Below are 57671 nucleotides of genomic sequence, written 5' to 3'. Positions count from 1 at the left end.
ACCACAAGCGTCTCTTGATGGAAAATAGCCGAGCAGTCATCATTAACAGTGACATGGACCACTTTTCTGTACTAAAAGAACAAGTGGCAGATCAAGACCATGATTTCTATGGTAGCCAATCAAATAATCAAATCGAGAATTCCAAAGCCTTTAGCTTTTCAGCTACGGGTAAACTCGCTAGTGATTATGATATTCAACTCATTGGACACTTCAACCAAGAAAATGCAGTTGCTGCTGGGCTTGCTTGCCTCCGTCTCGGAGCTAGTCTTGAGGACATCAAAAAAGGAATCGCTGCAACCCGCGTTCCTGGTCGCATGGAAGTCCTGACTCAGAAAAATGGAGCCAAGGTCTTCATCGACTACGCCCACAATGGGGATAGTCTGAAAAAACTCATCAATGTGGTTGAAACTCATCAAACTGGAAAAATTGCTCTGGTCTTAGGTTCGACAGGAAACAAGGGAGAAAGCCGTCGTAAGGACTTTGGCCTCCTCCTCAATCAACATCCTGAAATTCAAGTCTTTCTGACTGCTGATGACCCCAACTATGAAGACCCAATGGTCATTGCAGATGAAATCAGTAGCTACATCAATCATCCTGTTGAAAAAATTGCGGATCGCCAAGAAGCCATCAAGGCAGCTATGGCTATCACAAATCAAGAATTAGATGCTGTCATTATTGCTGGTAAGGGAGCAGATTGCTACCAAATCGTCCAAGGCAAGAAAGAAGCCTATCCAGGAGATGCCGCCGTAGCAGAAAATTATTTATAAGAATAGAAAAAATCAAGGGAAAATGAAACCCTTGATTTTTTACTATTATTTAGTAAAAACGTTTTTCAAACCTTCAACGGCACCTTCTACAGCACCTTTAGCGTCTTCTACAACGTCTTTTGCCTTAGCAACTGTTTTTTCAACAGCTCCTTCAAGTTCTGTCTTGCTGTCTCCAGTAACTTTACCAAAACCTTCTTTGACAGCGCCTGTTGCTTGTTCCAATTTGTTTTCAAGTGACATATGATTGTCTCCTTTAGTCTTATTCCGATATGTGTTATCGGTTACATTAGTATAAACTTATCGATAGATAAAGTCAAACAATGTGCTCAGAAAAAGCAATCACACTAAATAGAAAGTTAATTTTTCCTTATCAAAATCGATAGCCAACTCATACTTTCCATCTGCATTTTGGACAATATAACCTAGGACAACTAAACTGTCCACAAAGATGTCACGACGTTTCTGCATAAGCTGATCTTTTTTAAGAAATTTTAGCAAAAAAGTCGTCATATATTTGAGGGCATACTCAGGATTGACATCTCCCAAAATGGCATAGAGTTCCTGCTGTTTTTCTGTCAAAGGATACTGATTTTTGACCTTGTAGAAATAATTAGACAGGGTCATTTTAGTGCGCGCAAAGTCCGTCTTTTCAACTAAAATAGCTGCATTGGTTTGATTGCGCAATTCCGTCTCAAAACTCTTCTCCAACAAAGTTTGATAAATTGGACTAGCTTCTCTAACAAAAATCTCTTGATCCAGTTCGAGACTATCGAGTGTTTTAAGCATAGGAAAATTGAGGTAATAGCGCTTATTTTCCCGACGAATCAAGCCAGCCTTTATATACTCTTCCATGAGTTTATCAACTGCCACATCTGGAAATTGAGCCTTAATTTCTCGTAAAATCACATCCTCATGCTGGTCCAGATAGCGGATCAATTCTCCAAAAAATGGCTGTCTCGTCAAACGAGATGGATTAAAAATCTGAATCATGAAGATTCCTTTCTTTACATTTTAACAGAGGCGATGCTGCCAACTGACTGGGATTGGTCCCAGCTTGGTTCAGAGGAACAGGCAGACCTAGTTCTCTGTAATATTCTCTCCAAAAATCACTAATCTCCTGCTCCCCATCCCCAAATTTCATAGGTATGTTTTCAAAAATGGGGAGAATTTCTGCCATGTACTGGGAACAGTAAAAACCAGCTCCATCTCGATAGAAAGAAGCATTATAAGAAGCTCCCAGATGTTTGCAAGCTCTTTCCTTCACCGACTGAATATCCATTTCTGGGTAGACATAGAGGTCGTACAAGTTATCAGATTCAAAGAAGTCTGCCGGTTCTTGACAGACAACACCAGCCTGTCCACTAGAATGGTAAATCATCCCATCCAAATAAATGGCAACATGGTTATAGTTGCCTGTGGAAGTCTGGATGGCCTGTCCCATATCTGACTCATCTCTCACAAAAATCAAATCGCCATTTTCTAACATGCTTCACTCCTAGAAAAAAAGGAGCCGAAACTCCTTTCGATATAAGGCAAACTAGCCTTTCCTAATTTGAATTAACACTCAAAATCTTAAGCATTAAAGCTTTCAGTCAATTGAGGTACCACTTGTTTCTTACGTGAAACAGCACCAGCAAGAAAAGCATGATTGTTTTCAAGTTTGAAGTTGAAAGCTGCTTCGACTTTGCCCATATTGGTACCAAGAGCTAAGATTTCTGAGTTTGAGTTGACGATGTCTGTAATCATCAAGACAAAGTCAGAGTAGCCGTTTGCTTCGTTAGCAGCTTGCATTGCAGCTTCAATTTCTGCTTGACGTTCCAAGACTTCAGCGATGTCAACTGTGTTCACTTGGGCAACACGGACATTATTTCCGTTCAATTCAAAAGTTTTAGCATCGATGTCAATCAATTCTTCAGCAGATTTGCTAGCCAAGTTTGTACCAGCTTTCAACATAGCCAAACCATATTCTTCCAAGTTGACACCAGCTAATTCAGCCAATTCAGGAGCAATGACTGTATCTGTTGAGTGTGTTGTTGGTGATTTCAAAAGAAGGGTATCTGAAATCAAACCTGAAAGCATCAAACCAGCAATCTCTTTAGGCACAGCCACACCATGTTCTTTGAACATACGGTAAACGATTGAAGACGCTGAACCAACTGGCTCCAAACGCATGTAAAGTGGGCTTGCAGTTTCAAAGTTAGCCACACGGTGGTGGTCTACAACACCATAAACTTCTACTTCAGCGATATCTGATACAGATTGTTGGAATTCATTGTGGTCAGTCAAGATAACTTGCTCTGCGCCTTCTGCTTTAGCAGAAGTGATAACACGCGGTGCTTCCACACCAAAATAGTTCAAGACAAAGGCTGTTTCTTCATTTGGAGTTCCAAGAGCAACAGCTTCCGTATCCAAACCGTAAGCTTCTTTTGCAAGGTAGGCAAAGGCTACAGATGACCCGATGGCATCTGAGTCTGGATTTTGGTGACCAAATACTAGAATCTTAGACATGATAATACCTCATTTTGTTTATTCTCTTTATTGTAGCATTTTTTTCGCTTTTTGACAAAAGTAAGAGGAGTCAAAGGACTCCTCACGATTCTTCAAAATAACTGATACTCTTCGAAAATCTCTTCAAACCACGTCAGCTTCGCCTTGCCGTAGGTATGGGTACTGACTTCGTCAGTTCTNNGCAGTGCTTTGAGCAACCTACGGCTAGCTTCCTAGTTTGCTCTTTAATTTTCATTTAGTATAAGTAAATTTCTATCTTGATTTTCAGATAAAAATCTTTCCTTCTGTGGCCTCGTCTTACGCTTGAGAAGGGCTTCAGCCGACATGGCTTCTTCCTTACTGGCAAAACCTTGAGCATAAATAAGTTTCACTGGCAAGCGTGCTCGTGTGTATTTGGCTCCCTTCCCACCATTGTGGACAGCGAGGCGTCTTCTCACATCAGTCGTATAACCTGTATAGTAGGATCCGTCACGACACTCCAGCACGTACATATAAGCCTTATGATCCATAATAAATCTCTTCGAGTTCCGGCGTATAAGAGCCATCATCATTGTGGACAATGAGAGGTGGCAAGACCTTAAAGCCACTTGTCGAGCCATCCTTGATAGCCTCAATCAAGAGCATATTGGCTTCTTTTTCCCGCTTTGGATAAACAAACTGCAGGCGCTTAGGGGCTAGATTATGCCGTTGCAACATATCCAGAATGTCCAAGAGTCGGTCAGGACGATGAACCATAGCCAACCGTCCATTAGACTTGAGAATACTCTGGGCACTACGACAGATTTCCTGCAAATTGGTCGTGATTTCATGGCGCGCCAAGAGATAATGTTCACTCTCGTTCAGGTTTGAATGAGGATCCACCTTGAAATAGGGCGGATTACACAAAATCATATCCACCTTACTTCCCTGGATGTAAGCAGGCATATTTTTCAAATCATCACAGATGACCTGCATCTGCTCTTCCAAACCATTCAAACGGACAGAGCGTTCAGCCATATCCGCCAAACGCTCCTGAATCTCAACAGCCAAAATCTGTGCTTGAGTACGAGTGCTAGCAAATAGCCCCACTGCTCCATTCCCAGCGCAGAAATCCACAATCAAGCCCTTTTTAGGAAAACGTGGAAAACGTGACAAGAGAACACTATCCACCGAATAGCTAAAAACCTCTCTATTTTGAATAATTTTGATATCTGTTGAGAAGAGCTGGTTAATTCGCTCCCCTGATTTTAATAATTGTTCTTCTTCCATGGTTCTATTATAGCAGATTTATATTAACATTACAAAAAATATAAAATTCTAAACTACTTCTTCTTTTTTAAATGGTGCAGGGCTTCTCTAGTCCAAATTGGCATCATTCGTTTAAGAGGCGCAAAGCCGTAGTTAAAACGGTCGCTTGAAAAGCGTCTCCGTCTCGGAAACTGGTGCTTTTCTTCCTCCAAAGTGCGGATAGAAAGACTGGCTTTCCCTGTAAATTCATCTAAATCTACTACCTGAATCTGAACCTCTTCATCGACTTTCAAGGCTTCATGAATATTTTCAATAAAGCCTGTTCGAATCTCTGAAATGTGAATCAGCCCCGTATCACCCGTCTCTAGCTCAACAAAGGCACCGTAGGGCTGAATCCCTGTAATACGACCCTTTAGCTTATCACCGATTTTCATCTTAGTCCTCGATTTCAATTGTTTCAATCACAACATCTTCAACTGGCTTGTCCATCGCCCCCGTCTCAACAGCAGCAATGGCATCCAAGACAACGTAAGAAGCTTCATCAGCTAACTGTCCAAAAACCGTGTGACGGCGGTCTAGGTGAGGAGTTCCTCCTTGGTTGGCATAGATTTCCGCAATCGGTTCTGGCCAACCACCACGAGCAATTTCTTTCTTAGAATAAGGTAGGTGTTGGTTTTGCACGATAAAGAACTGGCTACCGTTGGTATTTGGACCAGCATTGGCCATGGAAAGAGCACCACGGATATTGTAAAGTTCTTCTGAGAATTCATCCTCAAATGATTCGCCGTAGATTGACTCGCCACCCATACCAGTTCCAGTTGGGTCTCCACCTTGGATCATAAAGTCCTTGATAATACGGTGGAAAATGACCCCATCATAGTAGCCATCTTTTGAAAGCGCAACAAAGTTAGCCACTGTTTTATGAGCATGCTCTGGGAAGAGCTTGATACGTAAGTCCCCGTGATTGGTCTTAATAGTCGCGAGAGGACCTTCTACTGTTTCAATGTCTACTTGTGGGAAATGCAATTCTTTTTCTACCATACCAAATCCTTCTAAGGCATCAAAAATGCCATCTTCTTCTAGTGTTTTTGTAATATAATCTGCTTTTTCTTTGATCTTATCATGAGAAATTCCCATTGCAACGCTGATTCCAGCATAATCAAAGAGTTCCAAGTCGTTGAGCCCATCTCCAAAAACCATGACGTTCTCTGGTTTCAAGCCTAGGTGTTCCACAACCTTTTCCACACCCATCGCTTTGGAGCCTGAAATCGGCACAATATCAGACGAATGCTCATGCCAACGAACCATGCGAAGTTTGTCAGAGAGACTGTCAGGCAAGTGCAAGTCATCTCCCTTATCTTCAAAAGTCCACATCTGATAAATATCTACTTTTTCATGAAAATTAGGATCTACATCTAAATCGGGGTAAATTGGATTGATCGCTTCACTAATCATATCGGTGCGAGTCGACAACTTGGCATCATGACTCCCAACCAAGCCATACTCAATTCCCTCTTGCTTGGCCCAAGAGATATATTCCTCAACATCTGACTTCTCAATCTGATGTTGATAAATAACCTGACCTTTTTTATCTTCGATATAAGCCCCATTTAAGGTCACAAAAAAGTCAGGCTTGAGGTCACGAATCTCCGGAACGACACCAAAAATCCCTCGTCCAGAAGCAATACCTGTCAAAATTCCTTTCTCACGTAATTGCTTAAAAACAGCTGGGATTGAAGACGGAATAAAACCAGTCTTTGAATTCCGCAAGGTATCATCAATATCAAAAAAGACAATCTTAATCTTTTTTGCCTTGTATCTTAATTTCGCATCCATCTCACTACCTCTTTCAATCTAACTCTTTCCATTATACCATAAAGTAGCTAAATCCCCTATTTTCAAAGAAATTCGCTATCTCTTATTCGAACTTCTTGGATAAGTACAGAACTAAATCATCATTATTTTGAATAGTAGCATTCATTTCCAAGGGTTGATTTCGATACCAGACACCTGTCCCATCTGGAATATAGCCTCGTTTGATGTACAATCTCTGGGCAGGGCCATAGCCTAAGTGTAAACCTACACCAAGAGTGACCTTACTCGAAACAAACTTGACTCGTTTTTCTGCTTCTTCTAGCAGTTGACTCCCAATCCCTTGATTTCGAAAAGGCTCAAACACATTAAAATCTGATAATTCTGGATAGACTTCTGCAAAAGGACCATGTTTAGCCAAAGGTAAAATGGTAACGTAGCCCGCTACAGCACCATCAATCTCTGCAACTAAGACTTCTCTCTCCCCACTTTCCTGTTCCAGAAAATATCTAGCCAAAATTTCCTCTCTACCAGGCCAACCTTGATTCATAAAGCCATGAGATAAGGACTCAATATCAGACTTAATCATATTTCTAATCGTACAATTCATCTTTGACTTACCCACCTTTACTCTTTCTATTACTATTATAGCACGCCAAGGTCAGAAAAAAACTATCTCGTGAAAAAAGACCCGTAGGGGTCTGAAAAAGAGGTCCACCCGGACCTCTTTTTTAATCTTCGTTTACGAAAGGCATCAAAGCCATTACGCGAGCGCGTTTGATAGCTGTTGTTACTTTACGTTGGTTTTTAGCTGAAGTTCCTGTTACACGACGAGGAAGGATTTTCCCACGTTCTGAAACGAAACGGCTAAGAAGCTCAGTATCTTTGTAATCAACATATTCAATTTTGTTTGCTGCGATGTAATCAACTTTTTTACGGCGTTTGAATCCGCCACGACGTTGTTGAGCCATGTTTTTTCTCCTTTATAATTTTAGTTGTCCATTAGAATGGTAAATCATCATCTGAAATATCCAATGGATTTGTTGCTCCAAATGGATTTTCATCACGTGAAAAGTCTGGTACTGAATTTGTAGGTGCTGAATAGTTTGCAGTTGGGGCAGAGTAAGCTCCACCTGTATGACCTTCACGCACACTACGGCTTTCCAACATTTGGAAATTCTCAGCCACGACCTCTGTCACGTAGACACGTTGTCCTTGCTGGTTATCGTAACTACGAGTCTGGATACGACCTGTCACCCCGATAAGTGAGCCTTTTTTAGCCCAGTTAGCAAGGTTTTCAGCCTGTTGGCGCCACATAACGACATTGATAAAATCAGCCTCACGTTCGCCATTTTGACTCTTAAATGTACGGTTTACTGCAAGAGTAAAAGTCGCAACTGCTACATTTGATGGGGTATAACGCAACTCAGCATCACGTGTCATACGCCCTACAAGTACAACATTGTTAATCATAGTTTACCTTCTTACGCGTCAATTTTGACGATCATGTGACGAAGAATGTCAGCGTTGATTTTTGAAAGACGGTCAAACTCTTTAAGAGCTGCATCGTCGTTTGCTTCAACGTTAACGATGTGGTAAAGTCCTTCACGGAAATCTTGGATTTCGTATGCAAGACGACGTTTTTCCCAAGTTTTTGATTCAACAACAGTTGCACCGTTGTCAGTCAAAATAGAGTCAAAACGTGCTACCAAAGCGTTTTTAGCTTCTTCTTCAATGTTTGGACGAATGATATAAAGAATTTCGTATTTAGCCATTGATATGTTCCTCCTTTTGGTCTAATGACCCCAAGACTTTGCAAGGGGTAAGTGAGGTTCGCTCACAATAAACTATTATACTAGAAAATATTTTTTTACGCAAGTAAAAACACCTAAATAAAAAAAGAAGATGACGAATCATCTTCTCAAAAACTATAAGTTTTTAGTCTTCTTTTTTCTTGCGAGCAAGAAGTCCAAATCCACCTAGGGCTCCAAGAAATCCAAGCGCTGCGAGGCTAGCGTTAGCTTCTGTACCTGTGTTAGGCAATTCTTTTTGACCATCAACATATTTAGGTGTTGCTGGCATTTGAGGTTTAGCTGGCTGTTCAGGTATTGCTGGAGTTGCTGGCTCTACCGGTTGTGCTGGTTGAGTCGGTTCAACCGGTGTTGGAATTGGCATCTCAACTTTGCGGAAGATATGTCTGATATTTCCATTTGAATCTGTCACAGTCTTCACATATTCGTAACCTGGAATTGTTCCCGGTTCTTTAGAACCTGGCTCAGTTGGTTTCAATGGATTTCCACCCTCATCAGTCCAAGTAGTTGTATTTTGCTTACCTGGATTTGGTTGAGGAACAGGTGAAGGTGTTGGAGCTGGTGGTGTTACTTTTTCGTAGATGTGTTCTGTATCACCGTTTGGTAATTTCTTAGTTTCTACGAAGCGGTACTCTGGAATATCTTTCTTATCGACTGTGCCTGGCTCACTTGGATAGTTTGGAATTTCCTTACCTTCTTTGTCTTTAAAGAAAGTTATTACTTTTTCATAGATGTGTTCTGTGTCACCATTTGGTAATTTCTTAGTTTCTACGAAGCGGTATTCTGGAATGTCTTTCTTATCTACTGTACCTGGCTCACTTGGATAGTTTGGAATTTCCTTACCTTCTTTGTCTTTAAAGAAAGTTGTTACTTTTTCGTAGATGTGTTCTGTGTCACCATTTGGTAATTTCTTAGTTTCTACGAAGCGGTATTCTGGAATGTCTTTCTTATCTACTGTACCTGGCTCACTTGGATAGTTTGGAATTTCCTTACCTTCTTTGTCTTTAAAGAAAGTTGTTACTTTTTCGTAGATGTGTTCTGTATCACCGTTTGGTAATTTCTTAGTTTCTACGAAGCGGTACTCTGGAATGTCTTTCTTATCGACTGTGCCTGGCTCACTTGGATAGTTTGGAATTTCCTTACCTTCTTTGTCTTTAAAGAAAGTTGTTACTTTTTCGTAGATGTGTTCTGTGTCACCATTTGGTAATTTCTTCGTTTCTACGAAGCGGTACTCTGGAATATCTTTCTTATCGACTGTTCCTGGTTCACTTGGATAGTTCGGAATTTCCTTACCTTCTTTATCTTTGAAGAAGGTACTTACTTTTTCGTAGATGTGTTTTGTATTTCCTTTTTCATCAATTTCAGTTCTAACAACATTATATCCTGGAATTTGTTCTGAAGGTTTAGTTCCATCTTTAGGTGGAAGTAAATCTGTTTCTTTGCCATCTTTTTCAATAACTACATATCTAGTATCTGGGCGAACAGTTGGAGTATAAGTTTCAGAAACTACTTTGCCATTGACGTCTTTCACTTGAACTGTTACTCCAGAAGTTTTCCCTACGAAATCTTTTTCTGGTGTAAATTCAACGACTCCATCCTTCAGTACATATGTTCCTTCTCCTGGAACTACAACTTCTTTCACTTCTTTACCAGTTTTATCAACTAATGTCAGAGTAGATTTATCAAGCTCAACTTCTTCATTGCCTTTATTAAAGTTTACTGTTGTATTATCCTGATCTGGCGTATCAAATACTACAGGAGATGTTTGAACAGTTCCACGAGCTCCTTCAGTAGCCGATGAAGCACCTGTTGGGGTCACATCTGTTACCGTTGGGGTGTACATTGACTTAGTTGTGATAATTGCTGTAGTCTTATCATCAGAAGTTAAAACCGCTGATTCAACAACTGTCACAGGAGTCGGCGTTCCTACATAAGATGGCACTGGTACAAAGGTTACCTGACCTTTATCGTCTACTGTGTAGGTTCCAACATTCTCTACCACTACTTTACCATCATTATCTGCACCTTCCAATGCATAAGTGCGTGCTGTGATATGACTAGTATCAGAAATAGTATAAGTCAGAGTTTTCCCTTCATCTGTTGATTTTTGGGCATGACCTTGGATGTTTGTCGTTGCAACATCATTTCCTGCAGAGGTTACAGGATTTACTGTTGGAGTATAGGTTGTTTCAGAGGTGATTGTTGCCTGCGACTGATCTGCAGTCTCTAATCTATAAGTAACTTTTACTCCTACACTTGTCTTATTAGCATCACTTGATACATAGCTAGCTACGGGAACAAAGGTTACTTTACCAGTTGTATCAATTGTATAAGTACCAACACCATCTACAGTTTTAGTAGTTGAATCGTTATCCAAAGTATAACTTGGAGTGACGGTAACACCCGTACCAGCTTCTGGAGCTGTGTAAATTGGAGTACCACTTTGAGTTGAACCTTGAGTTCCAGTAGACGTTGCAGGTTCAGCTGAAGCTTTAACAGGCGTGACGCTTGGAGTGTAGGTTGTTGTTGCTTCAGTTCCATTGGTATCAGTAATACTTACTGTTACAGGATGTGCTTTTCCAGTAAATGTAGCAAGAGGAGTAAAGGTAACAGCATTGGCTCCAGTTGCATCTTTAACAAGCTTATAAGTACCCTGATTCGCTACAGTAACGCTACCGTCACCATTAACAGTTCCGTTTTCTGCACCTACTAGCTTCACAGATGTTTTATCTAGTTCGACTGATTTAGACTCACTATTTATAATCGCAGTTCCTTTTGCAAAGTTTACAGTTGTATCATCTGTGTCTGCTGCGTCAAATTTAATAGCAGAGGTTTGAGTTTCGCCTTGAATTCCAGTTGTCTTAGAAGATTCTGCACTTGGTTTCACTCCAACAATCTTAGGAGTATAGGTTGTGGTTACTTCAGTTCCATTAGCATCAGCAATTTTCACGGTTACTGGAGTTACATTTCCTGTATAAGTGGCTACCGGGGTGAATTGAACATAAGACTTACCGTCTTCTTTTACGATAGAGTATGTTCCTTGACCAGCTACCGATACTTTACCTTCACCATCAGCTCCTACTAGAGTCAGAGTAGTTTCATTTAAAGCAACAGATTTTTCAGTTCCATTTACAGTCTCACTTCCTTTGCTAAAGTTCAAGGTATTTACATTTTCATCTTTGGCGTTAAGAACAACTTCAGATTTTTGAACAGCTCCCTGAATCCCTGTAGTTGAAGCTTCGCTAGCAGTTGGGGTAACACCTAGAATGTTTGGTGTGTATTCACCACGTTTATCATTTTCTGGTTGCGTACCATTGTTATCTGAAACAACTACTTGGACAGCTTTTACCGCTCCAACATAAGCTTTATTGGTTGGTGTGAATGTCACAAGACCTGTTGACTTGTCAATACCGAAGGTTCCAATCACATCACCAGCTTTAACATTACCATTATCTGCCGCAGCGTAAGCTGGAGTTGTTGCGCCATCCGCTACTTCTGTACCTGTACTATCAAGAAGTTTATAGCTATCAGCCTTCAATGGGACTGTTTTTCTAGCTCCGTTTACTTCTGCAGAACCTGGGGTAAAGGTTGGTTTACCTGTTTGAATTTCCCCTTGAATATCTGTTGAAGATATCTTAGTTCCTTCTGGTTTCACTCCGATAACTGTTGGTGTGTAATCCGCCTTAGATGTTAATGGGTCAACTCCGTCTACTGTCAAGGTCAAAGTCACCTTGGCTGGATTTGGTGTTCCAACAAATGTTGGATTAGGGGTAAAGGTTACTTCACCTGTATCCTTATCGATAGCATAAGTACCTACAGTAGCTCCTGTATTATCTGTAGCATTTGTTGATTCTAAGCTATAAACTTTTGTACCATTTGTAGTAGAAGAAATCTTTGTTTTCTCTGCGTCATCAAAATTGAAGCTTGGAGTTCCTTTTTGAACTGCTCCTTGAATATCGCTAGTAGTTTCAGGCGTTCCTTCAATACCAGCTTTAACAGTAATGGTGTAGGTTGTAGTCGCTGTGGATGTGTTTACACCATGATCTGTACCAGCAGTCGTAGCCCCAATCTCTGTTCCATCAACCAAGTTTGTATTACTATCTACAGCATTGACAGTAACACGATACACACCAACTTTTGTCAATTTAAGAGATGTTTCAGTTGGATAGTTGTCTGCGTCTCCAGATGTAGTCGATGCAAACACGGTGTTACCATCTGGATCTGTAACAGTAATGCTTGTTACTTTTGTTTTATGACTTTCCTTGAATGTAGCCTCTGCGTTACTTAGAGCCAACTTATTATCTTCAGCATCGCTGACACTCACCCTAGCACCAGTAGCAGCTGCAGGGCGGTCGATTAGGTTAACAGTTGTATTCAAGGTACTCTCGTAAGAATTCGAAGTAGCAGTTGGTTTCGAGTTGATGATCGTAGAAGTGCTGGTGTTTTCAGCCATAACTCCCTTAACAGTTCCAGTATAACCCGAACTAGTTTCAATTTTCCATGTGTCATCACCAGTCTTATGGGCTTTTACTGTAGACTTATCGCTTGCTGACCATTCCTCACTATTTTTATCATACTTAACAGTAATGTACATACCATTACCTGTAGCAGTGTTTGCTGTGTTTTCCTTGTTATAAACTGTCTCAGTTAAATCAACACTGTTAACAGCCGTCACTTTGTCCATATTATTGTATGTTCTGGTATATTCGTACAAGTCAAACTTCATGGAGCCATCTGTTTGAGCACGGGTTGAAACTTCTCGTTTGGTGATTGTGTAATTACCGTTGCCATCATTTAACTCTGTTCGCACCGTTGCATCAGAGTCAGCTAATTCATAACGACCTGATTTAGGGTTTAGATTTGCTGTATATTTCGTACCGTTTGTTGCAGAGTTCAACTCCACCTTGGTTCTCATGAGATTAGCCGTAACATTTTCAGTTTTAGCATATACAGAAATCTTAGAAACTCCAGCTGCTGCCGTCGCTTCAGGTTTTACTGATAGAGAAAATTCATTCCCTACCGTTCCAACTTCAGTTCCAACAGAAACCGCGGTATTCGTTGTTCCCTCCTGTACAATCCACTTGCCAGCCTTATTTTTTAAGATAGTCTTGGAGCCATCTGGTGTTGTAATTTCTGCATAGGTTGCCCCATCTGAAATTTCAACCGGTACGGTGCTGTCATAAGTAGCTATGTTCTTTACCGTTACCTTAGGTGCGATGACAAAGGTCAATTCTCCACGACCTTCTTGTGTATCATAATTCCAACTGTAATTAGTTGCACGGTCTGTAAGGTTATAATCTTTCGCGTAGGCAGTCACATGGTAAACACCTGCCTTTGTTGGTGTTCCAGAGATCAGTCCCTTCCCATCATAGCCAACAGTTTTACCATTTTCAGTAATAGGAGTAGTCCCTGCGTTTGGTTTATAAGTCAAACCTGGGATAGCTGTATCCACCGTTGACCCCTTTGTTGAGATATTTCCTGAAATTCCAGAAGTCCCATTGCCATATGAGTGGCGAATTGAGATATCTGTACCATTAGCCAAAGTATAGGAAACATTTCCACTTGCAGTGGTTACACGGGAACCTGACTCATCCTTGTAATGGATATCTACAGGTGCAATCTCTTCTCCGACCGTTCCTTTATGAACTGTATTATTACTTTCTATGGTTGGTGGTGTAGTATCTTGCCAACCAATCCAACCCCCACGTAAGTTTCGGTAAAATGCACGAACACTTGCATTGGTTTTGGTATTGGTATAAGTCACATAGGTTCGTGTATCGTATACCCCATCTGCAATATTACTTACAACAATCTTGCCCTCAATCGTGTCAGTAGCAGCATTGTATGTTAAGCCACTTGGTAAGTTTTCCGGTGCAACTTTTGAGATAGTCCAACCAGCTTCCTTAGCAGCATCTGTTAGGTCAAAACGTTCCTTGATTTTATCTATATAAACGCGGTCTTGACCTTGCTCATAGGTATAGTGATAAATGTGGGTAGCTAGATACTCAAATCCACCATTCGCTTTATATATATCGTTGTTGCCACCCGAAATCGTCGAACCGTCTATACGTTTTTTACCTTTCCAAAGAACTGCCTCTTCTGCCAAGGCTTCTTCCTGTTCCTTGGTTAAGGGATAATCCATACGTCCTTTATTGTTAACTCCACCACCTGCGTTTCCAGGATTCGTATATGTCCCTGAACGTTGACTAGAATAAACAACTGCTTCTAAAGATGTAATATCCCCAACGATATCATACGTAGAGAGATCTCCATTTTTTGCTGCAGTAGCATTGAACTGATAAATATCTTTACCTGTATGATTCTCTTTTGTTGGAGAGCTAGCTTTAATTGTGTAAGTCCCATCCCCATTTGGATTTGGAGTTGAAATATAGTCGCTGGCTGTTAGCAGCTGACTTCCCTCTTTCATCTCTTGACCATTACGGCTATCACGACTACCTGAGCTTGAGCCTGTTACAAGGTTTACAAGGCTGTTGCGTACACGTTTTGCTTCTTGCACACGTTTTTCAAGTTCAGGGATTGTGATATTTGCATCCACAAGGCTTGATTTGATCAGTTGAAGAGTTGCTTTTGCACTTTCTATCACTACAGAATCTGTAGCCAACTTCTCTGCTTGCGGTAAGTAGCGAGCAAGGTCTTCTTGCACTGTTGCCAACTCTGCATTTGCTGCCTCAACTCGTTTTTCAGCTTCAGTTGCTGTTGGGGTAGCTGTTGTTGCTTCTACCTTATTTTCCACTGCAGCTGGTGTTTCTCCAAGAACTTTAGGCATACTTGCAATGATTGAAGCTTGTGAACGACTGGCTTTAGCGATTTTGTTCACTTCTAATTGACTTGCATTTTCTTTGGCAAGGATTCTTTTCGCTTCTTCCAGTACCTTCTCTGCATTTGCAATAGTAGATACCGGAACTTTAGTACGATTGATCTTGGACAAACGTAATTCCAACTCAGAGACTATATCCTTAAGAACAGCCTTATCTGCAACTGTTTCTGCAGAGGAGCTAGTTGCCACTGCTTCGGTATTCTCAGCGCTAGGTTGAGATGAGGCAGTATCTTCACCACCGTCCCTAGTTAGTACTGGCTCTGCACCATAAGTATTGGGTTTAGATGAGTTAGCATCTTGATTAGCACCCTCATCGCCTATGGTCGGTGTTGGAGTCGTTGTTGAAGATGTTTCATTAACTCCTTCTACTTCCGTTGCTGATACCGCACCAGCTCCAAGGAACATCAAACCAGCTGCAATCGCTACTGATGCCGCCCCAAAACTATACTTACGAATACCATAACGAAGATATCTTTCAGTTCTAAAATCTTGTTGACCTCTCTTCATGAGATTCAACCTCCTTTATGCATGTTTTTTAATATTGAATTGAAATACACAGACAAACAAAAAGCCCCCCCCCCCCTTAAATTTTTTAGTAATATTAAGAGGTTATCATTTTAAAAAGGGTTGCCTAATAATTATCAATATCGTTTAATATTATATCATACGACTATTATTAATTCAAGTTTCATCTCCATATATTTATCGTTTCAATCCAATATTGCCTTCGATACAATAGAACGTGCACAAGTTTTTAAACACTGACATCAATGTACTAGGATATGTAACTCTATTCTGAAAAAACTATTAGTATGAGTCTAGTAAAATACTCAATTTTATAAGAATAGGGAGTAAATATTTTCACGAAAAGCGCATATAATCAAGATTTTAAATACCCAATAGTATGCGATTTTCTAATTTTTAATACTTTGTATTCAGACTAACTCATTCCGTTTTCTTTATAGCTTGTTTCTATCTATTAACAAAAATGCATTGCCATAATCATACCGTAGAAACTTAACTCCTTTTATAAAAGCTGATAATATTTCCTTTCGCTTCCAGAGATTTCTATGAAAAAAAACGCCACATGGGCGTTTTCCTGTTCTTACGGTTTGATACGGTGCAACATACGTGGGAATGGAATGGCTTCACGGATATGTTTTGTTCCTGCTGCGAAGGTTACCATACGCTCGATACCGATACCAAATCCTCCGTGTGGAACTGTACCGTATTTACGAAGGTCAAGGTAGAATTCATACTCTGTACGATCCATACCAAGTTCATCCATCTTAGCAACTAATGCATCGTAGTCTTCCTCACGCATAGAACCACCGATGATTTCTCCGTAACCTTCTGGAGCAAGCAAGTCTGCACAAAGCACGCGCTCTGGATTTCCAGGAACTGGTTTCATATAGAAGGCCTTGATGGCTGCTGGATAGTTCATAACAAAAGTTGGCACACCAAAGTGGTTTGAAATCCAAGTTTCATGTGGTGAACCAAAGTCATCTCCATGCTCAAGATGTTCATAGTCAGCGTCTTCATCATTTTCATGCTCTTGCAAGAGGTCAATAGCTTGATCGTAAGTGATACGTTTGAATGGCTCTGCAATGTAGCGTTTCAAGAGTTCTGTATCACGTTCCAAGGTTTCCAAGGCTTGAGGCGCACGGTCAAGAACACCTTGTAGAAGAGCTTTTACATAAGCTTCTTGCAAGTCAAGCGACTCATCATGTGTCAAGTATGAGTACTCTGCGTCCATCATCCAGAACTCAGTCAAGTGACGGCGCGTTTTTGATTTTTCAGCACGGAATACTGGACCAAAGTCAAAGACACGACCAAGTGCCATAGCACCAGCTTCTAGGTAAAGTTGACCTGATTGGCTCAAGTAGGCTGGCGTTCCGAAGTAGTCAGTTTCAAAGAGTTCTGTTGAATCTTCTGCTGCATTTCCTGAAAGAATTGGGCTGTCAAACTTCATGAAACCGTTCTTGTCAAAGAACTCATAAGTTGCATAGATAATAGCGTTACGGATTTGCATCACAGCCACTTGCTTACGAGAGCGTAGCCACAAGTGACGGTTGTCCATCAAGAAGTCTGTTCCGTGTTCTTTTGGTGTGATTGGGTAGTCTTGAGATTCACCGATCACTTCGATGTCTGTAATGTCCAACTCATAACCAAATTTAGAACGTTCGTCCTCTTTGACAATACCTGTCACATAAACAGAAGTTTCTTGGCTCAAGCGTTTGATGACATCAAACTTCTCAAGTCCCACTTCTTCACCATATTTTTCTACAAAGTTTGGTTTAAAGGCTACACCTTGAAAGAAGGCTGTTCCATCACGTAATTGCAAGAAGGCGATTTTCCCTTTTCCTGATTTGTTGGCAACCCAAGCGCCAATCGTCACTTCCTGACCAACATAGTCTTTTACATCAATAATCGTTACACGTTTTGTCATTGTTTTTCCTTTTTCTTTTTTATTCTTTATGGCAAACCACTTCTATATTGTTCCCATCTGGGTCAATCATAAAAGCAGCGTAGTAAATCGGTTGCTCACTGCGATAACCAGGAGCTCCATTGTCTCGCCCACCTGCCTCTAAACCAGCCTCATAACAAGCCTGAACCTTTTCCTTATTTTCTGCTAAGAAAGCAAAGTGAATAGGATCTTGTGTACCCTGAGTCAGCCAAAAATCTCCACCAGGATGAGGGCTGTTTGGGTCAAGAAAACTGATTAGAGAAGTAGTCTTAAAAGCCAATTTATAGCCCAAAGGAGCGAGAAAACTCCTATAAAATCCTTCTGAAATTTGTAAATCCTTTACCTTAATTTCAAAATGATCAATCATTCTCACTACCCATAAATGCTTTCAAGCGTTTAACTGCTTCTTTAAGCGTGTCTAGGTCTGTCGCATAACTGAGGCGCACATTTTCTGGTGCTCCGAATCCTGCTCCTGTAATCAAGGCTAGACCAACTTCTTCAAGAATAGCCGTCGTAAATGCTGTTACATCGCTATAACCTTTCATCTCCATAGCTTTTTTGACATTTGGAAAGAGATAGAAAGCTCCTTGTGGTTTGACAACTTCAAAACCAGGGACTTCACACAAGAGTGGATAGATGGTATTGAGACGTTCTTCAAATGCTTGACGCATAACTTCCACAGAATCTTGCGGTCCAGTTAGGGCTTCGATGGTTGCATATTGTGAAACAGCAGTTAGGTTAGAAGTTGTTTGACCTGTCAATTTGCTCATAGCAGCAATGATTTCTGGATCACCCACTGCATAACCTACCCGCCAACCCGTCATGGCATAGGCCTTAGATACACCGTTAATGACAATGGTTTGCTTACGAATGGCTTCTGATAGACTAGATATTGGTACGAACTCATTCCCGTTATAGACCAAACGACCATAAATATCATCTGCTAGGATGAGAATGTCATGCTCAACTGCCCAATTTCCGATAGCTAGTAATTCTTCACGAGTATAAATCATACCAGTCGGATTAGATGGTGAATTGAGAACCAAAACCTTGGTCTTATCAGTGCGAACTGCTTCTAACTGCTCTACAGTTACCTTAAAGTGGTTGTCTTCCTTAGCAGGAACAAAGACGGGAACGCCTTCTGCCATCTTGACCTGATCTCCATAGCTAACCCAATATGGGGTTGGGATGATGACTTCATCACCTGGATTGACCACAGCCATAAAGAAAGTATAGAGTGAGAACTTAGCACCGGTAGCAAATGTGACTTCGTTGGCCGCTACGGAATAACCATAATAACGCTCAAAATAGGTATTGACTGCTGCTTTTAACTCAGGCAAACCTGAAGCTACTGTATAGAAGGAAGCCTGTCCTTCTCGAATAGCTTTAACTGCTGCATCTTGAATATTTTCAGGAGTGTGAAAATCTGGTTGCCCCAAGGTCAAGAAAAGGACATCCTTACCTCGAGCTTTTAATTTTTTTGCTCTCGCATCACTAGCTAGAGTGACACTTTCTTCCATTTCTAAAACACGGTTGGATAGTTTCATAGGCCCTCCTTATCGACCAATGCTCCTGTTTCAAAATCTACTAGATAAAAATCAGAGCCTGACTTGACTTCCCAGATTGGCTTGTCTTGATAACGGCCAAAGGTAATCTTGTCAATTTCGCCAGCTCCTTTTTCCTTAGAAACAGCTTCTGCTTTTTCTCGTGAAACACCCTGATTTAGCTGATAAACGTAAATCTTATGGTCATCTTTTCCAATCAGGACAGCAAGTGCTTCTTGTTTTTTATTACGACCAAGAACGCTATAATAAGATTCTAAGCCATTGTATAAGTCAACCTGATCAGCCTGCTCTAATCCTGCATACTGCTGAGCTAATTTTTCTCCTTCACTTTTAGCAGTTTGATAAGGTTTCATACTCAGAAACACTAGATACAGAAAGGAAGCACTGATAACCACAAACAAAATCGTCATCCCTAGACCATACTGCCACAGTAGATTATTTTTTGCTTTGTTTTGTCTTTTTTTCACTCGTCTATTTTACCATCTATTAAGCTTTATTACAAGTGAATGCAAGAATACTCTGCGAAAATCAAATTCAAACCACGTCAGCGTCGCCTTACCGTACTCAAGTACAGCTTACGGCTAGCTTCCTAGTTTGCTCTTTGATTTTCATTGAGTATAAGCAACCAATTCTATTTCTTCCTTCAAAGCAAACCGATTTTTCTTGATTAAAACCGAGCAAGAAAAGTAAAGACAGCTCCAAAATCAACCTATTAAAAAACCTGAGCTTGACACTCAAGTTTTCAGAAGTTCCTTTAATCTATGGAATCATTTTATCATCCATTCTTTTAGCCAATTTTCCTAAAAAGATAGCCAGTAGAAGGCTAATCATGACTAAAAAGAATCCTAGATAAAGAAATGTTACTATAAAGCCTAAATGGTCAATCAACCAGCCTGTCAGTGGGAAGAAGACAATCATACTCAGGCTAAACATCATAGAGTAGACACTCAGCATGGTTGCCCTTACTTCACTTGGAAGGCGCTCTTGCAAATCATTGTCAAAAATCGGCTGAAAAAGAGCATATAGAGCATTACTAATCAAATAGACCAAAATATAGATGAGAGGTGTTCCAAAGTAGGACAACATATAGGTGACGCCAGTCAGCAGCACGAGGATAGGGAAAAGCTTCAAGGCAGCATATTTCTTTCCAATCTTACTCGCTAGATAGACTGCGACGATATTCAAGAGACTACCAAGTAGCATAACTGCTGAAATTTGCCAACTACTTAAATCTGGTAACTGATTTTGATAGTAAAAATAAAACATGCACATGAGTACTCCGACAATCTGAGATAAAATCATCCAGTTGAACAGTATGGGATTTCGCTCCAACTCATCCTTAACAGTCCAAATAATCTGTTTCATGGTCACACTATCAGCTTTTTCTAGCTTGACACTAGGTTCTTTCAGCATCCAAATCAGGAAAAGAACTATGATAGAAGTGGCAATCATGATATAGTAGGTCAGGTGCAATTGACCATGGACAAAAAATCCCGCCAACACTGTCCCCAAAGACCGAGTTCCTTCCGACACCCCTGATAGGAAGCTTGAAATGGATAGATAACGCTCCCTTAGTCCAGCCTCTACAGCCGAGTCATAGACCATTGCTGCGCTTGTGCCTGAATCAAAATTATAAGACAAGGCACTTACCGCCATAGCTAGTGCATAAATCCAAAAATTTCCCTGCCCAGCCAACATAAGAATAGAAGACACAATCCCTGCTATTCGACTTAAATAAAGGTTGGTCTTATAGGAATAGCGGTCAGCTAACATTCCAGATGGAATTTCACAGAGAAGACTGGTCGCATGAAAGATACTCTCCAGAAGTCCAATCTGCCAAAGAGACATGCCGTTTTGACTGAGAAAGAGAATCCAAAAACTGGTAATCCCTAAAAATGCAAAAAACTCAACTCCGGCCATCAGGCCAATATTTTTCCGATAATTTCTTATTAACATCTTTTCTCCTTAACAAGTGTATTCATGTTTCTTTTGTCTGTCACTTGTTAATCTGTGCCTTACATGATCTCCACCCCTTTTAGAAGCATTCTTGAAATGCCATTATTGTTCCTTTAATGATTTATGAAATGATACCGGAAAATAGCCCTTCTACGATTTCTATTACGAGTTTTATTGTTTATTTTAGCACTTATATCATCATAATACAAGAGAATATTGGAATACTCTTCGAAAATCAAATGTATTCCAATCGCAAGTGATTAGATATTCTACAATTTTATAGTTTTACTTATCTTTGAGCAAATTTCTTGCAAGTCCTTTTGTTTTGTTGTAATATATTTCATAACAACGAGAGACTTCTCGGAAATTTAAGAAAAAGGAGACACATCATGTCTAAAAAAGTATTATTTATCGTCGGATCACTACGTCAAGGTTCTTTCAACCACCAAATAGCTCTCGAAGCTGAGAAAGTACTTGCTGGTAAAGCAGAAGTTAGCTACCTTGATTATTCAGCCCTTCCTCTCTTCAGCCAAGATTTGGAAGTTCCAACACATCCAGCTGTAGCTGCTGCTCGTGAAGAGGTTCTCGCTGCGGATGCCATCTGGATCTTCTCTCCAGTTTACAACTTCTCTATCCCTGGTACAGTGAAAAACTTGCTTGACTGGCTATCTCGTGCCCTTGACTTGTCTGATACACGTGGCGCTTCTGCCCTTCAAGACAAGTTTGTCACAGTATCATCTGTAGCCAATGCAGGTCACGATCAACTTTTCGCTATCTACAAGGACCTCTTGCCATTTATCCGTACACAAGTCGTTGGTGATTTCACTGCTGCACGTGTTAATGACTCTGCTTGGGCAGACGGAAAATTGGTTCTTGAAGAAACAGTCCTAAACTCACTTGAAAAACAAGCTCAAGACTTGGTCAATGCTATCAAGTAACTAAACTAACATAATAAAAGCGAACAAAACTGCTTTTCTGACACTCAGAAGGCTAGCTTGTTCGCTTTTTTCTCATTTATAAACTAAAATAGCTGATGATACATATTGTCAAATACAAAATATCTTTTTATACATCCTTAACAAAAACCAATTCCTGTGGTTGGGACAGGTCTTCTCGATAGTTAAATCCTGCAAATCTTAAGCGACGAGCTTCTTCCACCGTTTGTACTTGATTTTCTATCAGGGCTGTCAGGAAGGCACCACGCGCTTTCTTGGAAATAGTTGAATGAATCTTCAACTGACCACCCTTGTCCTCCATGAATTTGAAGGTCACCATCTTTTCTCTGATTTCCTTAGAAAATACAGTCTCAAACTCGGATGACAAGAGAGAGAAAATTAGGTCTTCCTTCTTCACAGCCTCATCACAGGCTAACTTCCAATGGCTCTTCAAAGTCTTACCAGCAACTTTTAATTTCATCAAAAAGTCCAAACGGTGAGGGGCCATAGGTGACAAGGCTGGAACAACACCGTAGAAAGCCGATGTAATGAAGACATGATTTTCAAGATAAGCTTGTTCCACCTCAGTCAGTTTGTCTCTCTTAATGTGACGGTACATAAGCCCATCAAAAAGTTTCAAGGCTGGGTAGTGTTGAGCAGTTTGGTTTTTCAAAGCCTGGATATTTTGAAATTCTTCCGCCGCCTTTTCAGCTGATACCTTATAAAAACTCTCCAATTGACTAGCAGAATAGAGAGCCAAGGCATCCAGCACGGCCTGACTTTCTGGTCTTAAAGGAGTTGCCTCGATACTTGGCAAGTCTGTGTTCATTTCTTTTGCTGTTGGGATTAAAATTTTCATATTGATAGTGTAGCATATTTTTTAACCACAACCAAGAAATTCATCTGAAAAACCTCGGTTTGACCGAGGCTTCTCTATTTATTTTGGCCATCCTAACCAGATAGATACGAGAACAAGGGCTGTGCCAGCCAAGCTTGTTAAGATAGATAAGAATTTATCTTTTTTCTCCTTGAACTGAGAAAAACCGAGCTTCAAAGCGAACAATCCAAGTAGCATTGAAGCAACCATCACATAAAAACCCATTTCTTTGTCCTCCATTAGGCTTAATTTACCTTATTATAACATATATTTCTTAAATAAACCTTTTTTACTGTACTTTAAAGGTCTTGAGATAATTGTCTTTTCCTACTTGACCTTCGAAGGTTTTACCATTTTCAAGGTAAGGAAGGTCATCTGATACTGAGGCCTTAACCTTGTATATCTTGCCATCAACTTTAAAGAAGTAGACGGTGTCGCCCTTGATAACAGCTGATTTGAGGTCTGCCACTACACCCTTAATGCTTTCTGTTGTTGCATTGTCAATTTCAAGGTCGTTTTTATTGGCGTACTTGCTGAGAAGTTCTTCTACTGTCGTAGCTACGATGACATTCTGGTACTCGACTGCGTCTACCAAAGCATACTCTTTGACCAAGCCAGCATTGTCCTTCAAGCCCATGATGTAGAGAGGCTTGTCATTAAGGTTGATGAGGATTGGGAAGGTTGCCTTGTAGGATTTCTCCTGAACAGCACCTTCGGCTGATTCACGGGCTGATTCTTCGGTCGCAGAAGCCAAGCTGTACTTAGTGATTTCTCCTGTTCGCATATTTTCTAAGATGAAACCAAGATTACTTTCATCTGCATTGGCCGATGTCACACCTGTGTAGAGGTAGATGTCATTGCCGATAGACAAGTAATTATAGCCCTTGGTAGTCTGGGTCACGTTTTTCTTGGAAATCATGGCATTCCAGAAACCGTCCTTGTACTTGCCGTTGTAGTTGATTTGCTCAATAGTTTCCTCAGCTGGATAGACCCTGTCCACCCATTCTGGAACATCTGCCAAGCTGTATTCCTTGGTTTCTCCATTTGTAGCATCCAAGATAATGACTGAAGCAGGACGAGGAACCGCAAGTCCAAATTGCTTTTGGTAAACCGTTGCTACATAGAAAGGATTGCCCTCATCGTCCACCTCAAAAGATGGAGTTTTAAAGATTTTGGTCGGGTACTTCAAGCGCAGGTGACGTTTGACATCACGGTTAAAATACTCCGAGTCTGAATACTTGATTGGTGTCTTCAAGTCCACCAAATCCGCATTTCCAGTTACCATGTCCACCTTGATATACTCACCGATTCCCTTAGCTTGATTGTTAAACCACTTGATAGGGTCTGCGTATTCTAGTGGCGTCACTCGATAAGGTTTCCCATCAATTGTCAATTGGGTATAGGTATCTGCCGCTACGTACTGCGACACCTTATCTGTTAGGGAACCCAAGTAGCGGTCACCAATTTTTTCAGCAGTACTTCTATCTAAGATAGGAACCTTACTGGTGTCACTCTTAGGAAATTCAGTAAAGTCTTTTTCCGTAACCGTGACTACATTGGCATAATTTTTAGCCTGAAACATGCTGGAAGTTACCAAGGAAACCAAAGCTGCCAAGAGAAGAATTCCTCCAATCGAAGCTAACAGAATTTTCCCTAACCGATTGATTTTGAAACCCTCAAGATTTAAGGCAGCTTCCGCCTTACCGTGGCGCACATGAACCGTTTTGACAAGGTTTATCCCCTTGCCAAAGCCAAATAAGATTGCCACAACTAACAAATGCCCACAGAGGAAGAAGAGAAATTCCCAGCTGGTCAGGTTAAGGGGCGGTAAAAAGATATACCAGGTCGTTGCGATAAAAATAAGTTCAAAGACTATTCGTTTCATTTGCTTTCCTCCTAAATGATTCGTCCTTCCAAGTGATCCAGCTCATGCTGGCAAATCTGAGCTGGGAAGCCTGTCAAGGTAATGGTCTGTTCCTGCCACTTGCTGTCACGATAGGCAAGCCTTATGGTTTCATAACGCTTAGTTGATCTCACACCTACCAAGGACAAACAGCCTTCTTCTGCCTCATAGGATCCTTCAAAGGACAGAAGCACTGGGTTAAACATGACCACGGGAACCAAGCCAAGATTAAAGATAATCACGCGCTTTTGCACCCCAATCATATTGGCAGCTAGACCAATGCAGGTCTCACGATTTGCTAAGAGTGTATCCTGCAAATCTCTGGCAAGATAAAGGTCTTCCTGACTTGCCGGCTGAGATACCTGAGATAAAAACAAAATATCTTTTACAATTTTCTTTTCCACTTCCTCACACTCCTCTTACTTTTTACTATATTATAGCAATTATAGCACAAAAGCCGATAACTGCAAGCTCTTTCCCTCAACTGTAGCAAAAAGCCATCCGAAGATGACTTTTTTTAAATCGCATTCTTATCAAAACCAAGTTTGCGTTGAATAAACTTAACGATTTCGACGATGATAATCATTGAGAAGCTTCCGCCCATAACGATTCCCCATTGTGACAAGTCTAGTTTAGTTACATGGAAGATTCCTTCAAGCGGTTCTACAACAATTGTTGCCATGAGAAGGATGAAGGATACCAAGATAGACCAGTTGAAGGTCTTAGACTTGAATGGGCCAACTGTCAAGATGGATTGATAAACAGATTTCACATTGTAGGCATGGAAGAGCTGAATCAAACCAAGTGTTGCAAAGGCCATAGTAAGGGCATCTGCGTGAATGGCATGATTGTCACCCACGTGAACTGGGTAAGCAATCGCAAGTCCATAAACACTCATAACAATAGCTGCTTGAAGTACACCTTGATAGATGATAGAACTCAAAACACCACCTGAGAAGAAGCTTGCCTTGCGTCCACGTGGTTTATGGTTCATGACACCAGGCTCAGCTGGCTCAACACCTAGAGCGATAGCTGGGAAGGTATCCGTTACCAAGTTGATCCACAAGAGATGAACTGGCTGCAAGACATCCCAACCAAACAAGGTTGATAGGAAGATGGTTAATACTTCAGCAGTATTGGCAGAAAGTAGGTACTGAATAGTCTTTTGAATATTTGAGAAGACCTTACGTCCTTCTTCAACTGCAACGATGATAGTCGCAAAGTTGTCGTCAGCAAGAATCATGTCTGAAGCCCCTTTAGAAACCTCTGTACCAGTGATTCCCATACCGATACCGATGTCTGCTGTTTTCAGGGCTGGCGCATCATTGACACCGTCACCTGTCATGGCAACGACTTTACCTTGTTTTTGCCAAGCCTTCACGATACGAACTTTGTGCTCTGGAGACACACGGGCATAAACAGAGTATTGACCAACTACTTTTTCAAAGTCTTCATCTGACAATTCATTGAGTTCAGCACCAGTTAAAACGTGAACTTCTGTATCGTTTGCGTCAATGATTCCCAAACGTTTGGCAATAGCTTCTGCAGTATCTTGATGGTCACCTGTAATCATGATTGGACGGATTCCAGCTTCCTTAGCCACATGAACAGCCTCAGCAGCTTCCGGACGTTCAGGATCAATCATTCCAATCAAACCAGTAAAGATTAAATCATTTTCAAGTTCTTCAGAAGTGAGATTTTCTGGAATGCTGTCAATAATCTTATAAGCACCTGCAAGGACACGCAAGGCTTGGTGAGCCATTTCAGAGTTGTTTGTGTGAATGAGGTTTGTAACCTTCTCGTCAATCGGAGCAATATCCCCAGCCTTATCACGAAGAACACAACGTTTCAAAAGTTGGTCTGGCGCACCTTTAACAGCTACGAGGAAGCGTCCATCTGCAAGTGGATGAACTGTTGACATGAGCTTACGTTCAGAGTCAAATGGCAACTCAGCCACACGAGGATATTTCTCTAAGAAACCTTTAACATCGTAGCCCTTGTCCAAGGCATATTGGATAAAGGCTGTTTCGGTTGGGTCACCAATCAGGTTGCCTTCCACATCGATTTTCGTATCATTAGCCAAGACAACTGAACGTAGAAGGGGCATTTCAAGACCCAGTTCAATGTCATCAGCTGAGTCATGTAGAACCGCATCGTAAAAGACTTTTTCGACTGTCATCTTGTTCATAGTCAGCGTACCAGTCTTATCAGAAGCAATGATTTCAGTTGAACCAAGTGTTTCTACTGCCGGCAACTTACGAACGATAGAGTTTCGTTTGGCCAACACTTGAGTACCAAGAGCAAGAACGATAGTTACGATAGCTGGAAGCCCTTCTGGAATGGCTGCAACGGCAAGCGCAACAGAGGTCATCAACTCACCAAGTGGATTTTTGCCTTGAATGAAAACACCGACTACAAAAGTAACAAGGGCAATGACCAAGATAGCATAGGTCAAGACCTTAGAAAGGTTGTTCAAGTTTTGTTTGAGTGGTGTATCCGTCTCATCCGCATCTTGAAGCATGCCAGCAATATGACCAACTTCCGTGTACATACCTGTATTGACAACAACACCAAGACCACGACCATAAGTCACATTTGAGTTTTGGAAGGCCATATTGACACGGTCACCAATACCAGCATCTGAAGCCAATTCTACTGATAAGTCTTTTTCGACTGGAACAGACTCACCTGTAAGAGCTGCTTCTTCAATTTTAAGAGAGTTGGCTTCTAGTAAACGTAAGTCTGCTGGTACAACATCACCTGCTTCAAGGGCAACGATATCGCCTGGTACCAATTCTTTAGAATCAATCTCCGCCATATGCCCATCGCGAAGAACGCGGGCAGCTGGACTAGACATGGATTTGAGGGCTTCGATAGCTTCTTCTGCTTTCCCTTCTTGGTAAACACCAAAGGCAGCGTTGATGATTACCACGGCTAAGATGATAATGGCATCTGCGATATCTTCCCCACCAGAAGTCACGACTGACAAGATTGCTGCTGCAACTAGGATAATAATCATCAAATCCTTAAATTGCTCGATGAATTTGACCAGGATTGATCGTTTCTCGCCTTCTTCGAGTTCATTGTGGCCAAATTCGGCAAGGCGCTTTTCCGCCTCACTTGATGACAAACCTTGCTCGGTCGCATCCACAGCCTGCAAGACCTCTTCAGGACTCTGAGTATAAAACGCTTGGCGTTTTTGTTCTTTTGACATGTGTCTCCTCCTTGACATTGTGTGCAAAACAGACTCTCTTTCTGTCATATCTTTTCACGACAAACAAAAAGAGACCTGTTAATCATAACAAGTCTCGCTGTTTAAGATAGTGCCGGAAAGCATACTTTTCAGTATAAAATTCGGAATGACGACACTATCACAGGTTTCTGCCAGCTACTCCCTTGAGTAGTACTATTATACCAAATTTTGAAAAATTTTCAAAGAGTAAAGATTCTATAAAATTCTATCCTTATCAAAAGTACGTTCACTGATAATATATCTAGGACGACGTTTCGTTTCTAGGTAAATCTTTCCAATATACTCACCAATTACTCCCAAACTAATCAATTGTACTCCACCAAGTAGGCTAACTATTGCATAGGTGCTTGCCCAGCCTGCCACAACCGTACCAGCAAACTTACTCCATAAAACCCAAATAATCAACAGAAAGCTAAAGAGTGATGTCAAGACCCCAAGACTTGTAATCAAACGAATCGGTTTGATTGATAAACTGGTAATACCATCCATAGCCAAACCAAGCATTTTAGATAGTGGATAGTGGCTCTCACCAGCAATTCGTTCATGGCGCTTATATGAAACGTAAGAATATTTAAAACCAACTAAAGGCATTAAACCACGAAGAAAAAGATTAACTTCTTGGAACCTCTCTAACTCCTGCAAAAATCTTTTTGATACCAATCTATAGTCGGCATGATTGAAAACAACTTCTGCTCCAAATAGGCGTAACACCTTATAAAACCCTTCGGCTGTAATTCGTTTAAAGGCAGAGTCCGTATCACGGTTATCACGTACACCATAGACAATTTCAGAACCACTTTTATACTCAGAAATCATCTTATCCATGCAGTTAATATCATCTTGTCCATCGGCATCAATGGTAATGATAATATCAGCAAACTGAATAGCCTCATACATCCCTGCAAGAACGCTACTCTGATGCCCCCTATTACGACTTTGTGACACGCCAACTACAGAAGGGATGGTTTTAGCATAACTTTCTATCAGTTCCCAAGTCTGATCCTTACTACCATTATTTACATACATGATTTTACTATGGGGATGTATTTCTTCTTTCTTTACTAATTGTTCAATTTTTTCAACAAACATTGGATTAGTATACGGTAAGACTTGCTCTTCATTATAACATGGAATAACTATATATAAAATTGGCTTTTTCCTGCTCATGCTATTCTCCTCCTTTTCTATAAATCATAGCTGTATCAATCTGTTTTTCTAAGTGATAATTTACTTTAATATAATCCTTAATAAAAGAGTCAGTCCTCTTACCATAATCCCATTCAGTATCAAATACAATATAGATAGGAGGATTTTCTTGTATAGATTTTTTAAACTCATCAATAATAACTCGATCATCTGTCACAGCTGGGATGAAGAAAAATTTTGTACTAGCTAGCCGTTCACTATACAAATAAATTGTTCCATTTTGACGGTGTGTATAAATTCGGTCATCCATCGACGTATTTTTCTCTATATAGCTAGCAACGCGTTGCTGTTTCTCAGATCTATTCAGATATCTTGTATTCATACTTTTCATGATGGATTTTACATCATTCTGGTATACAATAATAAATCCTAAGAATAAGACAAAAAATACTTGAAAAGACATTTTCTTGGATATGCTATGAAATAAATAGGAAATATATGGAATCAAAATCGGGAGCATTACTAAAATGTAATGACCATAGCTTCTTTTTGAGATAAGAGCCAGAAGTAAACAAACAATAAAAACAAAATGATAGAAGATTGATTTTATTCCAAATTTCTTCCACAGTGGTATCAAGGAAAATAACATCAATAAATTAAGACTTAAGAGATTTGTTTGAGAAATGTACCATCTGATAATCTCATACATCGAAACGTTATTAGACTCTGTAGTATAAATAAAATTAATTCCAATCGACTGGTATACCATTTCAATAAAGATGCCCTTTGATAACAGATATAAGCACAAAGGGATAGTTGGTATTAATATTCCAACGAAAAATAATCCTATCAAAGAAAACAAGTCCCTGTATGCTTTCTTAAGTATGAAATCAATCAATACATAAATACAAAATACAAGCCAAATCCCTATCATATTTGCTTTCGTAAAAAATACAATAGAGAAAAATGCACCTGATGCTATGATATCATTTTTGCTGAAATCATTTTGTATAAACAGTTTTAAAAAAATGTATAATGAATAAGCCAAAAAAGGTAAAATAAAACCTTCTAAACTCCAACCGCCATCAAAAAAATACTCATAAATTATAAAGATAATTGCTAAAGTTAAAATTGTTTGCTTATTTCCAGTAAATAACCTTGAAATCTTATAGCTAGCTATAAAGAATAGAAATGTGCAAAATAGGTATAAAAATTTAATTCCTAACGCACCACCAATAAGATATCCTAGGTAATTCAGTAAAAAAACGACTGGCCCCTTATGATCAAATAGGTTTGCATACATCAATTCTCCTCGATTCATTGCATACCCAAAATATTCAAAAATACTAGCATCTGAAAACGGTATCCCTTGTTTGACATTTGTTACCATCGAGAACCAGACTAAAACAGTAAAGAGCAAAGAAATACTCATCGCTAAAATACTCATTTTTTTCAATTTTATTCACCTCAACTTTTCACTTTATCAGTCTATCATATTTCCTAAAAAAAAAAGTATTTTCTGCTTTGTATTTTCTTAATTTTATCCATCCTATTTGAATTTTCCCTTGAAAACCAGTATAATGGTAGAATGCTATATGACTAGAAAGGAAGTTGAATGAAGCAATCTATCTCAAATCTCAAGTTAGCTGAGCGTGGAGCCATTATCAGCATTTCAACCTATTTAATCTTGTCTGCAGCCAAATTAGCAACTGGTCACCTCCTTCATTCATCCAGTTTGGTGGCCGATGGTTTTAATAACATCTCGGACATCATTGGAAATGTGGCCCTCTTGATTGGCATTCGGATGGCGCGCCAGCCTGCAGACCGGGACCACCGTTTTGGTCATTGGAAGATTGAAGATTTGGCTAGCTTAATCACTTCCATCATCATGTTTTATGTTGGCTTTGATGTGCTGAGGGATACCATTCAAAAGATTCTCAGTCGGGAAGAAACGGTCATTGATCCTCTGGGTGCAACTCTAGGAATTATGTCTGCAGCGATTATGTTTGTGGTGTATCTCTACAACACTCGCCTCAGTAAGAAATCCAACTCCAAGGCACTAAAGGCTGCCGCCAAGGACAATCTTTCTGATGCTGTTACCTCACTTGGTACGACTATTGCCATCCTAGCTAGCAGTTTCAATTATCCGATTGTAGATAAACTGGTTGCTATCATCATCACTTTCTTTATCTTGAAGACCGCCTATGATATCTTTATCGAGTCTTCCTTTAGTCTTTCAGATGGCTTTGACGATCGTCTGCTTGAGGACTATCAAAAGGCCATTATGGAAATTCCCAAGATCAGCAAGGTTAAGTCGCAAAGAGGTCGCACCTACGGTAGCAACATTTACCTTGATATTACGCTAGAAATGAATCCTGACTTATCTGTTTTTGAGAGTCATGAAATCGCGGATCAGGTCGAGTCTATGCTGGAGGAGCGTTTTGGCGTCTTTGACACCGATGTCCATATCGAGCCAGCACCTATCCCTGAGGATGAAATTTTAGACAATGTCTATAAAAAATTGCTTATGCGTGAACAATTGATTGATCAAGGAAATCAACTGGAAGAACTCTTGGCTGACGATTTTGTCTATATTCGTCAGGATGGAGAGCAGATGGATAAAGAGGCTTATAAAGCCGAAAAAGACTTGAATGCTGCTATCAAGGACATCCAAATCACTTCCATCAGTCAGAAAACAAAACTCATCTGCTATGAGTTAGATGGTATCGTTCATACCAGTATCTGGCGACGCCACGAAACTTGGCAAAATATCTTTCATCAAGAAACCAAAAAAGAATAGAGAAATCCCGTCCATGAGACGGGATTTTTCTATTCTTCTAGCTATCAAATTCACTTAGATACTCATAGCGTTCGTATTTTTCAAGGAGTGCTTCGTTTTTCTCATCCAGTTCTTTTTGGAGAGTAGCCAGTTTGCCAAAGTCGGAACCATTGGCCTGCATTTCCTCTTCAATAGCAGCAATACGATTTTCCAAGTTTTCAATATCGTCTTCAATGCTTGCCCACTCCTGCTTTTCTTGGTAGGTCATGCGTTTCTTCTCTTCTCGAACCTTGACCACTTTTTCCTTTTCAGCTTTTTGCACTTGATTGGCCATCTCTGTTTCAAAGGATTTTTCATCAAGATAGTCGGTGTAATGACCAAAGAAAGGACGAATCTTGCCATCTTCAAAAGCGAGAATCTTGTTCGCTACCTTATCCAAGAAATAGCGGTCATGGCTAACTGTCAAGACAGGACCTGCAAAGCCTTGTAAGAAATTCTCCAAAACTGTCAAGGTTGCAATGTCTAGGTCATTTGTCGGTTCATCCAAGAGAAGAACATTTGGTTTTTCCAAGAGCAGTTTGAGGAGATAAAGACGTTTTTTCTCGCCACCTGACAATTTCTCAATCAAGGTTCCATGCGTCGAACGTGGGAAAAGGAACTGCTCCAGCAACTCTGCAATCGAAGTCGTAGAACCACCGCTGGTCTTGACCTCTTCTGCCACTTCCTGCAGGTAATTGATAACTCGCTTGCTTTCATCCAAGCCCTCAATTTGCTGAGAGAAATAGGCAATGCGAACTGTTTCCCCAATCACAACTTGACCTGCTGTCGGCTCAAGACTGCCTGCAATCAGGTTGAGCAGGGTTGATTTTCCAACACCGTTATCCCCAACGATTCCGATGCGGTCTTTGGCCTGAACTAAGAGATTAAAATCTTGCAAAATAGGCTTGTTTTCATAGGCAAAGGAAACATCCTGAAACTCGATGACTTTCTTCCCAATCCGACTGGTTTCAAAGTTCATGGTCAAATCTGTTTCAGCAACGCCACCTGAAACTTCTTTCTTCAAATCGTAGAAACGATTGATACGAGCCTGCTGCTTGGTTGCACGCGCCTGCGGTTGTCTGCGCATCCAGGCCAATTCTTGCTTATAAAGTTGCTCTTTTTTGTGAAGAAGAGCCGCGTCGCGCTCGTCCTGTTCCGCCTTAAGGCGAACATAATCCTGATAATTACCCTGATACTCCGTCAATCCTGCTCGGTCCAACTCGAAAATACGTGTTGATAAAGCGTCTAGGAAATAACGATCATGGGTAATAAAAAGGACGGTCTTCTTGGAATTTTTCAAAAAGAGGGTCAGCCACTCAATAGTCGCAATATCCAGATGGTTGGTCGGCTCATCTAAAAGCAAAAGGTCGTGATTACCAAGTAAAACTTGCGCCAACTGGACCCGTCTTCTTAGACCACCTGACAATTCTCCAACTGGAGTAGATAAGTTCTGAATACCCAGCTTGCTAAGGACAGTCTTGACCTGACTCTCAATTTCCCAAGCTTGGAGAGAGTCCATTTCTGCCATGACCCGTTCCAAACGCGCCTGCTTGTCCTCACTATAGTTGAGCATGAGGAGTTCATACTCACGAATAAGCTGGATTTCCTTTAGGTCGCTGGAGAGGACCGTATCCAAAACTGTCTTGTTATCATCAAAATCAGGATCTTGAGTCAAGTAACCAATCTGGTAGTCATTCTTAGCTGAAAAGGGACTGACATCCCCATCAAAGCCAGAAACACCAGAAAGAACATCTAAAAGGGTGGTCTTGCCAGTCCCATTGACACCGATTAGACCAATTCTATCCAAGTCATGGATGATAAAGGAAATATCCTTAAAAACGGTCTTATCACCGACGGATTTACTTAGTTTTTCAACGATAAAATCACTCATTTTTTCTCCCTCAGGTAAGCATGGATGGCTTGACGGTCATTTTCCAATTCTCCATCGACAATGGCATATTCAATCTCTGTTAAAATCTCTCCCAAGTCTGGGCCCGGCTGATAGCCATATTCCTTGATCAAAATACCACCGTTGATTTGGATTTCTTTCTTGTCATGAATGGTCAAACTCTGATAGATTTCTGTGATGGCTTGTGGGTTAACTTCTTTTCCTTGAGCCTGACGAAGATTTTCAGCCTGTAAAAGCAAATCCAAGTCAAAGCGATAACAATCTCGCTTGCTCAATTCTCCCTTTTCACGCAATGCAAAAATAGTCAGCAAATCCTGAACGTGCTTGGCAAACTGGCGTGAGGTCTTCCAAGCCTTCAAAAATGGCTGCGCATTTTCAATCTCCAAAGCCCACAGTAGAGCTGCCCAGGCTTGTTCAGAGGATTCAAAAGTAAAATCAGTCTCCAAATCAAACAGTCTGTTAAGCTTGTCCTGACTAGCTGCCATATCAGGGAGATAATCATAAGCTTGACTCTCAATCATGGAAGTCAAGCCCCTTCTCCAAAATGGAGCCAGCAAGAGTTTATCAAACTCAACAAAAGTACGCTCTACAGAAATTTTCTCCAAAAGGGGCGTCAAAGTCTTCATAGCTTTAAATGTTTCTGACTCAAGCTCAAAGCCAAGACTAGCCTGAAAACGGAAACCACGCATAATCCGCAAAGCATCTTCGTTGAAACGCTCACTAGCCACTCCAACTGCTCGCAAGACTTGATTTTCCAAATCTGCTAAACCATGGAACAAGTCAATGATTTCCCCTGTCTCGTCCAAGGCAAAGGCATTGACTGTGAAATCGCGGCGCTTGAGGTCTTCTTCTAGCGAACGCACAAAGGAAACCGCACTGGGTCTGCGATAGTCTACATAAACATCCTCTGTCCGAAAGGTGGTTACCTCGTACTCCTCATCCCCATCTAAGACCAAGACGGTTCCATGCTCGATTCCGATATCGGCTGTTCGCGGAAAAATCTGCTTGGTCTCCTCTGGATAGGAAGCCGTCGCAATATCCACATCATGGATAGGGCGATTGAGAAGGGCATCTCGAACAGAACCTCCAACAAAATAGGCCTCAAAACCTGCTTCTTTAATTTTTTCTAATACTGGTAAAGCCTTCTGAAATTCAGAAGGCATTTGCGTTAATCTCATAATAAGTGTTCTAATCCATAGACAAGCTCATGACGCTTGACAACTTCTTTAATTCCCAAATTCACCCCTGTCATGAAGGAGCTGCGATCATAGGAGTCATGACGGAGCGTCAATCCTTCTCCCTGATTGCCAAAGATGACTTCCTGATGGGCTACCAAGCCTGGTAAACGAACTGAGTGAATCCGCATGCCATCAAAGTCAGCACCACGGGCACCTGCAATCAATTCTTCCTCATCAGGCGCACCTTGCTGAATAGACTCTCGAACTTCTGCCATTAACTCAGCCGTTTTAATAGCTGTTCCACTCGGAGCATCCTTTTTCTTGTCATGATGGAGCTCGATAATCTCCACATTGGGGAAATATTTAGCAGCCTGCCTTGCAAATTGCACAAGCAAGACAGCACCCAAGGCAAAATTTGGAGCGATCAAGCCACCCAAATCTTGGGCACGAGAAAATACTTTTAGCTCTGTAATTTCTTCACTCGTGAAACCAGTCGTTCCAACTACTGGAGCAAAGCCATTTTCAAGAGCAAAGCGTGTATTTTCATAGGCAACAGCTGGAGTTGTAAAATCTACCCAAACATCCGCTTCAAAGCCTGCTAAATCAGCCTTATCCTTGAAAACAGGAATTCCCTGCCATTCTGACTCAGACTCAAAAGGATCCAAAACTGCTACCAAGTCCAAGTCTGGATCAGCCAAGACCATCTGACAAGCAGCTTGACCCATCTTTCCCTTAAAACCAGCAATAATTACTCGAATACTCATCTCTACTCCTGTCTAAGATACAAGGCCTGTAAGAACACAAAGTGAAAATAGGAATTCTGATCAAGAAGTGTCTACTCCTTGGAAGAACTATCTTTTTCACACAGGATCCCAGGCGTGTTCAATTATCAAGATACAAAGGACCTTAGCTGCCCATGAAAAATAGGGAATGACGCTGACTTGCCACGAAAGGCAAGACAGGCATCTTTTTTCAAGAGGCAGGTAGTCCGTGTTCAATTGCTAAGATACAAGGCATCTTGACTAGTCTAAAAGTGCCAACTAAATCACTGGAATATAACCTAGAGCAATACTTCCTGCTCCTAGGTGGGTTCCAATGACACTACCAAATGTAGCTAGTGAAATATCCGTACCCACTCCAGATTCAATCAAGTGGTGACGCAATTCTTCAGCCTTTTCAGGAGCATTCCCATGAATGACAATGACCCGATATTGGCCTGAAGCCGTTGTTTCCTTGATGATTTCAATCAAGCGCTTGGTTGCTTTCTTTTCCGTACGAACTTTTTCGTAAACTTCAATCACACCTTGATCGTTAAAATAAAGGATTGGCTTAATGCTAAGCAAATTGCCCAAAATGGCAGCCCCATTTGAAAGGCGCCCACCTTTTACCAAATGATCCAGGTCATCTACCATGATAAAAGCTGACGTACGGCTGATTTGAATAGCTAGCTTATCCTGAATGATAGCAAAATCATCGCCCTGATCTCGCCAGTTAAAGACGCTTTCAACCATGATGCCTAGGGGAGCGCTTGTAATCAAAGTGTCTGGGAAAGCAATGGTTAAACCTTCATAGTCATCCACCATATACTGAATATTTTGGTAAAAACCTGAAATTCCAGAAGATAGGAACAGTCCCAAGGCATGTGTATAACCTTGTTCTTTGAGCGAAGTTAAGATCTCATCTAACTTGGCAATACTTGGTTGACTGGTCTTAGGCAATTCAGAAGCCTGAGCCATTTTTTGGTAAAATTCCTCAGCAGTCAGATTGATGCCTTCGACATACTCCTCACCATCAATATTGACAGGAATATCCAAGACAAATAAATCTTCTCTTTGCAAGGTCTCTGCACTGAGATAGGCAGAAGAATCTGTGATAACAGCTAGTTTCATATTAGAACTCCAAATTGATTCCTGGTAAGTCTAATGCAATTTCAGTTACTTCGTAAGTCAAACGGTTGAGCATATTCAAACATGGACGAGCCAAAGTTTCCACTTCTTCTTGGCTCAATTCACTTGGTTCATTAACAATACGGCCATCGATGTGGTTTACCTGTGAAATGGTTCCACTGATGACAAACTTATCAAATACAATCATAAAGGTCAAGATGACAATCAAGGAAGTCACTTGATTTTCTTGATCATGTTGGAGCAATTGGAAGTTCACATCCACCTTAGTTTCAGGAGCTCCATTTTCATTTTCCCATTCAAAATTACGCGCATCAAAATGATACTGACTAACAAATTCTTGTTCACGTTTAAGATTCATGTCTTTCTCCCTTGGCTACAATATTATAAGCTATTGTACCATAATTTTTTATTTTCATCTAGTTTTCTAGGATTTAGTCAATCCCGATTTCAGATCGAACTACATCTGCGATAGTATCAACATAGTAGTCCACTTCTTCTGTTGTAGGCGCTTCTGCCATAACACGCAAGAGAGGCTCTGTTCCACTTGGACGAACAAGGATACGGCCATTCCCTGCCATTTCAGCTTCCATCTTCTCGATAATTGCCTTGATAGCTGGCACTTCTATAGCCCTTTCCTTCATGACATTTTCCACTCGGATATTGACTAATTTTTGTGGATAGATGGTTACTTCTGCTGCCAACTCTGACAAGCTCTTACCAGTTTCCTTCATGATTTTTGTCAATTGGACAGCAGATAATTGACCATCACCTGTTGTATTGTAATCCATCAAGATGACGTGACCAGACTGTTCACCACCGAGGTTGTAGCCTGATTTTCTCATTTCTTCAACAACGTAGCGGTCGCCAACTGCAGTAACTGCCTTGTTAATACCTTCACGGTCCAAGGCCTTGTGGAAACCAAGGTTGGACATCACAGTCGTCACAATTGTATTTTGGGCCAATTGTCCTTTTTCAGAAAGGTATTTCCCGATAATGTACATGATTTTGTCACCATCAACGATCTCGCCATTTTCATCAACCGCAATCAAACGGTCACTGTCTCCGTCAAAGGCTAAACCGATAGCTGACCCACTTTCTTTGACCACTTCTTGAAGGGCTTCTGGGTGCGTAGAACCAACATTAAGGTTGATGTTAAGCCCATCTGGCGTTTCTCCGATAACCGTCAACTGAGCACCGAGATCAGCGAAAATTTGACGGGCACTTGTAGACGCTGCTCCATTAGCTGTATCCAAGGCAACCTTCATTCCATCAAGAGGAGTTCCAGTTGAAACAAGGTAGCCTTCATACTTACGCAAGCCTTCTGGGTAATCTACCAAGGTTCCCAAGCCTTCTGCACTTGGACGTGGCAGAGTGTCTTCTGCAGCGTCTAGCAAGGCTTCAATTTCTGCTTCTTTTTCGTCATCTAGTTTGAAACCATCCCCACCAAAGAACTTGATTCCATTATCAAGGGCTGGGTTGTGGCTAGCAGAAATCATGACACCGGCGCTTGCTCCCTCTGTTTTGACCAAGTAAGCTACTGCTGGTGTTGCCAGAACACCTAATTTATATACGTGAATACCAACTGAAAGGAGACCTGCTACCAGGGCAGATTCTAGCATTTCCCCTGAAATACGTGTGTCACGTCCCACAAAGACTTTCGGTGCTTCCGTTTCATGTTGACTGAGAACATAGCCTCCAAAACGTCCTAGTTTAAAAGCTAATTCTGGAGTAAGTTCTACATTAGCTTCTCCACGGACTCCATCAGTCCCAAAATATTTACCCATTTTTATAAAATCCTTTTTCTATTTTTAATTCGTTTTTGAACCAGTTGCTTTCGTTGACGAAGATGTCTCCGATGAACTGCTTGTGCTTGAATTTGATGTGCTTGAACTTGATGCTACTGGTTTTGTAGTCACCTTCATTATTGTATCAAAGGGAGTGATAACTGCCGGTAAGACAACACCATTGCGGTCGATTGCCTGCAAAGGTACTGAACCACTGTAATTACCTGTTATGCGTTCGCTGGTTGGCAAGACAGCGATAATCTTATCAATTCTATCCAATGTCTCTTGGTCACTCGTAATCGACACTTCTTCATCTGACAGCGTGACATTTTCAATCTGTACCCGACTATCAATTTGACTAGGGTCAATCTCTGGTACAACCTTTACCTTATTCTTCTGAGCCTTCTTACCAATCTTGACTGTAATTTTTTGCGGAGTCGCCACAGCGGTCAGCCCATTGGGTAAATCTTCAATGCTCAAAGGAACTTCAATCGTTCCAACACTGGCATCTGTTAGGTCAGCAGTAACCTTGAATTTACGTGTGCTTTCTTGCATTTCACTAGCTAGCGATAGGCGATTTGCACCAGTCAAGACCACTGATACTTCTGAAGCAAAACCACTAATAAAATACTCATCACTATTATAGCGTATGTCAATAGGGACATTTGTTACTGTATTCGTATAGGTTTCCGTTTTTACCTGCCTAGCACTGGTACTGTTTTGAAAATTCGTCGCCGTAGCATAGACAAATAAGACACAAGCAAAAAAGAGTGAGGATATAATATATAAACTATTTTTTCTCATGTTTCCATCCTCCTAGCAATCGTTCTTTAAAACTAAGACCTGCTTCCTCTTTTGGAAGTAAGATTTCACGTAATTCTGTTTCAAATTCATCAAGTGTTAGGTTGTGCTTAAAGCTTCCATTATAGGTTATCGAAATTCCTCCCGTTTCCTCTGATACGACAAAAGTCAAGGCATCTGAGACTTCTGATAAACCGATAGCCGCCCGGTGTCTGGTCCCAAACTCCTTGGAAATACCTGTACTTTCTGTCAAGGGCAGATAGGCAGACGTCACAGCGATACGTTCTTCTCTGATAATCACCGCACCATCATGCAGAGGAGTGTTGGGAATAAAAATGTTAATGAGAAGTTCTGCAGAAATCTTAGCATCTAAGGGAATTCCTGTCGAAATATACTCCTGCAAGGTACGTACACGCTGAATAGCAACCAAGGCCCCGATTTTACGAGGACTCATGTATTCAACAGACTTAACAAAGGCACGAATCATCTGTTCCTCAGCACTAATAGGGGCATTGGAAAAGAAATCTGTCGCTCTTCCCAAACGTTCCAAACCAGTCCGAATCTCTGGAGAGAAGATAACAACCGCCGCAATAACCCCATAAGTAATAATTTGATTGATCAACCAAGAAATCGTAGTCAAGCCAATCATATTTGCAAGGATTTGAGCTAAAATAAACACCAAAACTCCACGTACCAAAATCATAATCTTGGTTCCTGCAATAGCTTTTGTAAAATGGTATAAAATATAAGCAACAATCAAAATATCAATCAGATTGATAGCTATCGTCCATGGACTTGCAAACAAACTAGTCCAATATTGCAGATTGGATAATTGTTGAAAATTCATCCCTGATATCCTCCCTATCAAAACACTTTCGTCCTATTATACCATTTTCTGGCATTTTTTTCCCTATCCTAGTCCATTTTACATTGAGCAAAAATATGATACAATAAACTGACTAGAAAAAACAAAGGAGAAACTATGTCTCAACTCTATGATATTACCATTGTAGGTGGTGGTCCTGTCGGGCTTTTTGCAGCCTTTTATGCCCACCTACGCCAAGCCAAGGTTCAAATCATCGACTCTCTTCCCCAGCTAGGTGGACAACCTGCTATTCTCTACCCTGAAAAGGAAATCCTAGACGTACCAGGCTTCCCAAATCTGACTGGAGAAGAGTTGACTAATCGCTTGATTGAACAGCTAAACAGCTTTGATACCCCTACTCATCTCAATGAAACGGTTCTTGAGATTGAAAAACAAGAAGAAGGCTTTGCCATTACCACTTCCAAAGGAAGTCACCTATCAAAAACAGTTATCATTGCTATGGGGGGCGGTGCCTTCAAACCACGTCCGCTGGAACTAGAAGGCGTTGAAGGCTATGAAAATATCCACTACCACGTTTCCAACATCCAGCAATATGCTGGTAAGAAAGTGACGATTCTTGGTGGAGGAGACTCGGCTGTTGATTGGGCTTTGGCTTTTGAAAAAATCGCACCAACCACCCTCGTTCACCGCAGAGATAATTTCCGTGCCTTGGAACACAGTGTAGAAGCCTTGCAAGAATCTTCTGTGACCATCAAGACACCATTCGTCCCTAGCCAACTCCTTGGAGATAAAAAAACACTCGATAAACTTGAAATCACAAAAGTCAAATCTGATGAAACCGAAACGATTGACCTAGACCACCTCTTTGTCAACTATGGTTTCAAATCTTCTGTCGGCAACCTTAAAAACTGGGGTTTGGAACTCAACCGACACAAGATTATCGTCAACAGCAAACAGGAATCCAGCCAAGCAGGTATCTATGCTATCGGTGACTGCTGCTACTATGACGGAAAGATAGACTTGATTGCGACAGGGCTTGGAGAAGCTCCAACTGCTGTCAACAATGCCATCAACTACATTGACCCAGAGCAAAAAGTACAACCAAAACACTCTACTAGTTTATAAAAAAGAACCACGAGTCAAATGCGATTCGTGGTTTTAAAATGAACTACACCTCAAAAGTTAGACAGAAATACATCTAACTTCTGATATGCAGCCCACCTTCTCTTTGCTCTTGTTTGAATAAGAAATTTTTTGAAGAATCATTAGATTATACAAAGTATTCATATCAGCCTTTTAAAGCTATATAAAAACTCTCCAACTATTCTATTATACCATATAAAAAAATAAATAAATAGACTTGTTTTTTTCTTTTTTTGACGTATACTAATAATAGAAAGCGCTTTAAATAAAATAAAAGGAGGTTTTATGAGGAAAGTAAATAAGGACATTTTATTCTTAACTGGAATCATAGTTTTATGTTTTGGTTTTTTATTATTTCACATCAACCCCTATTATGCCGAACCCTATGCGACACTGAAAGAAAGAATAAATTTATTCTTTTGGCAACTATATTGGAGACCTGTAGGAACTCTCAGTATTATTTCGGGTTGCATTATAACTTTCAAAGGATTGAAAAAATAATCTTTTGATCATGAACTTGGACTTATGCTCAGTGAAAATCAAAGATTGGACTAGGAGGCTAGTTATAGGTTGTTCAACGCACAGTTTTGATGCTTCAGATAAGGCGAAGTTAAGATACTTTAAGGAGAGTTTCGAAGAGTATTTGTTTAAATCACTGAATCTGCCACATCCTACTCCCCTACACTTATAGTTATATTAGACTAAAAGCATCTTACACAGTAAATGTTCGTAAACTAGAAGTTAGATACTTAGGCACCAACAAATGGGTTCCAGCTGGTGAAACCTCTACTATATCGAATGTTAGCGTTTGAAGCGAACTGGGCACTTGGAAATAACTAATTAGAGACTGGGTAAAAACTCAATTTCAGGAGAAAATGAAATAAATTTTCTCACAATAAAACGCATAGTATCACGGTTTTCAATACCTGATATTATGCGTTTTTGATTTTAAAGAGCCAAATTTCTTAACTTAATGACATTGCTTTTTGCCCAACCTCTTTTTATTTCAAAAAAGAACCTCGCAAAACAAGAGCCTGGTTTTATAGTTCATCGGCTAATTTGTTTATCTTTCTGAGTCTGTGGTTGACACCACTTTTGGTCAGAGGGGTGCTGAGGCTATCTGCTAACTGCTGGATAGAGTAGTCTGGATGCTGAATCCGCAATTGCGCTACCTCCTGCAAATCCACTGGCAGGTTTTCTAAGCCCATGATATCTTTGATTTTACTGATATTGTTGATAGTCTTCATGCTGGCAGAAACTGTCCGAGCGATATTAGCTGTCTCGGCATTATTGGCACGATTGAGGTCATTACGGGTTTCTCGCAAAATCTTAACCCGCTCAAAATCATCACGCGCCTTCATGGCTCCGATGACTATCAAGAAGTCCATAATATCTTCGGCACGCTGGAGATAGGTCACAGCCCCCTTCTTGCGCTCAAGCACCTTGGCATCCAGTAAAAACTGCTGAAGAAGGGAGGCAATCCCTTGCGCGTGGTCCAGATAAACAGAACTGATTTCCAACTGGTACTTCCCTGACTCAGGGTCACGAATACTTCCATTTGCCAAGAAAGCGCCACAGAGATAGGCACGGCCTGCTTCCTCGTCTGATAAAATCTCCTCATCAATACCTGTTTCCAAACCAAAAAAGGAGTCTGCCAAGTGCAAATCACTCAACAAGTCCTGCACCTTTTCATCTGTAAAAACGGTATAGACCCGATTCTTGCGAAGATTGCTCCGTTGGTGGTGACGAATTTCCGATTTGATTTCATAGAAATGGAGAAAGGATTCATAGAGGTGACGAGCCAGTTTGGCATTTTCTGTCACAACTGACAAGGTCAGGCCCGAAGTCGAGAGACCGATGCTACCAGACATCTTGATAATGGCAGATAATTCATGCCGGCTCAGATGGTGTTGACCTAGAATTTCTTCTTTTACTGCTACTGTGAAACTCATTTTCTCACCTGTATAATCCGCATCAATTCATCCACAATCAAATCTCCATCGTGAAAGGCACCCCCATTTTCCAGACGAAGGAAGTTGGATGAAATCACACGCGGAACTTGCTTACAAAGACCAGCAAAATCATGTTCCACCTGCACCAAATATTCATCAAAACGATTGGAATTCATGTATTCCTGTGGCACTTTTTCGATATTTACCAAGACCGTATCGATAAAAGGTCGGCCAAGGTGGCGATGCAAGACTTCCACGTGGTCGCTATCTGTAAAGTGTTCCGTCTCCCCACGTTGGGTCATGATATTGCAGACATAGGCGATTTCTGCCTTGGTTTCCAAAAGCGCCTGCCCAATTTCCTTAATCACGATATTAGGTAAAATAGAGGTAAAGAGGGAACCAGGTCCAAGGACAATCATATCACTCTCAAGAATGGTCTGCACTACTCGACGGCTAGCCAGAGGCGTATCATCGTTGAGGGTATTGGTTACATAGACATGGTCAATCATACCTGGATGGTCTGCAATATGACTCTCTCCAGCCACTTCTGTCCCATCCTGAAAGACCGCATGAAGAGTCAAAGGATGGTCACTGGAAGGATAAATCTTCCCTGTTGTGTGGAAAAATTTGCTCAGCAACTGCATGGCATTATAGGTCGAACCCTGCATTTCTGACAGACCTGCAATAATGAGATTGCCCAATGGATGGCCAGCAAAGGCTCCGGCATCCTCAGAGAAGCGATACTGAAAGACTTTCTCATAAAACTTAGGCATATCCGACATGGCCACAAGAACATTTCGAAGATCGCCTGGCGGTGTCAACTGCTGCATATTTTTTCGGAGTTCACCTGACGAACCACCATCATCTGCCACCGTCACTATAGCAGCGATTTCCACATCTTTTTCCCGCAGACTTTTTAGAATGACAGGGATCCCAGTTCCTCCACCAATCACCGTTATCTTTGGTTTTCTCATGAACGGTTTACCGTTTCCTTTCTTCGGTCTTTGTCGCGATGCCCTTCATTGACAGGCCACTTCTTGGATAAGTCCTGCGCCAAGCGTTTAGCAAAGGCCACACTACGGTGTTGTCCGCCCGTACAACCCATGGCAATGGTCAAAACAGACTTCCCCTCCTTTTGGTAACTTGGCAAAATCGGCTCAATCAAAGCCAATAAATGTTGATAAAAGTCTTCGGACTCTGGATGGTTCATGACATAGTGATACACTGGTTCATCCACACCCGTTTGATTACGCAGTTCTGGAAGGTAATAGGGATTTGGCAAGAATCGGACATCAAATACTAGGTCTGCATCAATCGGGATCCCATATTTAAAACCAAAAGACATGACTTCAATACGGAAAGACTGGGCTTGTTCCTGATCCGCAAACTGCTCTGCAATGGTCTTACGCAGCTCACGAGGTGTGAGTTCTGTCGTATCTACCACATTTTGACTCATATTTTTCAAAGGCGCCAAGAGCTCACGTTCCAACTTGATTCCATCCAAAATCCGACCATCTGCAGCTAGAGGGTGACTCCGTCTTGTTTCCTTATAACGAGCGACCAATTCCTTATCTGCTGCATCCAAAAAGAGAATTTTGAAGTCCAGTTCTTCCTTGTTCTCCAACTCATCCAAAACAGTTTGAATCTCTGAGAAGAAAGAGCGGCTACGCATATCCACTACCAAGGCCAACTTATGGTCATCATCTTTGGTTTCCACCAACTGTAAAAATTTAGGCAAGAGAGCAGGTGGCATATTGTCAATAGTGAAATAACCTAGATCCTCGAAAGACTGAATTGCCACGGTTTTCCCTGCACCACTCATCCCTGTCACAATTACCAAGTGAAGTTGTTTCTTTGTCATCTTTTTCTCCTTATATCAAAAGAAGTTTGGCAGAACCAAACTTCAACTAGCTTATCCAATCTCTGCGATGACTTCGATTTCGACTTTTACATCACGAGGAAGACGAGCTACCTCTACAGCTGAACGAGCTGGAAATTCCTCTTTAAAGGCCGTTTGGTAAACCTCGTTAAAAGGAACAAAGTCGTTCATATCGCTCAAGAAGCAAGTTGTTTTGACCACATGGTCAAAGTCTGTTCCTGCTTCTGCCAAAATAGCACCAATGTTTTTCAAGACTTGTTCTGTCTGTTCTTGGATGGTTTCTCCAACGATTTCCCCAGTTTCAGGAGAGAGAGGAACTTGACCGCTAGCAAACAAAAGGTTGCCAACGATTTTTCCTTGAACATATGGTCCGATAGCCTTTGGAGCTTTGTCTGTATGAATTGTTTTTGCCATTTTCTTTTCCTCACAATTTTTCTAAGATTGCATCCCAAGCTTGGTCCATCCCTACCTTGCTGACAGATGAAAAGAGGATGAAGTCATCACTTGGGTCAAAGTTTAATTTCTTTTTAATTGCTGATTCATGCTTGTTCCATTTACCACGTGGAATCTTGTCTGCCTTGGTCGCAACGATAATAACCGGAATCTCATAATACTTGAGAAATTCGTACATCTGTACATCATCTGCTGACGGGTCATGACGAAGGTCAACTAAACTGACTACCGCACGGAGATTTTCCCGAGTTGTCAGATACTCCTCAATCATGCGCCCCCACTTTTCACGTTCCTTTTTAGAAACACGGGCATAACCATAACCAGGCACATCCACAAAGCGCATCTTGTCATCAATGTTAAAGAAGTTCAGGAGCTGGGTTTTACCAGGTTTCCCTGAAGTTCTCGCTAGATTCTTGCGGTTCAGCATGGTGTTGATGAAGCTGGACTTACCAACATTTGAACGCCCTGCTAGGGCAATCTCTGGCAGTTCATCCTGCGGATAGTGAGATTTATTAGCCGCACTGAGCAAGATTTCAGCATTGTGTGTATTAAGTTCCATAGTCACCTCTAAGCTGTTTCTAGGATTGGTTTATCCGTTCCATCGACAGCTTCTTTTGTGATGCGAACCAATTTCACATTTTCCTGACTCGGTACTTCAAACATGACATCTAGCATGGTTTCTTCGATAATTGAGCGAAGACCACGCGCACCAGTTTTGCGTTCGATAGCCTTATTGGCGATTTCTTGAAGGGCCTCGTCGTCAAATTCCAACTCAACATCATCATAAGAAAGCAAAGTTTGGTACTGTTTGACCAAGGCATTTCTTGGCTCTTTCAAGATGCGAACCAAGTCATCGACCGTCAATTGCTCAAGAGCTGCAAAAACAGGCAAGCGTCCAATCAACTCAGGGATAATACCAAATTTTTGAATATCTTCTGCGATGATTTCTTGCATGTAAGAGCTATTTTCATCAATCGCCTTGTTATTTTGACCAAATCCGATAACTTTTTCTCCAAGACGTTGTTTAACAATTTCTTCAATACCATCAAAGGCACCACCAACAATGAAGAGGATATTCTTGGTATCTACTTGAATCATCTCTTGTTGCGGATGTTTGCGTCCACCTTGAGGTGGTACGCTAGCAACTGTTCCTTCGATAATCTTGAGAAGGGCTTGTTGCACCCCTTCACCAGAAACATCCCGTGTGATAGACACGTTCTCGCTCTTCTTGGCAATCTTGTCAATTTCATCCACATAGATAATCCCACGCTCTGCGCGCTCAATGTTAAAGTCAGCAGCCTGCAAGAGTTTAAGGAGGATATTTTCCACGTCCTCACCCACATAACCAGCCTCCGTCAGAGCTGTCGCATCCGCAATCGCAAAAGGCACATTCAAGCTCTTAGCCAAGGTCTGAGCAAGGAAAGTTTTCCCTGAACCAGTTGGCCCAATCATCAAAATGTTTGACTTCTGCAAATCCACATCTTCTGACTCTTCACGCGTATCGTGGAAATTGATGCGTTTGTAGTGGTTGTAAACTGCCACTGCCAAGGCACGCTTGGCACGATCTTGACCGATTACATAGTGGTTCAAGATATGGAGGAGTTCAATTGGTTTTGGCACCTCAGACAAGTCTGCCAAGACTTCCTCAACCAATTCTTCTCGAATGATTTCTTGAGCTAACTCCACGCATTCATTACAAATAAAAGCATTGTTGCCAGCGATTATTTTTTGTACTTCTTCTTGGTTTTTGCCACAAAATGAGCAATAAACCATCATATCATTTTTTCTATTTGTAGACATGATTTCCTTCCATTCTATACTGTCATTCTATCTAAAATAAGGTCATGTAAAAAGCATGAATACTATTGACCAGATTGGTAAAGGCATTTAACCAAAGGAGGATAGAAAGCCCGTAACGCTTTTTACGAAAAGCCTGTGCTCCTGCCAGAAGGCAGATGAAACACAGAAAAGCCGTGAATAAACCAAATAAACTCCGTTCCATTAGACTTCCTTTCTCTTGCGATATTGGATGGTAAAATCATAAGGATTCTTCTCATCTTTGGCGTAGAATTTGCTTGAAACTGTCTCAAAAAGAGATAAGTCAAACTCCTCAGGAAAATAGGTATCCCCCTCCACCCGAGCATGAATTTGAGTGACAATCACTTCATCAAGGTAAGGTTCGAAAGCCTGAAAAATTTGCTTGCCACCGATAATGTAGAGATTCTTTTCTTGAGCCTGATACCAGTCCAGAACAGACTGGACGTCCTGAAAAGTAGCAACCCCATCTATCTTTTCTTCCGAATTACGCGTCAAAATCAGGGTTTCCCGTTTTGGAAGCAGGCGACGCCCCATTCCATCAAAGGTCACCCGTCCCATCAAGATAGCATGATTCAGAGTTGTTTCTTTGAAGTGTTGCAGTTCTGCTGGCAAATGCCAAGGCAGACGATTGTCCTTACCAATCACACCCTCTTCATCCTGGGCCCAAATAGCTACGATTTTCTTAGTCATGCTTCCATCCTTTTCACTGATAGTACTATTTTATCAAAAAACTCAAAAAAAGACTGGTTTGGAATAGCTTACAAAATAGAAAAAATCTGTAAGAAATTTCCTACAGATTTATCTATGTTTCCTTGTTTCTTACAAACCAGGTGCTTGTCCAAGTTCTGCGGCAAGCATCCAAACTGTTTTCTCAAGTTCAGCCTTAGCACCAACAAAAATATCGTTTGTAACATCATCGCCTTCTTCGTCAGTCACATCCAACGCTTTTTGGAAAAGAGTGATGAGGTAGCGATAAATATCTAGAACACGTTCCAAGCTTTCTTCAACATTACGGTATTCACCAGCTTCTTCTTCGATTTCACTGTTTTGAAGGAACTCTGTCAAAGTAGAGAATGGGCTTCCACCAAGTGTGATCAAGCGTTCGCTGATTTCATCTAAATGACCATCAAGAGCATCCATGTACTCATCCATTTTTGGATGCCATACCATAAAACCGCGTCCACGCATGTACCAGTGCACTTGATGAAGAGCAATATGCGCTACATACAAATCTGCAACAGCTTGATTCAAAACTTCCTTTGTTTTTGCCAATGCTACTGGCGCTGCTTTTGTTAATGTTGCGACATCTTTTGCTGCTTCTTTTTTCAATTCTACCATTTTATTTTACCTCGTTCATTATTTTTTGTAACCACTTCTTAATGATTACTACCTTAGTATACTACTAAGGAAAGACAATAGCAAGCCAAATGACCCACATGAGAAAAGTTGCAATAGACTGATAATTTAAGAATTCTTTAGAAGACGAAAAAGAGGTCTGGATGCTTATAGTCAATGGAAATCCATCAGCAAACTAGGAAACTAAACCCAGCTTAACCAAAGTACAAGTTTTGAGGTCGCAGGTAGAACTGACCACGCTGACGTGGTTTGAAGAAATTCCCCAAGACTATAATAGATTGAAATAAGAGGGAGCCAAGTCGATTAGGAAAGACAAATGAATTTCTAAAAATGTTTTAGCAACCGCAATGTCCTGGTCTATATTCAATCTACTATATAAGATTCATTTCCTAGCAAGTTCTTGAATTTACTCGAGGATAAACTATCATAAAACAAAGAAAAGAGGGTGCTACTCTCACATCCCTCTTTCTAATCAGAGCTTAATACCAAACGCTGACATCCACACGCCCTTGGATTCCTTTCATGTATTCAGAAGAGGTATATTGCCAACCTTTTTCTCCTGAATAATGAGGGTTTTCCCATTCTAAAGCATTGGTATAGGCCGCTACCCAGTTTACATGTTTTAAAATATCTGGGTGTTTTAAACGTGTCTGTAATAAACTACGATAGCTATAGACATACACATTTTGATAACCCGCCTGCTTCATCGTCTCCATGTACTTGTTAATAATCTTAACCCAAGTACCTGTATCACTCGGAGCACGCTTACTTTTATTCACATACTCCCAGTTCTCAACATCATAGTAGATAGGGTAAGACAAGTTCATATTGTATTTCTTCAGAAGTTCAATGGTCTGTTCAGCGTCATTCTCAGCATCGGTCTCATTTTCAGCATAGGTATAGAGATAGACGCCATAAGGAATTCCCAGACGGTTTAACTCCTTAATGTTATGCGCCAATTCCTTGTCTTCTTTACCGCTATAACCTAGACGAACAATGACACCATCCACCTCGTTCTCATCAATAACCTTTTTCCAATCATTGATACGACCATTGTGCTCACTAATATCAATAACTTTCTTAGCATGTTCGGTTCCCACTTGCTCTTCTCTATTATTAAAGAAATAGCGTTTACCATCTCTGTGAACCCAGCCGACATTCAAATCTTTCTTTTCTTTGAGCTCACCAGAAGCCGCAAAGATATAGCGAGCACCATCCATAATCACTTCATCAGTCGCCATGGCACCACTTCCAGTCAAATAGTAGTTGCCTTGCCACTCATTCCGCGCCATATAGCCCCACTTCTTGAAATAGTACCATTTGCCGCCCACTTTTTGCCACTCTTGGTTGGCATAAGTTCCATCGGATTTTAGATAAAAATAAGCAGAATAAGCCGGATCATAAAGCCATTCATTTTGCATCATGGCACCTTGACCATTCAAGAAATAACTTCCTTGCCATTGGCTTTTAGCCATGTAACCCCACTTCTTGAAGTAATACCACTTATTTCCAATCAATTGCCATTCTTGATGAGCATAAGCCCCATCTGACTTGAGATAAAACCAACTCTTGTAATTACTGTCATAGATCCACTCGTTTTGGGCCATATACCCACCTGATTTCAGGTAGTAATTTCCATGCCATTCATTCTGCGCGTAACGACCATCTGAATTAATATAAAACCAAGCCTTATAGTAGTTGTCAAAAATCCATTCACTTTGAGCTTTAGAACCATCAGCCTTTACATAATAATCTCCATCCCAGTGGGCAGAGACACTGTTTCTCTGTTCATTGCTACTAGTTGATGAAGTCCCTGTTGATAGACTAGATTTTTCTGAAACTGTGCTTCCACTTGTTTCATCTGCCGCAATTCCTGAAACTCTTGCGCCAAGTAAGCAAAGACTTGCTAGCCCTATACATACAATTTTTGTTTTCAATCTTTCCTCTCCTATAAAAAATGGAACAGACATCTGAATGCTGTTCCACCTAGCTTTTGCTACTTACTGATTATTTTACAAAGTCAAGCAATGCCAAGAAGCTTTCAGCTTCAAGTGACGCACCACCAACAAGGGCACCGTCAACGTCTGGGCAAGCCATGTATGAAGCAACGTTTTCAGGTTTAACAGAACCACCGTATTGAACACGAACTTTGTCCGCAACTTCTTGACCGAAGTCAGCAGCTACAACGTCACGAACAACTTTACACATTTTTTGTGCGTCGTCTTGTGAAGCTGATTTACCAGTACCGATAGCCCAGATTGGCTCATAAGCGATAACTGATGCTGCAACTTGTTCAGCAGTCAATCCAGCCAATGCAGCAGATACTTGAGCACCTACAAATTCAGCAGCTTTACCAGCTTCGTAAGTTTCAAGTGACTCACCACAACAGATGATTGGAAGCATACCGTTTGCAAAGATTGCTTTTGCTTTTTTGTTGATATCTTCGTCAGTTTCATGGAAGTAGTCACGGCGTTCTGAGTGACCGATAACAACGTAGTCAGTACCGATTTCTTTCAAAACTTGTGGGCTAGTTTCACCAGTGAAAGCACCTGCATTTTCAAAGTAGCAGTTTTGAGCAGCAACTTTAAGGTTTGAACCTTTAGCAGCAGCAAGAACAGTTGTCAAATCAAGAGCCGGAGCTGCGATACCTGCTTCAACAAGATCTGATGAAGGAAGTTTTGATGCAACTGCTTCAACGAATGCTTTAGCTTCTTCTGGATTTTTGTTCATTTTCCAGTTACCAGCGATAAATGGTTTACGTGACATTTCACATACCTCTTTTTTCAATTTATTTTCTATTTATTTTATCACAATTAAACACAGCTTGCAAATCTTACTCGGATTTCAAGCCTGCTTACATGGATTAGTCCTTCCAGAGATCCATAGCATTTCTGAAATCTGCTGATACCTGTGTCAACTGAGGATTGCTTGCTTCTCTTTCTGCCCGCTTAGCCTCGATTTGAGCCACACTTTTGATACCTTCATGGCGCCAGTTTCTCAAAATCGCCTGAATGTACTTCCAGTTTGCTTTTCCATTCAAAACAGCTTCACGAAGAGCTTCCTTAATCAAGTCAGCACTGGTTCCATCTTCCTTTAGTGTCTTGGTCAAATCTTCAATCTCAAAAGGTGTCAACAAGCGTCCTAATTCCTGCTGGAAGGTTTCCACCAAATCTTTGAGCTGATTTTGAGATGTCAACTGGTCTGAACTCGAATGAGCGGCTCCAAGCAAATTATCCAAACGTTCCAAAGCCAAACTAGCATCAAAAAGCAATTCAATTTCGCCATTCAATTCGATCGTTCGATACTGAAGTAGTCCCCTCTCCGTCAGATTGGAAATAGCCTGATTGACATCCGAAATTTCCTTGCCAATCCTTTCAGCAATCTGGCTTGGCGACATTTCATCCAAACCTGTCGTATTTTGCAAATAGAAAAATTGCCAGACCAGAAAATCGTCGCTGGAAGGAAATAGTTCCTTAAAATGCAAGAGCAGGGCACTTGGTAAAACCAAGTTCCCTGATTTAAAAGCGTCTAAATATGTCATAATTCCTCTTATAAATACCCAAATGCAGATGCATCATCTTCTATTTTTCTCCAGTCAAAAGGCGTCTCCTGATAGACCGCATAATTCACCCAGTTACTGAAAAAGAGGGCTGCTGATGAAGACCAACAAAGACAAGGTGTCTGATTGACATCATCATCCTTAAAGTAATTTTCTGGAATATGTGGGTCTAAACCTGCATCACGATCCCTAAAATACTCTTTTGCCAAGGTATCACGGTCATATTCCAAATGCCCAAAACTATAAATTTCACGCAAATCCCGACTAGCCAAAATCGAAACCCCAACCTGAGATCCCTCTGATAAAATCTCGAGATTGGTCTTATTCAGAATCTCTTCCTTAGAAATCTCCGTATGTCGAGAATGAGGGGATACATAGCTATCATCAAAACCTCTAAAGAGAAGGTGCCCTTCTTTTAAAGTATCCTGAGGATAAATACCTGATAGCTTACTGTCCATCTGGTATTTTTCTACACCATAGCGCAGATAAAGCCCAGCCTGAGCCCCCCAACAGATATGAAGGGTCGAATAGACATGGGTCTTGGACCACTCAAGCACCTGGCTAAATTCCTCCCAATAGTCCACTTCCTCAAATGGTAAATGCTCAACTGGAGCACCCGTGATAATCATTCCATCAAAATACTCATCCTTGACTTCAGGAAAAGTTTTATAAAAGGTCTCCATGTGCTCTGAACGAGTTGTTTTAGAACGATGGCTCTCCATATAGAGAAAATCAATATCCAGTTGTAGAGGTGTATTGGCCAAATGGCGCAACAACTGGGTTTCTGTGACCATTTTTTGTGGCATAAGATTTAATATTAAAATCTTCAAAGGACGGATATCTTGGTGGGCAGCACGTTGATCATCCATGACAAAGATATTCTCTGTCCGCAAAATCTCAACAGCTGGTAATTTTTTATCAATTCGAATCGGCATAACCCTCTCCTAACTGTATTCTTTCAGGAATCATTGCATATGTTTGAAACTCTTCGAAAATCTCTTCAAACTGCGTCAACATTGCCTTGCCGTAGATATGGTTACTGACTTCGTCAGTTTTATCTGCAACCTCAAAACAGTGTTTTGAGCAGCCTGCGGCTAGTTTCCTAGTTTGCTCTTTGATTTTCATTGAGTATGAAACTAAATCTCAAACACCTAGTCCTTTTATTATACTGCAAGAAGATATAGTTTTCAATTATAGTTTTTCTCTAACTAGCTATAGTCTATTTTTATATCCTAATGTAGAGAAAACAGCCCTAGGGACTGTTTTTCATTAATAATGCATCAAAACTTTGTAATCGTAGTCACCGATTTTTTCACGACCGTTCAATTCATCCAATTCAACAAGGAAGGCACAACCCGCTACAACACCACCAAGTTTTTCAATCATTTCGATAGTTGCCTTAACAGTTCCACCTGTTGCCAAGAGGTCATCTACGATCAGAACACGTTGACCTGGCTTGATGGCATCAGCATGCATAGTCAAGGTATCAACACCGTACTCTTTTTCATAGTCAGCAGAAATGACTTCGCGTGGTAATTTTCCTGGCTTACGAACAGGAGCAAAACCAATTCCCAACTCAAAGGCAACTGGACAGCCCACGATAAATCCACGAGCCTCAGGCCCTACGATCATGTCGATTTTCTTGTCAGTAGCATACTGAACGATTTCACGAACAGCATAGCTATAAGCATTTCCATCAGCCATCAAAGGACTGATATCACGAAAAGTAATCCCTTCCTTCGGATAATTTTCAATTGTTGCAATGTAATCTTTTAAATTCATCTTTTTCTTTCTTTCAAAGTTTTTTACTCCCTATTATACCATATTTTCTAGTAAAGAAGAAAGAGAAAACAATATTTCATCTCCTAATCACCCTATAAGCCAAACAAGATGACCATTTTTATTCAAGGAGTATCACAAGATAGATGCCTAATATGACTTCCCTAACAAAAAGGAGAGAAGCATTTTGTTTCTCTCCCTAGATTAACTGATATCTCTCCACTACAATTGATAAAGAGATATCTTTTCTTGTAGTGCTTTGAATTTTATTTATTTTAATAGACTGTTTTTTCAGTTTCTACATCAAAGAAGTGTGCTTTGTTCAAGTCAAATCCAAGCTCAACTGTTGCACCTGTCTGCAAGTAGTCACGAGCATCAACTTTAGCAACAAATTCGTCTTTACCAACTTGGCAGTAAAGGTGAGATTCTGAACCAAGCAGTTCTGATACAGAGATAGTCGCTTTTACAACACAGTCTGGGAATGTTTCAAGGAAAGCAGGTTCTGCATTCACGTCTTCTGGACGAATACCGAAGATCAATTCTTTACCTTCGTAGCCTTTTTCACGAAGAACTTTCAAAGCACCTTCTGGAACTTTCAAACGGAAACCATCAGAAATAATTTCACTTCCAACCAATTTCACATTGATGAAGTTCATAGCTGGACTTCCGATAAATCCTGCTACGAATTTGTTAACCGGGTTTTTGTAAACTTCTTGAGGAGTACCGATTTGTTCTACACGTCCGATAGTACCTGTACCAGCAGGGTTCTTAGTTGCTGACATGATAACGATACGGTCTGCAAGTGTCATCGCTTCTGTTTGGTCGTGAGTTACGTAGATAGTTGTAGCTCCGATACGACGGTGGATTTTCGCAATTTCAGCACGCATTGATACACGAAGTTTAGCATCCAAGTTTGACAAAGGTTCGTCCATCAAGAATACTTTTGCATCACGGACGATAGCACGCCCCATGGCAACACGTTGACGTTGACCACCTGAAAGGTCAGCTGGTTTACGTTCCAAAAATTCTTTCAATCCAAGAATTTCAGCTGCTTCTTGCACACGTTTGTCGATGTCTTCTTTGCTGTATTTACGCAATTTCAAACCGAAAGCCATGTTGTCATAAACAGTCATGTGTGGGTAAAGAGCGTAGTTTTGGAATACCATAGCGATGTCGCGGTCTTTTGGAGCTACGTCGTTGACAACCACGCCATCGATAGATGCAGTACCTTCTGTGATGTCTTCAAGACCAGCAATCATACGGAGTGTAGTTGATTTACCACATCCTGAAGGACCTACGAAAACGATAAATTCTTTATCTTTGATGTTCAAGTTGAAATCTTCAACTGAATAGTGTTCGCTATTTGGATATTTTTTGTAAATATTTTTAAGATTTAATTCTACCATGAGGTGAACTCCTTTTGTCTTTTGATAATTATATTATAGATGAAAACGCTTTACATTTCTATGGCAAGGTGACCAAAAAAATTAAAAAGTTCTGTGCAACTTGCACAAAACTTTAGAGAATATCGGAGAATTTGAAGAAGATAATCTTTATTATTCTTCTATACAAAAGCAGAAACAAGAATCAGCTTTCCCATATTTTCGCTGATTCTCCACTACATTTGACTGGATTCTAATTTTTTAGAGAAATACAAAAGAGCTAGCCTAAGCTAACTCTTATCCTATGCGGAGAGAGGGACTTGAACCCTCACGACCTAAAGCGGTCACAGGATCCTTAGTCCTGCGCGTCTGCCAATTCCGCCATCCCCGCGTCGATTACTTTACTAGTATATCAACTTTTGGGATGCTTGTCAACACTTTTTTTCAATTTTTTTCATTTCATCAACCAAATTACTCTAAAATTTCATTTAGATTTTCATCTACTAACTTAGCTCCAAGTGTATTTTTGAAATGGCCTAGGGCAAATTGATGATTTTCAGGCCAGATGGAAGCAACAGCTGGTTGAACAATCTCGATGTCATATCCTAGATTATAGGCATCTATAGCTGTATGTAGGACACAGATATCCGTCAAGACACCTGTTAAGATAACGGTAGACACTCTACGCTCTCTCAAACGAATATCCAGGTCAGTCCCTGAAAAAGCTGAGTAATGGCGTTTATCCATCCAAAAGACACGACTGTCTGAACCATGCTCTTGATAAAAGGTCCCCAAATCTCCGTATAAATTCCGTCCGCTCGTCCCAATCAGATTATGAGGAGGGAATAGCTTGCTTTCTGGATGGAAACAATCGTTTTCTTCATGAGCATCGATGGTAAAGAAGATGTAATCTCCTCTTTCAAAAGCTAATCGAGTCACCTTGCTAATGGCATCCGAAATAGCCTGGGCTGGAGCGCCTGCTGTCAGCTTCCCACTATCAGCAACAAAATCTTCTGTATAATCAATCGAAATTAAAGCTTTAGTCATTAGTAATCTCTTTTCTTCACTTCTTCAAAAATATCTGAAATCAAGACCTTAAGATAGGTTCCCTTCATTCCAAGTGAGCGACTTTCAATAATCCCTGCAGACTCAAGTTTACGAAGGGCATTGACAATCACAGAACGGGTAATTCCGATACGGTCTGCAATCACAGACGCAGTCAACTGCCCTTCATTTCCATTTAATTCCCCTAAAATTGCTGAAACAGCACGGAGTTCGGAGTAAGAAAGGGTATTAACCGCCATGGTGACAGCAGTACGGCGACGGATATTTTTCTCATCTTCTTCACGCTGGAAGTTAAGAAGCTGAATCCCAACCACGGTACTGGCAATCTCAACCAAAATCAAATCTTCATCTTCGAATTTTTTATCATTGCGCCAAATAATCAAAGAACCAAGGCGAATCCCCGATACATGAATCGGTGCAATAGTCGTCAAGCCATCTGGAAAATCATCTCTACTCTCAACAGGGAAAATACTCATATCATGCTCAACAGGCAAGTTTGATTCTGTTTCGTAAATCATATTAGCCCCTTGAACGTAGTCATCTGGGAATATCTTAGTTTGGAAGAATTGCTCTACGCGATCTGTATTTGTTTTATAACGCATAAAATAGCCAAGCAGACGTCCCTTACTATTGATAATGCAGGCATTGCAATGAATAATATCCGCTAACTGACGCGTAATAGCGTTGTAAGGAAGCTCATCCTGCAACTGCTCCTCTGAGCGCTTCAAAATTGATGTAATCTTTCTTGTTTTTTCTAATAAATGTGCCATTTTTCACCTCGAATTTAATCGCTATCATTATAACATAAAAACGTCTCTTTTTCAATCATTATCTGAAAATTCCTTATTGACTTGCAATTTTTAAAAACCAGAATATTTTTAATTAAATTGTTCCTTTTCTATTGACAAACTGCCTATTTTTGTGTATTATAACATTATAAAAAGATAATACAATGATTTTATTTATACTCAATGAAAATTAAAGAGCAAACTAGGAA

The 57671-nt window shown here is 40.8% G+C and carries 54 protein-coding genes and 1 tRNA gene (1 of these 55 cut by a window edge); 4 read left to right on the top strand and 51 right to left on the bottom strand.

Going from position 1 to position 57671, the window contains the following annotated elements; genetic code table 11:
- Nucleotides 1–767, top strand: partial view of a UDP-N-acetylmuramoyl-L-alanyl-D-glutamate--L-lysine ligase gene (locus HT697_RS03590; protein ID WP_173262141.1) — the 3' portion only. 679 nt of this gene lie to the left of the window's left edge; 767 of the gene's 1446 nt are visible here — the last part of the coding sequence; its start codon lies beyond the left edge, outside the window; it ends in the stop codon at nucleotides 765–767.
- Between the two features lie 45 nt (nucleotides 768–812).
- Here the strand turns inward: HT697_RS03590 and HT697_RS03585 are convergent, their stop codons facing one another.
- From HT697_RS03585 to HT697_RS03500, 18 genes are all read right to left on the bottom strand, one after another.
- Nucleotides 813–1007, bottom strand: coding sequence for a CsbD family protein (locus HT697_RS03585; protein WP_000051195.1), 195 nt, complete (start codon nucleotides 1005–1007; stop codon nucleotides 813–815).
- A 99-nt stretch (nucleotides 1008–1106) separates the two neighbouring features.
- Entirely contained in the window at nucleotides 1107–1757 is a 651-nt protein-coding gene (locus HT697_RS03580) for a DUF1803 domain-containing protein (RefSeq protein ID WP_173262138.1), read from the bottom strand.
- The gene (locus tag HT697_RS03575) at nucleotides 1741–2253 is read right to left on the bottom strand and encodes a YiiX/YebB-like N1pC/P60 family cysteine hydrolase (protein ID WP_173262135.1); all 513 of its coding nucleotides are present in this window, start codon (nucleotides 2251–2253) and stop codon (nucleotides 1741–1743) included. The genes HT697_RS03580 and HT697_RS03575 overlap by 17 nt, the downstream gene beginning before the upstream one ends.
- An 86-nt stretch (nucleotides 2254–2339) precedes the next feature.
- On the bottom strand, nucleotides 2340–3275 hold the full coding sequence (locus HT697_RS03570; RefSeq protein WP_173262132.1) for a manganese-dependent inorganic pyrophosphatase: 936 nt from the start codon (nucleotides 3273–3275) through the stop codon (nucleotides 2340–2342).
- Nucleotides 3276–3499: 224 nt separating this feature from the next.
- Complete coding sequence (locus tag HT697_RS03565) at nucleotides 3500–3784, bottom strand: GIY-YIG nuclease family protein (protein WP_173262129.1); 285 nt, start codon at nucleotides 3782–3784, stop codon at nucleotides 3500–3502.
- Nucleotides 3774–4523 carry a tRNA1(Val) (adenine(37)-N6)-methyltransferase gene (locus HT697_RS03560; protein ID WP_042901322.1) on the bottom strand — a complete coding sequence of 250 codons (750 nt, stop codon included), beginning with the start codon at nucleotides 4521–4523 and terminating at the stop codon, nucleotides 3774–3776. The genes HT697_RS03565 and HT697_RS03560 overlap by 11 nt, the downstream gene beginning before the upstream one ends.
- Nucleotides 4524–4576: 53 nt before the next feature.
- Nucleotides 4577–4936 (bottom strand): S1 RNA-binding domain-containing protein, encoded by a 360-nt coding sequence (locus tag HT697_RS03555; RefSeq protein WP_173262126.1) that lies wholly within the window; start codon nucleotides 4934–4936, stop codon nucleotides 4577–4579.
- A gap of 1 nt (nucleotide 4937) precedes the next feature.
- Nucleotides 4938–6338, bottom strand: a complete 1401-nt coding sequence (locus HT697_RS03550; protein ID WP_173262123.1) for a bifunctional Cof-type HAD-IIB family hydrolase/peptidylprolyl isomerase — start codon at nucleotides 6336–6338, stop codon at nucleotides 4938–4940.
- 82 nt (nucleotides 6339–6420) lie between these two features.
- Nucleotides 6421–6924 (bottom strand): GNAT family N-acetyltransferase, encoded by a 504-nt coding sequence (locus tag HT697_RS03545; RefSeq protein ID WP_173234695.1) that lies wholly within the window; start codon nucleotides 6922–6924, stop codon nucleotides 6421–6423.
- 121 nt (nucleotides 6925–7045) lie between these two features.
- Nucleotides 7046–7285: a 30S ribosomal protein S18 gene (rpsR, locus tag HT697_RS03540; RefSeq protein ID WP_000068664.1), complete on the bottom strand. Its 240-nt coding sequence runs from the start codon at nucleotides 7283–7285 to the stop codon at nucleotides 7046–7048.
- Nucleotides 7286–7316: 31 nt separating this feature from the next.
- Nucleotides 7317–7787 carry a single-stranded DNA-binding protein SsbA gene (gene ssbA, locus HT697_RS03535; protein WP_000609606.1) on the bottom strand — a complete coding sequence of 157 codons (471 nt, stop codon included), beginning with the start codon at nucleotides 7785–7787 and terminating at the stop codon, nucleotides 7317–7319.
- Between the two features lie 11 nt (nucleotides 7788–7798).
- Nucleotides 7799–8089, bottom strand: a complete 291-nt coding sequence (gene rpsF, locus HT697_RS03530) for a 30S ribosomal protein S6 (protein WP_001151785.1) — start codon at nucleotides 8087–8089, stop codon at nucleotides 7799–7801.
- Nucleotides 8090–8252: 163 nt separating this feature from the next.
- Nucleotides 8253–15470, bottom strand: coding sequence for a YSIRK-type signal peptide-containing protein (locus tag HT697_RS03525; protein WP_173262120.1), 7218 nt, complete (start codon nucleotides 15468–15470; stop codon nucleotides 8253–8255).
- A gap of 598 nt (nucleotides 15471–16068) precedes the next feature.
- A complete protein-coding gene (asnS, locus tag HT697_RS03520; protein WP_084923122.1) occupies nucleotides 16069–17412 on the bottom strand; it encodes an asparagine--tRNA ligase in 1344 nt (447 codons plus the stop codon).
- A gap of 19 nt (nucleotides 17413–17431) precedes the next feature.
- A complete protein-coding gene (locus tag HT697_RS03515) occupies nucleotides 17432–17797 on the bottom strand; it encodes a VOC family protein (protein ID WP_173262117.1) in 366 nt (121 codons plus the stop codon).
- Nucleotides 17790–18977: a pyridoxal phosphate-dependent aminotransferase gene (locus HT697_RS03510; protein WP_173262114.1), complete on the bottom strand. Its 1188-nt coding sequence runs from the start codon at nucleotides 18975–18977 to the stop codon at nucleotides 17790–17792. The genes HT697_RS03515 and HT697_RS03510 overlap by 8 nt, the downstream gene beginning before the upstream one ends.
- The gene (locus tag HT697_RS03505; protein WP_173262111.1) at nucleotides 18974–19462 is read right to left on the bottom strand and encodes a DUF5590 domain-containing protein; all 489 of its coding nucleotides are present in this window, start codon (nucleotides 19460–19462) and stop codon (nucleotides 18974–18976) included. Before HT697_RS03505 ends, HT697_RS03510 begins: the two co-directional genes overlap by 4 nt.
- A gap of 292 nt (nucleotides 19463–19754) precedes the next feature.
- Nucleotides 19755–20951: an MFS transporter gene (locus HT697_RS03500; RefSeq protein WP_173262108.1), complete on the bottom strand. Its 1197-nt coding sequence runs from the start codon at nucleotides 20949–20951 to the stop codon at nucleotides 19755–19757.
- A gap of 389 nt (nucleotides 20952–21340) precedes the next feature.
- Between HT697_RS03500 and HT697_RS03495 the strand changes: the two genes are divergently transcribed.
- Nucleotides 21341–21889 carry an NADPH-dependent FMN reductase gene (locus HT697_RS03495; RefSeq protein WP_173262105.1) on the top strand — a complete coding sequence of 183 codons (549 nt, stop codon included), beginning with the start codon at nucleotides 21341–21343 and terminating at the stop codon, nucleotides 21887–21889.
- Nucleotides 21890–22016: 127 nt separating this feature from the next.
- Here the strand turns inward: HT697_RS03495 and yaaA are convergent, their stop codons facing one another.
- The 7 genes from yaaA to HT697_RS10270 form a co-directional block, all read right to left on the bottom strand.
- Nucleotides 22017–22745 carry a peroxide stress protein YaaA gene (gene yaaA, locus HT697_RS03490; RefSeq protein ID WP_173262102.1) on the bottom strand — a complete coding sequence of 243 codons (729 nt, stop codon included), beginning with the start codon at nucleotides 22743–22745 and terminating at the stop codon, nucleotides 22017–22019.
- Between the two features lie 78 nt (nucleotides 22746–22823).
- On the bottom strand, nucleotides 22824–22988 hold the full coding sequence (locus HT697_RS03485) for a YczI family protein (RefSeq protein ID WP_173253309.1): 165 nt from the start codon (nucleotides 22986–22988) through the stop codon (nucleotides 22824–22826).
- Between the two features lie 64 nt (nucleotides 22989–23052).
- Nucleotides 23053–24648 carry a hypothetical protein gene (locus HT697_RS03480; RefSeq protein ID WP_173262099.1) on the bottom strand — a complete coding sequence of 532 codons (1596 nt, stop codon included), beginning with the start codon at nucleotides 24646–24648 and terminating at the stop codon, nucleotides 23053–23055.
- A gap of 11 nt (nucleotides 24649–24659) precedes the next feature.
- A complete protein-coding gene (locus tag HT697_RS03475; RefSeq protein WP_000412227.1) occupies nucleotides 24660–25070 on the bottom strand; it encodes a peptide deformylase in 411 nt (136 codons plus the stop codon).
- A 113-nt stretch (nucleotides 25071–25183) separates the two neighbouring features.
- The gene (locus tag HT697_RS03470) at nucleotides 25184–27880 is read right to left on the bottom strand and encodes a cation-translocating P-type ATPase (RefSeq protein WP_173253278.1); all 2697 of its coding nucleotides are present in this window, start codon (nucleotides 27878–27880) and stop codon (nucleotides 25184–25186) included.
- Between the two features lie 234 nt (nucleotides 27881–28114).
- Nucleotides 28115–29086, bottom strand: coding sequence for a glycosyltransferase family 2 protein (locus HT697_RS03465; protein ID WP_173253277.1), 972 nt, complete (start codon nucleotides 29084–29086; stop codon nucleotides 28115–28117).
- Nucleotide 29087: 1 nt separating this feature from the next.
- On the bottom strand, nucleotides 29088–30521 hold the full coding sequence (locus tag HT697_RS10270; protein WP_240149615.1) for a hypothetical protein: 1434 nt from the start codon (nucleotides 30519–30521) through the stop codon (nucleotides 29088–29090).
- Between the two features lie 159 nt (nucleotides 30522–30680).
- Here HT697_RS10270 and mntE point away from each other — a divergent pair, with 159 nt between their 5' ends.
- Entirely contained in the window at nucleotides 30681–31865 is a 1185-nt protein-coding gene (gene mntE / locus HT697_RS03455; protein WP_112445507.1) for a CDF family manganese efflux transporter MntE, read from the top strand.
- 37 nt (nucleotides 31866–31902) lie between these two features.
- On the opposite strand, the gene HT697_RS03450 is transcribed toward mntE, so the two are convergent.
- From HT697_RS03450 to cdaA, 8 genes are all read right to left on the bottom strand, one after another.
- Complete coding sequence (locus HT697_RS03450) at nucleotides 31903–33774, bottom strand: ABC-F family ATP-binding cassette domain-containing protein (RefSeq protein ID WP_173253276.1); 1872 nt, start codon at nucleotides 33772–33774, stop codon at nucleotides 31903–31905.
- Entirely contained in the window at nucleotides 33771–34970 is a 1200-nt protein-coding gene (locus HT697_RS03445; RefSeq protein WP_345789492.1) for a CCA tRNA nucleotidyltransferase, read from the bottom strand. Before HT697_RS03445 ends, HT697_RS03450 begins: the two co-directional genes overlap by 4 nt.
- Entirely contained in the window at nucleotides 34967–35734 is a 768-nt protein-coding gene (gene dapB, locus HT697_RS03440) for a 4-hydroxy-tetrahydrodipicolinate reductase (protein ID WP_173262096.1), read from the bottom strand. The genes HT697_RS03445 and dapB overlap by 4 nt, the downstream gene beginning before the upstream one ends.
- 276 nt (nucleotides 35735–36010) lie before the next feature.
- Nucleotides 36011–36859 (bottom strand): DegV family protein, encoded by an 849-nt coding sequence (locus HT697_RS03435; protein ID WP_173253274.1) that lies wholly within the window; start codon nucleotides 36857–36859, stop codon nucleotides 36011–36013.
- Nucleotide 36860: 1 nt separating this feature from the next.
- Nucleotides 36861–37235, bottom strand: coding sequence for a DUF1149 family protein (locus HT697_RS03430; RefSeq protein ID WP_001050087.1), 375 nt, complete (start codon nucleotides 37233–37235; stop codon nucleotides 36861–36863).
- Nucleotides 37236–37308: 73 nt separating this feature from the next.
- Entirely contained in the window at nucleotides 37309–38661 is a 1353-nt protein-coding gene (gene glmM, locus HT697_RS03425) for a phosphoglucosamine mutase (RefSeq protein WP_173253273.1), read from the bottom strand.
- A 24-nt stretch (nucleotides 38662–38685) separates the two neighbouring features.
- On the bottom strand, nucleotides 38686–39465 hold the full coding sequence (locus HT697_RS03420) for a CdaR family protein (protein WP_173253272.1): 780 nt from the start codon (nucleotides 39463–39465) through the stop codon (nucleotides 38686–38688).
- Nucleotides 39452–40309, bottom strand: a complete 858-nt coding sequence (cdaA, locus tag HT697_RS03415) for a diadenylate cyclase CdaA (RefSeq protein WP_050089436.1) — start codon at nucleotides 40307–40309, stop codon at nucleotides 39452–39454. Before cdaA ends, HT697_RS03420 begins: the two co-directional genes overlap by 14 nt.
- A gap of 135 nt (nucleotides 40310–40444) precedes the next feature.
- On the opposite strand from cdaA, the gene HT697_RS03410 reads away from it, so the two are divergent.
- Complete coding sequence (locus HT697_RS03410) at nucleotides 40445–41413, top strand: NAD(P)/FAD-dependent oxidoreductase (protein WP_173253271.1); 969 nt, start codon at nucleotides 40445–40447, stop codon at nucleotides 41411–41413.
- 1058 nt (nucleotides 41414–42471) lie between these two features.
- Here the strand turns inward: HT697_RS03410 and whiA are convergent.
- The 18 genes from whiA to codY all read right to left on the bottom strand — a co-directional run bounded on the left by whiA (nucleotide 42472) and on the right by codY (nucleotide 57444).
- Nucleotides 42472–43383, bottom strand: a complete 912-nt coding sequence (whiA, locus tag HT697_RS03405; RefSeq protein WP_049521492.1) for a DNA-binding protein WhiA — start codon at nucleotides 43381–43383, stop codon at nucleotides 42472–42474.
- The gene (locus tag HT697_RS03400; RefSeq protein WP_001231075.1) at nucleotides 43380–44357 is read right to left on the bottom strand and encodes a YvcK family protein; all 978 of its coding nucleotides are present in this window, start codon (nucleotides 44355–44357) and stop codon (nucleotides 43380–43382) included. Before HT697_RS03400 ends, whiA begins: the two co-directional genes overlap by 4 nt.
- The gene (gene rapZ, locus HT697_RS03395) at nucleotides 44354–45244 is read right to left on the bottom strand and encodes an RNase adapter RapZ (protein ID WP_166736759.1); all 891 of its coding nucleotides are present in this window, start codon (nucleotides 45242–45244) and stop codon (nucleotides 44354–44356) included. Before rapZ ends, HT697_RS03400 begins: the two co-directional genes overlap by 4 nt.
- Nucleotides 45245–45295: 51 nt before the next feature.
- Entirely contained in the window at nucleotides 45296–45676 is a 381-nt protein-coding gene (locus HT697_RS03390; RefSeq protein ID WP_001140420.1) for a RidA family protein, read from the bottom strand.
- Between the two features lie 10 nt (nucleotides 45677–45686).
- Nucleotides 45687–46274: a ribosome biogenesis GTP-binding protein YihA/YsxC gene (gene yihA / locus HT697_RS03385; RefSeq protein WP_166736758.1), complete on the bottom strand. Its 588-nt coding sequence runs from the start codon at nucleotides 46272–46274 to the stop codon at nucleotides 45687–45689.
- 8 nt (nucleotides 46275–46282) lie between these two features.
- On the bottom strand, nucleotides 46283–47515 hold the full coding sequence (clpX, locus tag HT697_RS03380; protein ID WP_000106341.1) for an ATP-dependent Clp protease ATP-binding subunit ClpX: 1233 nt from the start codon (nucleotides 47513–47515) through the stop codon (nucleotides 46283–46285).
- A 31-nt stretch (nucleotides 47516–47546) separates the two neighbouring features.
- The gene (locus HT697_RS03375) at nucleotides 47547–47717 is read right to left on the bottom strand and encodes a hypothetical protein (RefSeq protein ID WP_000442276.1); all 171 of its coding nucleotides are present in this window, start codon (nucleotides 47715–47717) and stop codon (nucleotides 47547–47549) included.
- The gene (locus tag HT697_RS03370) at nucleotides 47717–48223 is read right to left on the bottom strand and encodes a dihydrofolate reductase (protein ID WP_173262093.1); all 507 of its coding nucleotides are present in this window, start codon (nucleotides 48221–48223) and stop codon (nucleotides 47717–47719) included. Before HT697_RS03370 ends, HT697_RS03375 begins: the two co-directional genes overlap by 1 nt.
- A 129-nt stretch (nucleotides 48224–48352) precedes the next feature.
- Nucleotides 48353–48871, bottom strand: coding sequence for a Dps family protein (locus tag HT697_RS03365; protein WP_050107673.1), 519 nt, complete (start codon nucleotides 48869–48871; stop codon nucleotides 48353–48355).
- Nucleotides 48872–49368: 497 nt separating this feature from the next.
- Entirely contained in the window at nucleotides 49369–50859 is a 1491-nt protein-coding gene (gene lytC, locus HT697_RS03360) for a choline binding-anchored murein hydrolase LytC (RefSeq protein WP_173253268.1), read from the bottom strand.
- A gap of 37 nt (nucleotides 50860–50896) precedes the next feature.
- A complete protein-coding gene (gene tpiA, locus HT697_RS03355; RefSeq protein WP_000087893.1) occupies nucleotides 50897–51655 on the bottom strand; it encodes a triose-phosphate isomerase in 759 nt (252 codons plus the stop codon).
- A gap of 97 nt (nucleotides 51656–51752) precedes the next feature.
- Entirely contained in the window at nucleotides 51753–52430 is a 678-nt protein-coding gene (locus HT697_RS03350; protein WP_173253267.1) for a DnaD domain-containing protein, read from the bottom strand.
- A gap of 8 nt (nucleotides 52431–52438) precedes the next feature.
- The gene (gene metA / locus HT697_RS03345) at nucleotides 52439–53383 is read right to left on the bottom strand and encodes a homoserine O-succinyltransferase (protein ID WP_173253266.1); all 945 of its coding nucleotides are present in this window, start codon (nucleotides 53381–53383) and stop codon (nucleotides 52439–52441) included.
- Nucleotides 53384–53717: 334 nt separating this feature from the next.
- Nucleotides 53718–54230: an adenine phosphoribosyltransferase gene (locus tag HT697_RS03340; RefSeq protein WP_001049318.1), complete on the bottom strand. Its 513-nt coding sequence runs from the start codon at nucleotides 54228–54230 to the stop codon at nucleotides 53718–53720.
- Nucleotides 54231–54502: 272 nt separating this feature from the next.
- Nucleotides 54503–55633: a sn-glycerol-3-phosphate ABC transporter ATP-binding protein UgpC gene (ugpC, locus tag HT697_RS03335; RefSeq protein WP_000229957.1), complete on the bottom strand. Its 1131-nt coding sequence runs from the start codon at nucleotides 55631–55633 to the stop codon at nucleotides 54503–54505.
- Between the two features lie 281 nt (nucleotides 55634–55914).
- Nucleotides 55915–56000 (bottom strand) — tRNA-Leu (locus HT697_RS03330).
- An 80-nt stretch (nucleotides 56001–56080) separates the two neighbouring features.
- Entirely contained in the window at nucleotides 56081–56656 is a 576-nt protein-coding gene (locus tag HT697_RS03325; RefSeq protein ID WP_173218162.1) for an isochorismatase family cysteine hydrolase, read from the bottom strand.
- Nucleotides 56656–57444: a GTP-sensing pleiotropic transcriptional regulator CodY gene (gene codY, locus HT697_RS03320; protein WP_061439548.1), complete on the bottom strand. Its 789-nt coding sequence runs from the start codon at nucleotides 57442–57444 to the stop codon at nucleotides 56656–56658. Before codY ends, HT697_RS03325 begins: the two co-directional genes overlap by 1 nt.
- Nucleotides 57445–57671 lie beyond the last annotated feature (227 nt).

The sequence above is a fragment of the Streptococcus sp. 1621 genome (genome assembly GCF_013276615.1).
Lineage (GTDB): Bacteria > Bacillota > Bacilli > Lactobacillales > Streptococcaceae > Streptococcus.
This window is presented reverse-complemented; position numbering and strand designations above follow the sequence as displayed.

Excerpts from the sequence above, each read along its gene's own strand:
- HT697_RS03390 (WP_001140420.1), bottom strand. The coding sequence starts at position 45,676 with ATGGCAAAAACAATTCATACAGACAAAGCTCCAAAGGCTATCGGACCA.
- HT697_RS03515 (WP_173262117.1), bottom strand. The coding sequence starts at position 17,797 with ATGATTGATCATTTTGAAATTAAGGTAAAGGATTTACAAATTTCAGAA.
- HT697_RS03495 (WP_173262105.1), top strand. The coding sequence starts at position 21,341 with ATGTCTAAAAAAGTATTATTTATCGTCGGATCACTACGTCAAGGTTCT.
- HT697_RS03545 (WP_173234695.1), bottom strand. The coding sequence starts at position 6,924 with ATGAATTGTACGATTAGAAATATGATTAAGTCTGATATTGAGTCCTTA.
- HT697_RS03470 (WP_173253278.1), bottom strand. The coding sequence starts at position 27,880 with ATGTCAAAAGAACAAAAACGCCAAGCGTTTTATACTCAGAGTCCTGAA.
- rpsF (WP_001151785.1), bottom strand. The coding sequence starts at position 8,089 with ATGGCTAAATACGAAATTCTTTATATCATTCGTCCAAACATTGAAGAA.
- yaaA (WP_173262102.1), bottom strand. The coding sequence starts at position 22,745 with ATGAAAATTTTAATCCCAACAGCAAAAGAAATGAACACAGACTTGCCA.
- HT697_RS03340 (WP_001049318.1), bottom strand. The coding sequence starts at position 54,230 with ATGAATTTAAAAGATTACATTGCAACAATTGAAAATTATCCGAAGGAA.
- HT697_RS03555 (WP_173262126.1), bottom strand. The coding sequence starts at position 4,936 with ATGAAAATCGGTGATAAGCTAAAGGGTCGTATTACAGGGATTCAGCCC.
- HT697_RS03420 (WP_173253272.1), bottom strand. The coding sequence starts at position 39,465 with ATGAGAAAAAATAGTTTATATATTATATCCTCACTCTTTTTTGCTTGT.
- HT697_RS03400 (WP_001231075.1), bottom strand. The coding sequence starts at position 44,357 with ATGAGAAAACCAAAGATAACGGTGATTGGTGGAGGAACTGGGATCCCT.
- HT697_RS03375 (WP_000442276.1), bottom strand. The coding sequence starts at position 47,717 with ATGGAACGGAGTTTATTTGGTTTATTCACGGCTTTTCTGTGTTTCATC.
- HT697_RS03350 (WP_173253267.1), bottom strand. The coding sequence starts at position 52,430 with ATGACATATTTAGACGCTTTTAAATCAGGGAACTTGGTTTTACCAAGT.
- clpX (WP_000106341.1), bottom strand. The coding sequence starts at position 47,515 with ATGTCTACAAATAGAAAAAATGATATGATGGTTTATTGCTCATTTTGT.
- dapB (WP_173262096.1), bottom strand. The coding sequence starts at position 35,734 with ATGAGTATTCGAGTAATTATTGCTGGTTTTAAGGGAAAGATGGGTCAA.
- HT697_RS03575 (WP_173262135.1), bottom strand. The coding sequence starts at position 2,253 with ATGTTAGAAAATGGCGATTTGATTTTTGTGAGAGATGAGTCAGATATG.
- HT697_RS03550 (WP_173262123.1), bottom strand. The coding sequence starts at position 6,338 with ATGGATGCGAAATTAAGATACAAGGCAAAAAAGATTAAGATTGTCTTT.
- glmM (WP_173253273.1), bottom strand. The coding sequence starts at position 38,661 with ATGGGTAAATATTTTGGGACTGATGGAGTCCGTGGAGAAGCTAATGTA.
- metA (WP_173253266.1), bottom strand. The coding sequence starts at position 53,383 with ATGCCGATTCGAATTGATAAAAAATTACCAGCTGTTGAGATTTTGCGG.
- HT697_RS03565 (WP_173262129.1), bottom strand. The coding sequence starts at position 3,784 with ATGGATCATAAGGCTTATATGTACGTGCTGGAGTGTCGTGACGGATCC.
- tpiA (WP_000087893.1), bottom strand. The coding sequence starts at position 51,655 with ATGTCACGTAAACCATTTATCGCTGGTAACTGGAAAATGAACAAAAAT.
- codY (WP_061439548.1), bottom strand. The coding sequence starts at position 57,444 with ATGGCACATTTATTAGAAAAAACAAGAAAGATTACATCAATTTTGAAG.
- ssbA (WP_000609606.1), bottom strand. The coding sequence starts at position 7,787 with ATGATTAACAATGTTGTACTTGTAGGGCGTATGACACGTGATGCTGAG.
- asnS (WP_084923122.1), bottom strand. The coding sequence starts at position 17,412 with ATGACAAAACGTGTAACGATTATTGATGTAAAAGACTATGTTGGTCAG.
- HT697_RS03430 (WP_001050087.1), bottom strand. The coding sequence starts at position 37,235 with ATGAATCTTAAACGTGAACAAGAATTTGTTAGTCAGTATCATTTTGAT.
- HT697_RS03570 (WP_173262132.1), bottom strand. The coding sequence starts at position 3,275 with ATGTCTAAGATTCTAGTATTTGGTCACCAAAATCCAGACTCAGATGCC.
- HT697_RS03485 (WP_173253309.1), bottom strand. The coding sequence starts at position 22,988 with ATGGGTTTTTATGTGATGGTTGCTTCAATGCTACTTGGATTGTTCGCT.
- ugpC (WP_000229957.1), bottom strand. The coding sequence starts at position 55,633 with ATGGTAGAATTAAATCTTAAAAATATTTACAAAAAATATCCAAATAGC.
- HT697_RS03500 (WP_173262108.1), bottom strand. The coding sequence starts at position 20,951 with ATGTTAATAAGAAATTATCGGAAAAATATTGGCCTGATGGCCGGAGTT.
- yihA (WP_166736758.1), bottom strand. The coding sequence starts at position 46,274 with ATGGAACTTAATACACACAATGCTGAAATCTTGCTCAGTGCGGCTAAT.
- HT697_RS03510 (WP_173262114.1), bottom strand. The coding sequence starts at position 18,977 with ATGAAACTATCCAACCGTGTTTTAGAAATGGAAGAAAGTGTCACTCTA.
- HT697_RS03560 (WP_042901322.1), bottom strand. The coding sequence starts at position 4,523 with ATGGAAGAAGAACAATTATTAAAATCAGGGGAGCGAATTAACCAGCTC.
- rapZ (WP_166736759.1), bottom strand. The coding sequence starts at position 45,244 with ATGACAAAGAAACAACTTCACTTGGTAATTGTGACAGGGATGAGTGGT.
- HT697_RS03325 (WP_173218162.1), bottom strand. The coding sequence starts at position 56,656 with ATGACTAAAGCTTTAATTTCGATTGATTATACAGAAGATTTTGTTGCT.
- whiA (WP_049521492.1), bottom strand. The coding sequence starts at position 43,383 with ATGAGTTTCACAGTAGCAGTAAAAGAAGAAATTCTAGGTCAACACCAT.
- HT697_RS03465 (WP_173253277.1), bottom strand. The coding sequence starts at position 29,086 with ATGAGCAGGAAAAAGCCAATTTTATATATAGTTATTCCATGTTATAAT.
- HT697_RS03585 (WP_000051195.1), bottom strand. The coding sequence starts at position 1,007 with ATGTCACTTGAAAACAAATTGGAACAAGCAACAGGCGCTGTCAAAGAA.
- HT697_RS03365 (WP_050107673.1), bottom strand. The coding sequence starts at position 48,871 with ATGGTAGAATTGAAAAAAGAAGCAGCAAAAGATGTCGCAACATTAACA.
- HT697_RS03480 (WP_173262099.1), bottom strand. The coding sequence starts at position 24,648 with ATGAAACGAATAGTCTTTGAACTTATTTTTATCGCAACGACCTGGTAT.
- HT697_RS03410 (WP_173253271.1), top strand. The coding sequence starts at position 40,445 with ATGTCTCAACTCTATGATATTACCATTGTAGGTGGTGGTCCTGTCGGG.
- HT697_RS03445 (WP_345789492.1), bottom strand. The coding sequence starts at position 34,970 with ATGAGATTAACGCAAATGCCTTCTGAATTTCAGAAGGCTTTACCAGTA.
- HT697_RS03450 (WP_173253276.1), bottom strand. The coding sequence starts at position 33,774 with ATGAGTGATTTTATCGTTGAAAAACTAAGTAAATCCGTCGGTGATAAG.
- mntE (WP_112445507.1), top strand. The coding sequence starts at position 30,681 with ATGAAGCAATCTATCTCAAATCTCAAGTTAGCTGAGCGTGGAGCCATT.
- lytC (WP_173253268.1), bottom strand. The coding sequence starts at position 50,859 with ATGTCTGTTCCATTTTTTATAGGAGAGGAAAGATTGAAAACAAAAATT.
- HT697_RS03435 (WP_173253274.1), bottom strand. The coding sequence starts at position 36,859 with ATGAAACTAGCTGTTATCACAGATTCTTCTGCCTATCTCAGTGCAGAG.
- HT697_RS03580 (WP_173262138.1), bottom strand. The coding sequence starts at position 1,757 with ATGATTCAGATTTTTAATCCATCTCGTTTGACGAGACAGCCATTTTTT.
- HT697_RS03370 (WP_173262093.1), bottom strand. The coding sequence starts at position 48,223 with ATGACTAAGAAAATCGTAGCTATTTGGGCCCAGGATGAAGAGGGTGTG.
- cdaA (WP_050089436.1), bottom strand. The coding sequence starts at position 40,309 with ATGAATTTTCAACAATTATCCAATCTGCAATATTGGACTAGTTTGTTT.
- HT697_RS03525 (WP_173262120.1), bottom strand. The coding sequence starts at position 15,470 with ATGAAGAGAGGTCAACAAGATTTTAGAACTGAAAGATATCTTCGTTAT.
- rpsR (WP_000068664.1), bottom strand. The coding sequence starts at position 7,285 with ATGGCTCAACAACGTCGTGGCGGATTCAAACGCCGTAAAAAAGTTGAT.